Consider the following 57247-nt stretch of genomic DNA (forward strand, 5'->3'; position numbering starts at 1 on the left):
GATGGTGCCGACGGCATCGGTCTGGGGGGCGGCGAGCTCGGGGTGCACGCGCAGCAGATAGAGCCAGGGTGCGCCGATCACCGAGTAGTTCCGCAGGCCCATCGAGAAGCCGCGCCGGCGGACGCTGTCGGTCCAGACGAACTTGGGCATCCCGGCGACGAAGGAGGTGCCGTGGGCGAAGCCGTCGAGGATGTTCCAGCCGTGCTGCAGATAGCCCCAGATCCGCGGCGAGCCCTTCAGCCCGGCGTACTGGGCCATCACGTGCGCATGACCGTAGAAGTGGTTGGCGTGGTGCATCAGCGTCCCCGGAGGGAGCGCGCCGCGCGCCGGGCCCGTTTGAGGATCACCCGCGCCGGGTTCAGTACCGCATGGCCGATCCGGTACGGCCGGGATCGGCGGATGCCGTCCAACTGGCTTTCGAACCACGAGGCCCGCTCGTTCGCGTCCGCGAGCTCCTGGGACAGCCGCGCGATGGTGGCGAGCTGCTCGGCGCTGCCGACCGGCTCGACGTTGCTATAAGCAACAAAATACTGTTCTCTCACGGTGATTCCGGCCATCGAGGCCAGTCGCGCCGTCAGCTCCTGCGGATCGGCCGGCCAGGGGAACCGGGAGCCCATCTCCAGGGATCGCCGGACGAAGCGGGCCAGTTGCCCGACCACTCCACCCGCGACCGGTTCGGCGGCGCCGAACAGCCGGAACGACCTGCCGTCGACGATCACGTTGTCCGCCGACGCGATCGCTGCCGTATCCATGTCGAGCGAGGCCAGCCAGGTCACATAAGCAGGCACCGTACGGCGAATCGCGGCCTGGTCGTCGATCCTCAAGGCAGCCAGCAGGAGTTCCTCCAGCAGCACGCCGGGTCCTTGCGGAACGGCGCCGGCCGGTAACACCTTCGGAGCGGGAGCGCCGACGACGAAGTACCAGGCGGGCGCGAGTTCAGCGCCGAGCCCGGCTGCTACTGAGTCCTGCGCGAGGCGGTAGGGATCCAGCAGCGCCGGTCCGCCGAACCGGTCGGCCATCGTGCGGGCGATCGTGGTCGCCGTCAGCGGCCCGGTGGGGTCGACGAGAGCGACCTGGGCCTCGGTCAGATCCGGGTAGACGGAACAGGCCATCGCGGGCATGCCGAGGGCGGCGGTCACGGCCTTCAAGCCGGGTGGCGGCTGGACACTCCCGGCGAGATCCCGCGGCCAGTCCTCGTCCCGGGGAACGGTCGCCGTCACGTCGGGCTGGAGCAAGCGCTCGACCCCGAAGGCATTCGCGGCGGCCACCAGCAGACGTCCACGGGGAGCCACTCGCGCCTTCAGCAGGGCCAGGGCGTCGAGCCAACTCAAGGTGGCCGTGTCGGGCCCGACCAGCCGGGGTAGTCCGTCCAGCGCCACGACCACGTCGTACAGGCCGGTCTCGGGGAAACGGTCGATGGCACCGCAGAAGACCCGTCCCTCGATGGTCGCGGCGATCTGCTCCGCGTCCGGCGCGGATCGGACCAGGATGTCGACCGCGCTGACCGTGGCAGCCACCTGCTTCAGCAGTGCCAGCGAATGCGGCCCGACCACGAGCACCTTGTCGGTCGGCTTCAGTACTGCGTCCATCAGCGCCGCCGGAGCCGGTCCACCAGCCGCGGCACGACCGTCGACCGGGTGGAGATCGGACCAGTTGAGCATCTCCGCGCCGACCATCAGCAAGCCAGTGCCCCCTGTCGCACTTGTCACCGGACCAGTTTCGTCAGTGTCTCGATCACCCGGTCGACGTCGTCGTCGGCCAGGTCGGGGAACAGTGGCAGCGAGATCTCCTCGCGGTAGAACTGCTCCGCGTTGGGGCACAGGCCGCGCCGGTAGCCCTGTTCGGCGAAGACCGGGTGCCAGTAGACCGGGATGTAGTTCACCTGGACGCCGATCCCGGCTGCGCGCAGGCCCTCGAAGATCTCGCGGCGACGGCCGCCGAGGACCCGCAGGGGGTAGAGGTGCCAGGCGGGATCCACGTCCGCGCGCTGGACCGGAGTACGGAGGCCGTCGACGTGGCTCAGCGCCTCGTTGTAGCGCGCGGTGATCTCGGCCCGGCGCTGCTTGAACGCGGCGAGCCGACGGAGTTGGGACAGCCCGAGGGCGCAGGCGAGGTCGGTCAGGCGGTAGTTCACGCCGTACTCGTGGACTTCCTGGTGCCACGGGCCTTCGTCGTCGATCTTGAAGCGGGACGGGTCGCGGACCAGGCCGATGAAGTGGAACTCGTGCACGCGCTGGGCGACCGCCGGATCCTTGGCGACGACCGCGCCGCCCTCGCCGGTGGTGAGGTTCTTGGTCGGGAAGAACGACAGCGTGGTCACGTCGGCCAGGTCGCCGACCGGGCGGCCGCGGGACGACCCGCCGATGGAGTGCGCGGCGTCGTCGAGGGTCGAGGCACCGACGGCATCAGCAATCGGCTGCAGGGAGTCGTAGTCCGCCGGGTGACCGGCGTAGTCGACGGCGGCGATCACTTTCGTCCGCTCGGTGACGACCGCCTTGACGGCCGCCGGATCGATCAGCGCGGTGTCCTCCTCGACGTCGGCGAAGACCACCTTCGCGCCCAGCATCGCGGCGCAGGAGGCGGTGGCGACGAACGTCATCGGCGTTGTCACGATCTCGTCGCCGGGGCCGACCCCGAGGCCGGCGTACGCCATGTGCAGGGCGGCCGTGCCGGATGTGCAACTGACCGCGCGGTGTCCGCCGGACAGTTCGGAGATCGCGGTCTCGAACGCGGTCACGGCCGGGCCGGTGGTGAGCCAGTCGCCGCGCAGTACCGCGGTGACCGCCTCGATGTCCTCCGCCGAGATCGACTGGCGGCCGTAGGGGAGCATGGCGTCAGGCATCGCTCTCGAGGATCTTGCGGATCTCGTCGATGGAGTACCACTGGTCGTTGGTGTCCGAGGCGTAGTGGAAGTCCTCCGCCACCGGTCGACCTTCGGGCGGGGAGACGTAGCCCCAGGTGGCCAGGTCGGGCTGCAGTACGTAGCGGTTGCCGAGGGCGAGCGCCCGGCGGCCTTCCTCCGGGCTGATCATCTCCTCGTGCAGCTTCTCGCCCGGGCGCAGGCCCATGTCGTGCATCGTGGCGCCCGGCGCGATCGCCTCGGCCAGGTCCGTCACCTTCATCGACGGGATCATCGGCACGTACAACTCGCCGCCGCTCATCAGTTCGAACGAGTCGACCACGAACTTGACCGCCTCGGGCAGCGTGATCAGGAACCGGGTGCAGCGCAGGTCGGTGATCGGCAGCGACTGGCCGGCCTCGTGCAGGGCCCGGAACTTGGGGATGATCGAGCCGCGGCTGCCCATCACGTTGCCGTACCGCACGACGCTGAACCGGGTCTCGTACGCCGCCGCGTAGTGGTTGCCGTTGATGAACAGCTTGTCCGCGGTCAGCTTGGTCGCGCCGTACAGGTTGATCGGGCTGGACGCCTTGTCGGTGGACAGCGCGACGACGCGTTTCACGCCGGAGTCGATGCTCGCCTCGATCACGTTCTGCGAGCCGATCACGTTGGTCTGGACGAACTCCCACGGGTTGTACTCGCCGCTGTCCACCTGCTTCAGCGCGGCCGCGTGCACCACGTAGTCGACCCGGTGCATGGCCCGCATCAGCCGGGCCCGGTCCCGCACGTCGCCGAGGAAGAACCGCAGCCGCGGGTCGTCCCCGAACAACTGCCGGATCTCCCACTGTTTCAGCTCGTCCCGGCTGAACACGATGATCCGGCGCGGATCGAGCTGTTCGAGCGCGTGCCGGATAAATGCCCGGCCGAACGAACCGGTGCCTCCGGTGACGAGAATGTCGGAGCCGGTGAGGATGGAGGACACGTCGAGCCAGACCCTTCTGAGCACAATTCCGGTTCACGCGATCACACCGCGCAAGTTCGTACCTTAGCGGGCGGGGAGAGGACTCAGTTCGGCGTGACCAGTTCGATGCTGGGGAAGTAGCTCTTGAAGCGCGCGGTGTCGCGGGTGATCAGCCGGTACCGGTTCACCGCGGCGTGCGCGCCGATGTAGAAGTCGGGCAGCGGTGAGCTGCGGGAACCGCCGCGGCGGCGGTAGGCGACGAAGGCCTGCGCGGCAAGGAACCCGGCTGGATACGGCAGGGCCTCGCGGAGGAAGTCACTCCCCGGCAGTGCGGCGTCGACGTCCTCGATCCGGTCGAAGCCGGCCGACACCTCGGCGTAGATGATCGGGTTGATCACCAGGTCACCAGCGTCCCTGGCCTCGGCGACGGTCTTGGCCGACCAGTCCGCCCACTGCGGGCTGTCAGTCAGGATGTCCAGCAGTACACAGGTGTCGACCAGCGTTGCCGTCGGCCGGACTGCCTGCAGCAACCGCTCATTCGCCACGCAGCAACTCCATCAGTTCCTCCGTGCTCAGGTTGGTGGTGGCCTTCCCGCGCATCTCCCGGACGAGCCGCTGGCCCCGGGTCTCGCTGTCTTCGGCGCGCACGATCCGCAACGCCGTCCCGTCCTCGATCACTTCGAGTTCGTCCCCCTCGTGGAGATGGTGCTTGGCCCGCAGCGCGGCGGGGATGGTGACCTGCCCCTTGCTGTTCAACCGCATCCGAGCCTCCTACGTATTACAACTCCTACGTATTACATCCTACCGGGAAAAGTCGTCCGGTCGAGCGGATACGGTCTGGTGGTGGACAGGGTCAGGCGGGTCGGGGTCAGGTGTGATGTGGGGGTCCGGCGAGGGGTCGGGCATGTGATGCGGAGTCTGGCGTTCGCGGAGGAACTGCGCGGGCGTGGGGTCGAGGTGGTGTTCGTCTGCGACAGCCATCTGGTGGGGTGGGCGAACGATCAGATCCTGGCTCGGGGGATTCGCGTGGAGCCGGCGGTGTGGACGGCTGCGGAGCATGTGATGTTGTTCGAGCGGTTGCAGGTGGACGCCGTGGTGTTCGACTCCTACGACCTGCCCGCCGAGGTGTACGCGGGAGTGCGGCAGGCCGGGTTTGCGACCTTGGCGATCGTGGACGGGGATTTCCGCGGGGCCGAGGCCGATCTGCTGGTCGACCAGAACCTCGGTGCCGAGCTGGATCAGCCGGTGTTGCCGGAGGGGGCGACCAGGCTTGCCGGGCTGGACTACGTGCTCCTGCGGGACGAGATCCTCGCGCTGCGGCCGGTGGAGCCACCCGCGCTGCGGCAGAGCGCAGCGACTGGGGGAAGGCGCTCAGTACCGAGGGTGTTTGCGTTCTTCGGTGGGACCGACGCTTATGGAGCCGGCCCATACGTCGTACGGGCGCTCGCGGCGACGGGGGCACCGTTTGAGGCGACGGTGGTTGCTCCCGGGGAGGACTTGGCCGAGGCGATCGCCGCAGTGCCGCTGCACCCGGCGCAGCACGTCGAGGTGATCGGTCCGACCTCGCACCTGGCGCAGGCCGTGGCGGCGGCTGACTTGGTCGTCAGTGCCTCCGGTACTTCGACCTGGGAGCTGCTGTGCCTCGGCGCGACAGCAGGCCTGGTCTGCGTGGTGGACAACCAGGAGCTGGGCTACGAGCGAGCAGTCGCCACAGGCGCGGCCGCTGGCGTGGGCACCCTCGCTGAGCTCAAAGCAGACCCGTCAAAGGCCGCCGACGTACTACGCCTGCTCCTCACCGACCCCATGGAACGTGCACGCCTGGCGGAGGCCGGCTGGAAGTTGGTGGACGGCCAAGGACGGGCCCGAGTCGCCGATGCGCTCCTGCGCCAGCTGGGCGAAGTCACCTGAGCTCGTAGATCGTCGCGTCCAGCGTCGCGTGCCGCAGCCGCACGAACGACTTCAGGTTCGGCGCCACCTGCCCGGCGCGGTTGTCGGCGTACAGCCAGCGCACACCGATCCGTCGCAGCCGCTCGATCACCGCGGCCGACGGAGCGGTGAAGGCAGCGTCGTTCGCCGCCAGTTCCTGCTCGTCCCAGTAGGGCAACAGGCTCGGGTTGACCCCGGTCCGGACGGAGATCCTGTTGGCCTGATTGCTGTAGGACCAGCCCTCGACCAGCACAGGTCGCTCCGACAGGGCAGCGATCCAGAAGTGCCGGCTGTCGCAGATCTCCTCCCGCTGGATGATGCAGTGCGCGTTGGTCGCCACCAACTCGCCTGGCTTGCTGTTGCGGCGCAACCAGCGGGCAGCGCCGGCTTCTGGAGCAGTGGCCCCACCGCGACCGGGCTTGGCGAAGACCAGCGCCGACGCGTGGTCCGACACCACTGCCTGGAGAGGCACCAGCGTCGCCCCGACCATCGCAGCCGCTGCCACGCCTACGACGAACGCGGTGAGCAGTCCGCCACGCCGCCGAGCCAGCTTCCAGCCGACGGCCACCAGCAGACCAGTAGCCGCGAGGGCCGCAACGGTCCACACCCAAGGCCCTTTGACGCCCTTCAGGTCCTCAGCACCGACACGTGCTCCAGCACAGGCGGCCAACCCGAGCAGCCCCGACACACCAACCAGTACTGCGCTCCGCTGGTCGCCCAACCTGGCCACCAGATTCGCCAGCCCAACACAAGCCAGTACTGCGATTACCGGGAAGGCCGTGCGCAGGAAGTAGAGCTGACTGATCCCCGACTGTGTGGTCACCAACGTGAAGGCCAACCCGGCCAGGGACAGTCCGGCCAGGAACACCACACCCGGATCCCGCCACCTCCGGCCGAGGAAGAGCACCCCGATCGACGCAAGTCCCCAGCTCAGCAGGGTTGTCAGGGCAGTGAGCAGTTGCGCCTTGCCGTCGACGCCATCCCCGTTCCGCAAGGCCGAGTAAGGCGACAGTTGGACGAAGGTCTCGAACGGCTTGAGCTTGGTTCCCCACGACTCGCCGCCGAAGATGAGCACCAAAGCACCGAGGAACACGGTGAGGCAGAGCGCGCCGGCCCAGAGCGCAGTACCGGATTTTCGGCGGGCCATGACCTGGAAGACGAACGCCAGACCGAAGCCGAAGCCCGCCAAGGGCAGGATGGTCGACTTGGCGCCGGCGGCGATCAGCGTGAGACCGATCAGCAGCACCCAGCGGCTTCTGGGCGGTTGCCCGCGGAGCAGGTCCACCGCCACCAGGCAGATCACCAGGGTGACCAGCACTCCGAGGTTCTGCGTCGGGCTCAGGTAGGCGGCCACTGCGGTCGAGATACCACCCAGCCCCAGGTCAGGCAGTGGCTGGATCGCTCCACCAAGCCCGGCCACCAGTACGGCGAGCGGGCCGGCCCACGTAGTACCGACTCGGCGGTCGCCCTCAGGCGTTGTGCCCATGAAGCGCTGGGTCAGAGCGAACACCAGCGCACAGCCGGCCAGCAGCAACGGCAGCCAGGTGAGTGAGTGGATCAGATCGGTCAGGTCGATCCGGGTGGCCCAGGCGGTCGCAGCCGTCGACTGGTGAAAGAACGTGTGGTACTTCATCGGCTCGCCGCCGAGCCACAGCGTCGCGATCGGTACGTCGTACTTCGCGCTGGCCGCGAGCGCCTGCTGGAAGGCCAGGTCCGGGTAGGACCGCAGCGGATCCGTGTACGCCGGGAGGAACTCCATCGGCCCCTTCACGAACACGACGATCAGCACGATCGCGCAAGCCGCCGCGAGCATCCACGCCTGCAGGGGCCGCAGTGGTTCCTCCACGCGACACCAGACCCGGGAACGGACCTCCCGGTCGAGGAAGGTGATCACCAGGACGATGGGCGCCCAGACCCAGGACCACTGCTGGAACCCGACCGAGGAACTGGCGAGGTACACGATGATCTGGGCCGCAGTACCGACGGCGAATCCGGCAGCGCAGTCCTCGACCAGGTTGCGCCGGTAGCTGCCGATCAACCGCCACAACGCGAACCCAGGCAGGGTGATCCCAAGGACGCAGAAGACCACGAAGCGCCCGGTTTCGCTGACGGTCGAGAACTTCAACAGCATCGCCAGCGCGAGTACTGCGACCGCCGCGCCGGCGCCCAGTCCGGCAAGCGACGGGCCGGCTGTTCTCGGCCCTCGCCGTCTTGCCCTGGACTGCATGCGGGTCACCCTAATGCCGCGACGGCTCCAATGCGTAGGCGAAGGGTTACTCAGAGGAGTTCGTAGACCAAGGCGTCACTTGCCTTGAAGCGCAGGGCCACCAGGCCTTTGAGGTTGGGCGAGACCACCGACCGGATCGGGTCGACATAGAGCCAGCGAACGCCGTACTTCTCCCGGAGGACCCGCAGGTTGTCGCGGGTCGGTGCCGCGAAGACGAGGTCGATCTCCTGCCGCGTGGTCTGATCCAGGCCTTCCAGCATCACGCTTCGCTCGGACAAGGCCGCGATCCAGAAGGGCGGGGCGCCGCAGTCGGCACCATTCGCCCTCGCACAGTCCGCGTTGGTGGCAATCACCTCGTCGGGAGCGCTGTGGTCCCGCAGCCAGATCGCCGCGGCCGCTTGGCTCTCGGTCGGGCCGACCGGACGGCGGTCGGCCGATTGCCGGCCGGTCAACGCCATCGGCTCGTACTGCGCCATCGCCTGGACGGGCACGAACAAGCCGGCCCCCATCGCCGCGACGACGAAGGACGCGGTCGCGATCCTGCTCGGACGCCCCTCCAGCTTGGCGAGTTTCCACAGCGCGGCGACGATCCCGGCGACCACCGCAAGTGCCCCGATCGCCCAGATCCACGGCGTGACCAGGCCCGTCAGCGACCCAGCCGGCGTACGGAACGGCGTGCCGTCGGAAGACGGCGTCTTGACGATCGCGCGTGCTGCGGCAAGAGCGCAGGCGCCGCCGAGGACAGATGCCAGGACTAGAAACTCGCCTCGCTTGTCGGACACCCAGAACACCACCAGCCAGACCACTCCAGCCGCCGCCAACGCCGCAATAGCCGGTACTGCGGTGCGGTAGAAGGACAGCTGACCCGTACCCCGCTGGTCCATCAGCACCATCCCGCAGAACCCGGCGACGGCTATCCCGACCAGGAAGACCATCCCCGGGTCGCGGACCCAGCGGGTCGCAGTACCGGCGAGCACGAGCAGTCCTGCTGAGCCGATCAGCAGGCCGAGGCAGGCGGTGATCGCGGTGATCCACAGTGCGCTGTGGTCGAGTTGGCCGGCAGCGAGAGGCTCGGCGACCTGCGGGTAGACGCCGATCTTGGAGAAGGTCACCAACGGCTTGATGGAGAGCCCGGACGTGCGCAGGCCGAACACGATCAGCAGCGAAGTCAAGAACACCGCGCTGACGACGGCTGTCGCGATCGCCGCGGTCCTGGCGAACTGGCGATCTCGGAGCCGGACCAGGACGACCAGGGCGAGTCCGCAGATGACCAGGGGCAGCACGGTCGCCTTCGCACCCGAGGCGGCCACGGCGATCACCACGAACAGCGCCCAGGTGGCAGGCGTGCCCCGGCCGCGCAGCAGGTCGATGCCGATCACCGCCAGCAGCACCATCAGGGCGCTGCCGAGATTCTGAGTGGGGCTTCCCCAGGCATAGCTCAGCAGGCTTCCGTCTGGCAGCGAGGCTGACGGATGGACGTTCAGCGTGCCACCGATGGACGCGACCGCGATGGCCAGTGGCCCAGCCCAGCGCGACCGTGGAGTCAGCCGATCGGTCAGAGCGAAGATCAGGGCTGCTCCCGCGATCAGCAGTGGCACCCAGCCGATCGTGTAGACGAGATCGGTCAGGTCGATGCCGGTTGCCCAAGAGGTGGCCGCCGTGAACTGGTGCCAGAAGGACTGCTCGCCGCGGACCTCCGGAGTCTGCAGCGGGAAGCCGTACTTCGCGCCGGCCACCAATGTCTGGTGGTAGGCCAGCTCAGGCGAGGCAGAACGGGCATCGGTGTATGGCGCGGGCGCTAGGTTCTGGAAGCGACCGATGCCGTACAGGGGCAGGGAGCAGGCCAGGGCAACCAGCCAGGCGGTCACCGGATGCACAGGCCGGTCAACCCGGCTCAGCACGCGCTCGCGCCAGCTCGGCCGCGCCGCAGCGGCCACCAGGACCGGCGCCGCCCAGAGCCAAGCCCAGTGCTCTAACCCGAGCGGCGAGACAGTCAGGTAGGCGAGGATCAACGCGGACACCCCCACCAGGGATCCGGCGGCGAGGTCTTCGATCAGGTTGTGGCGGATCGGACTGGCCAGCCGCCAGAGGATGACGCCGGGCAGGGTGATTCCGAAGGCCCAGAAGCGCAGCAGGGCGAAGATGCTGTCGCCGGAGGCGTGGGTGCTCATCAGCCAGATCGCCAGCACGGCCACCGCGACCCCGGCGCCGGCTTTCACCAGCCGGGCCCGGAGCGTCTCCGAGGCCTGCGGGTCGTCCGGCCCGGGCTCGACGCCTTGGCTGCGCCGCTCGGCGGCTTCGCGCAGCCGAGCTGCCTCTCGCAGCCGTGCTCGCACCACCTCGTTGGCGCCCGCGAGCTCGCGGGCGGACTCGCGCCGCTTGGCGGCGTCGCGCCGGCGGGCACGCAGGCTCCCGGGCGCGCCGCCCGTCACGATTGACACGACGGAAGGGTATCCGGGCAACCGGCCGAGCGGGCGCCGAGTAATCTCCCGGCAGGAGGTCAGCATGCCAACCAGTCAGCCGGTCCTGTCCGTCGTCGTACCGATGTACGACGAGGAAGAGGTGCTGCCGATCTTCTTCGAGCGGATGCACCCGCTGCTGGACGGCCTCGGCATCAGCTACGAGGTGCTAGTCGTCGACGACGGCAGCCGGGACCGGACAGCCGCCCTGCTCACCGAGGCGACGGCGACCTGGCCCCAGCTCCGGTTGGTCCGGCTGCTCCGCAACTCCGGCCACCAGGCCGCCCTGTCCGCCGGTTTCCGCCGGGCCCGCGGTGAGTACCTGGTGACGATCGACGCCGACCTGCAGGACCCGCCGGAGGTGATCGCCGACCTGCTCGCCACCGCCCGGGACAAGGACGTCGACGTCGTGTACGGCGTCCGCTCCGACCGCTCTAGCGACTCCTGGCCCAAGCGGACGACCGCCCGGATGTACTACCGACTCATGTGCCGCCTGGTCGGCAAGGAGATCCCCTTCGACGCCGGCGACTTCCGGCTGGTCTCACGCCGGGTGGTCGACGCAGTGAACGGCCTACCCGAGGACGGCCGGGTGTTCCGGCTAGTGATCCCGTGGCTGGGCTTCCCGAGCGCGGAGGTGGCGTACGTACGCGCCGAGCGGGCGGCAGGCGTCACGAAGTACAACTGGTCGAAGATGTTCCGGCTGGCCTTCGACAGCGTGACGGCATTCTCTGCGGCGCCGCTGCGGCTGGCCACCTGGCTCGGGCTGCTCGGTGGGCTGCTGTCCTGTGCGGTCGTGGTCGCGGCACTGGTCATCAAGCTGGCGGGTAACAGCATCCCCGGCTGGACTTCGACCGTGCTCGCGGTAGGGGTGATCGGCGCGATCCAGCTGCTCTGCCTGGGGTTGCTGGGCGAGTACGTTGCCCGGCTGTTCCAGTCGAGTCAGCGGCGCCCGCAGTTCCTGGTGGGCTACGACAGCCTCGAGGACCCGGGTCACCACAGCTTCGCGGAGGCGATCGAGGCTCAGGAGCCGGAGAAGCGCGGAGCATGAGCTGGTACGACGCGCTCGAGGCCGGTGAGCTGACCAGTCGTCCCGCGGACTACGCCTCCAAGCGGTTCCGCGTCTCCATCGATCGGATCTCCGTTTCCGCCTCGGCCGGTACGCCGTTGCCCGAGGTGCTCGCCGCGGTGGACAAGTCGACCGCCGACGTCGTCGTACTGCGCTATCCCACGCGCGAGGTGACCTGGTTCGCGGCGCTGGCTGCTGGTCCGCGGACGGCGTTGCTGGCGGACAGCCAGGTCTACTGGTCGCTCCCCGTCGGCAAGGGCACGCGCCCGGCTCCGCTGGCCGGGTTCAACGCCAGCCTGGAGAACTCCGCCAACGACGACCTGGTGGACGACCTGGTCGGGGACGTCTTCGGCGACTCCGGCAACCACTACTGCGCCAACCCGTTGTTCGAGCGGTCCCAGGCGCTCGCGGGCTACCAGGAGTGGGCTCGGCAGAGCATCGCCGACCAGGGCGCGGTGGTGCTGCGCGGGCCGGACCACCGGGTGCTCGCGCTGGCTGCGATCGACCAGCAGCGGTCCTGGACCGAGGTGCAGTTGGCCGGGGTGGTGCCCGCCGAGCAGGGCCGCGGCCGATACGCGCACCTGCTGGCGGCCGTCGAAGATGCGTGCACCTCCAAGCGGTTGGTGATCTCCACTCAGGGGCATAACACCGGTGTTCAGCGGGCCTGGGCGCGCTATGGCTTCGAGCCGGTCCACAGCCTGCTGACAGTGCACCTGGTAACCAGTCGGTTACTGTTAGCATGACCCCGCAAACGGACTGAGCTCACCGCTAGGAGATACGCAGTTGTGACGCCGCGGCTGAGCGTGGTTGTGCCTTTCTACAACGTCGGCGAGTACATCGGGGACTGCCTGGATTCGATCGCCCGGCAGACCTGGACCGATTTCGAGGCGATCCTGGTCGATGACGGATCCCCGGACGACAGCGCCGCGGTCGCGAAGGACTTCTGCGGTCGCGACCCCCGGTTCCGGATCGTCTCGCAGCACAACCAGGGACTCGGGCCGGCCCGCAACACCGGAGTACGGCAGGCCGAAGGCGAGTACGTGACCTTCGTCGACAGCGACGACCTGGTCACCCGGCACGGGTTCGAGAAGTTGATCCGGACCCTGGACGAGACCGGTTCGTCGTTCGCGGCCGGCAACGCGCGGCGGTTCAACAACAGCGCCGGCGTCCGGCCGTCCTGGATCCACCGGCTGCCGTTCGCCAGGGACCGGCTCGCCACCCACGTGATCGAGACCCCCGACCTGATCCTGGACCGGATGGTCTGGAACAAGGTCTATCGGCGGTCCTTCTGGGACGAGCACGGCTACGAGTTCCCGGCGATCCGGTACGAGGACTACCCGGTCACGCTGCAGGCCCATCTGGACGCGGCCACCGTGGACGCCCTCGCCGTACCGGTCTACTACTGGCGTGAGCGGGAGTCCGGGGAGTCGATCACCCAGCAGAAGTTCCAGTTCGGCAACCTGGCGGACCGGGTCCACTCGGCCGAGTTGGTGATGGATCTGATCGACAACGGTGGTCCCGGCCTGGGCGAGGTTCGGCGGCGAGTGCACTCGCACCTGACCCAGATCGACATGCTGACGCTGCTGATGGCGTTCGGCGCGGTGCCGCCGGAAGAAGAGCAGAACCTGGTCGAACTGGCCTCTCGGTTGCTTACCCGGCTGGACCGCTCCGTACGGGCGCGGGCCCACGGCTACGACCGGCTGCAGCACTCCGCTCTGCTTGCCGGTGACATCGACCTGCTCCGTCGGCTGGCCGTCTTCCGCAACGACGGCGGTCTGCGCGGTGGTGCCCGCGCCCTGCTACGGCCGGGGCGCCGCCGGCAGTACGAGCACAACTACCCCGGAGTGGACGAGCGGAACAGCGCGGTGCCGCGGTCGCTCTACCAGTTGCCGGCGAGTCAGTTGACGCTGGCCACTACGGTGCAGGAGGTGGCCTGGCGCGACGGCGGGCTGTCGATCAAGGGCACCGCGGAGATCCGGCACCTGGAGACGAACGCAGCGTCCACGCTGCGGATCGGGCTGGTGATCGATGGTGCCGAGACCCCGCTGGCCATCCGCCGGTACGACGCGGTCGACTCGCACGGCGACTCGGCTCCGGTCGGGTTCGAGGTGCACCTGGACAAGCGGTTGCTGGCGCGGCTCGCCGACAGCGGCGCGCCCGCGCACTTCGCAGTACGGATGAAGTCTGGGCGGCTTCGGCGCGAGGGCAAACTGCGCGGTCAGCGCGCGGGCAGCCCGGGCTGGCCGCCGGGCAACTGGATCAACCCGGCCGGCTGGATCCAGCCGGGCCCCGGTGCCGACGGCGCCTTCGTCCTGCGGAAGATGGTCGACCCCTGCCGGCTCGCCTCGGTCGAGGAGTTCGAAGACGCCTTCGTACTGCGGGGCCGGCTGCCCGCGGACCTGGAGAATCCGCACCTGCGGTTGACCCGGCCGGTGTCGGGGCAGGACCAGGTGATGCCGGTCGAGCTGTCCGGGCGCGACTTCAGCGTCCGGATCCCGTTCGCCCCGATCCTTGCCGAGACCAACCCGGACGACCCGTTCAGCCGGCGGACCACCTGGGCGTTTCGGCTCGTGGGTGCCGATGGGGTGGAGAAGTTGCTGCTGTGGACCGCGGAGGAGCAGGCGGCCAACCATCTCGAGCAGGGCCGGCTGGTGTCACTGACCCGGTCGACCGGCGGGTACGTCAACCTGCATGAGGGCCCGGCCCGGCTGGTCGCCGAGCGCGCCCTTGTAGTTGCTGATGGCAATGAGCTGCGGGTCAGCGGGCCGTTGACCGAGGTCACCCACAGCTTCAGCTGGCGGCGGTACCTGGAGGATTCCGACGACCACCTGGACGTGGCGTGCCGCAGTACGCTCTCGGACGGGTTGTGGACGGCGACGGTCAAGGTGTCGTCGTTGATCCCGGCGGACGCCGTCGCCCACTCCGTGGACCCGCTGGCCAGTTTGGCCGACTGGATCCTGTTCGCGGTCGCCGCTGACGGCTCGGCCCAGGCCGTGCAGTGCGAGCCGTTCCTGGCCAGCCGGCTGCCGCTCGTGGTCGAGCAGGGCGGCCACACGCTCGGGGTACGTCCCCATGCAGGCACTCTTCACGTCGAGGTTCGCTGATGCATCATCACAACCACTACTACGGCCAGGCGCACATCCTCGCGCGGTATGCCGGTCTGAACGACGAGTACCCGCCTCGCCTGCGGGGCTACCTGCAGCACGGCTGGAACATCGCCGACGGCTGGAATCCGGTCCACGAGTTCTACGACGGCGCCTGGCGGTTCACCTGGAGCGATGCGCCTCGCCGCCGGGGCCATGCGCTCGGCCGGCGGAACTACCACAGCATCGGAGCTCCCTGGCTTTACCTGCTGGACCTGGAGCCCTCACTTGGAGTGGTGCCGGAGGAGGAGCGCGAGGGCACGCTGTGGTTCCTCTTCCACGGTTGGGAGGGCGGGAAGATCGAGGGCGACCACAAGCGCCTCATCGACGAGATCCGCGAGACCGAGCCGGGGCCTGTCACCTTCAGCCTGTACTACACGGAGTACGACCGGCCGGAGATCCGGAACTCGTACGAGGACGCGGGGTTCCGGGTGGTGTCGTTCGGCCGGCGCGGGTTCTCGTACGAGGGCACGGATCCTCGCTTTCTCTACAAGCAGCTCGCGGAGCTCCGAAAGCACAAACGCGTCGCCGCGAACCGCCTGTCCACTGCGATCTTCTACGGCATCGCCGCCGGCTGTGAGCCCGCCGTGTACGGCGATCCGATGGAGATGGAGGGGGAGAACCCCTTGTTCGGTGGGCAGCGCCGGATTGAGCGGCTGTGGCCGGAGATGCTCGGCAAGGAGATCGACCTGGCGGCGGCCCGCGCGACGACGGAACTGGAACTCGGCGTGCCGTGGATGATGCCGCCCGCTGAACTGCGGACGTTGTTCGATTGGAGAGAGCGTGTCTGACAACCTGGCCGTCGAGGTGGTTCGCGGTGAGATGCAGCCGTGGAGCGACTATGACGGGTCGCGCGGGGCTGTCCGGGGGCCGGTGCTGGGCGCGCTGCTGGACGACGTACTGCCTGCTGGTGCACGCACGCTCATCGTCGGTCCGCATGCGGCTGAGCTGGTCTCCGTCGTGCTCGCGAAGTCTGCGGACACCACGCTGCTGGTGCGCTCGGTGTCTGATGCGGCTTCCCTGGCGGAAGAGTTCGAGGTGCGGGTTGTTGCCGGAGCTCTCGATGGACTGACTGGGGAGACTTTCGACGTGATCGTCGCTGCTGACGGTCTTGACCGGGTCCTGAGCTACGACAGCGAGGACCTGAACTGGTCACAGCGCCTGGACGCCTTGGCCGCTGTGGCTGCGCCGGATGCTGTCGTGGTGCTCGGGTTGGAGAACGAGTTCTCGCTGACCACGCTGCTGGACCAGCGCCCGGCCGACCAGCGCCACGGCGACGACGAGTGGCGTCCGTTGCGTGACGACCCCACGCGGCCGGTCTCCGTTGTCCAACTGGCGTCTGAGCTTGCCCGGGTAGGCCTAGACGCCCGCTCGGCCTACGCCTCTTTCACCAACCGCGTCCTGCTGGCAGTAGACGTAGCCGCAGCAGCTCGCCCCGGTGAACTCCCCACGCGCCTAGCAGTAGAAGCTCTGGAAGCCACCGACGTCCCACTGCTCACCCCTATTTCCGAGCCCGCCGAAACCGCCGCCCGAGCAGGCCTACTAGCCTCCACCGCCACCGGTTGGCTGGCCATCACCGCACCCGCCCCCCACGCCATCTACGCCGAACTCGGCCCCTGCGTACTAACAGCAGCGCCCGCCGCGGCCGGCTGGTCGATCACGGTCACGCCCGCCCCGGGCGGCCTGCCCGACGGCGAAGCCGAGGCTCGGACGGGCGGCCCCGCGACCCCAACCGGCTGCGCCGACGGCGAAGCCGTCGAGGAACGCCGCCGTCCGCCGGTAATGGTTGCCGAGGCTCGGGGCGGCGCCTTCACCCCCACCGCTTTGTCCGCTGGCGCAGCCAGCGTGGTGTTCGATGCGTCCGTGGTGCCTGCGGTGGTGCCGGGTGGAGTCAGCGTGGAGACTCTGCTTCTTCGCCTGGCAGTGGCGGAAGACGTGCCGGGTTTCCGCGCCCTGGCAGGTCGGCTGGGGGACTGGGCTCGCTCGGTCACCGACCAGCGTGGGGTGCTTCGGTGGGATGACGTGTTGGTTGACGGTGACGCCTTCGCCTACGGAGTTTCGCCTTGGGTGAGTGTTGCCGACGAGTCCCGCGAAGACCTGCTCGCAGCAGCGTGGCAGAGGTTTCACGATCGGCTGATCGGCACCCACCGCCGGCACCCGTGGCCGCCGTGGATGATCGGCGACGACCTCGTCTCCACCTGGCTGGCGATGTCCGGTGTCGAGGCGCCTGCTCCGACCCCCGCCACCACACCCGACACCCCGCTGGCAACCGCCGCACAAGTTGCCCGAGGCAAAGAACTGGCAGCAGCTCTGGCCGGTTGCCTACAGACCACCGAGCCCCAGACCCCCGACGTACGAACAGCTCTGGCGGATGCCGAGCGTGCCAAGAAAGAGCTGTTCGAGCTGCAAGGGCACGTGTTCGGCCTGGAGCGCACGCTCGGCTTCCGCGACAAGGCGTTGAAGACCCGCGAGAACCGTCTCCGCGAGATGCGTCTCCAAGTTCAAAAGGCGAACGCCGAACGCACCCGCTTCCGCAACTCCCGCGCGTTCGCGGCCGCCACGTTGATCCGCAAAGCGGCGACGATCCGCAACCCAAGGAAGTTCGCCGGCAAGGTAAAGCGTCACCTGAGGCGCAAGTTGCGCCGCTAGCGCCGGGCGATCAGCAACTGGTGGGTGTCAGGCCAGTCGACCGGCGTTCCATCGAGACTGGTGAGCGCCGCGACCGGCGCGATGCGGTTGTCGATGACCCAGTCGTTCCGCCACGCCCTCGAGGCCGGGTCGATGCTGAACCCGGCCTTCTGAGCAACCTCCGACCAGCCCGCGAAGTTCAGCCCGCAGAACTGCTCGTGGGTCTCGCTCAACCAGTTGTCCACATAGTCCTTGCGGGTCAGGAAGTCCATCGCGTCTGCCAGCCGAAGAACCAGCTTGCCGTCGCGTTCGGAGTACTCGAACGGCACCGAGGCGTTCCGCCGGAAGTCGTGCGTGAACTGGAAGAACCGCGCCCTGGTCGACAGCTTCCGCACGTACTCCGCCGGATCGTCCAGCGCCTCCAACTCCACCACCTCAGCCGGGTTCTCCCCGTCACTGTCGTCCAAAGCCAGTACGACGAGCCGCTCCGGCTCGGCCGGTCCGCACACGTCGGAGTTGACCCAGACACCACCCGGCGCGGTGTGCGCGAACAACGCGTCGGCGAAGCGCTGGACCGTGGCCGGGCGCGATCCGTCGGCGTACGACCAGATCTCGTGCGTCAGCGCCAGCGTCAGGGTGGTGTCGATCGAGCGGGCCGGGAAGACGGCCGAGCCGAGCATGTTGCGCTGGTAGAAGTACACGTTCGGGTTGTGGAAGAGGCCCTGTTCCTTCTTGTGCACGCATTCGGCGTACAGGTGCCGGGCGACCTCGACGCCGATCAGGTCGGACTCGTGGAAGCGCGGATCGGCGTCGACGAGTTGCAGGGTGGCGCCGGTCGCGCAGCCGACGTCGAGGATCCGGCCGGGGCGGACGAAGTCCTTGATCTGCTGCCACTTCCGGTCGGCGGCGGTCTCGAAGGCGTCCGCGTAGGTCTTGTAGTCGCGGGTGGTGGTGAGCCCGCCGTCGTCGCCGACCACCGGGTCGTTCACGCAACGCCGGATCTGGGCGTCCAGCCCGTACCGGTCGAAGACGTCGACGGTGGCCGGGTGGGCCAGCCCGCGCCACTGGTCGTCGCCGTCGGCGATCTGCAGCAGCACGTCCCACGGCCGCGGCTCGCCGGCCGGTTCGACCCCGACCACGAGATAGCCGAGCCGTTCGTACAGCTTGGCGACCTCCGGCGTCGAGCAGGCGACGATGGTGTTGTCCGGATCGAGTTGGACCAGGTCGTCGGTACCGGCCTCGACCGCCTTGATCGTGACGTCGGCGAAGTCGTCGGTCGGCGGGGTGTCGACCACCCCGATCACCAGCGAACGAATGCCGGTGGCGATGCTGAACCGCTCGATCGCCGCCTCCCGCCGGTCGAACGGCACCGGGTTGCGCTTGGTGGTGTGGTGGTTCGCCGAGGTGACCGCCCAGACCACCGTCTTGTCCTGCGTCCGCAGGAACTCTGCCTGGAAGCGCGTCAGCACATGGTGCCGGCCGGGGAACAGCAAGTACTCCATCGATTCAGTCACCTTCGCGCTCACGGATCACATACGTCGGCCGGCCGGTCGAGCCGGAGTGCAGCCGCCCCACATACTCCCCGAGGACGCCGAGCGCGACCATCTGGGCACCGGCGAACACCGCGACCATCGCCGCGATCGCGGTGATTCCGCCGGCGTCGCCCGCCACGACCTGGACGATGGTCGCGACGAGCAGACCGAGACCGAGCAGCACACAGACGAGCCCGAGATAGCCGATCAGCCGCAGCGGTTCGACGGAGTACCCGGTGATCATCGTCAGCGCGTGCTTCACCAGCATCCAGGTCGTGTAGTTCGACCGGCCGATCGTGCGCGCGTCCATCTGGACGGTGGTCTGCGCGATCCGCGTGGTGGACCACGACAGCGCGACATCCACCGACGGCTGCGGCCCGTCCAGCCGCTCGAATCCTTCCCGCAGTTCGGTGCGGAAAGCCCGGAACGCGCTGATCGACCGCGCTTCACGGACAGCCATCGCCGAAGCCATCGCGCGCTTCACCAGCCGGGACGAGAAGTTCCGGGCCAGCCCATGCTCCTCCTTCACCGGTACGCCGTACACGAGGTCGACGTCGTCCCTCAGCGCCCGCAGCAACACCGGCACCTGGTCAGCGGGGTGCTGCAGGTCGTCGTCCATCGTGACGACAATCTCGTACTGCGCGCTCCGGACCCCGGCGATCACCGCGTTGTGCTGCCCGTAGTTCCGCGCCAGCCGGATCGCCCGCACCTCCTCATGCTCGCCGGCCAACCCCTTGGCCACCAGCCAGGTGTCGTCCGGGCTCCCGTCCACCACCAAGACGACCTCGAACCCATCGGCGACCTCTGGCAACACCCCTACCAGGCCCTCGACCAGGCGCGGCAACGTCGCAGCCGAGCGATAACACGGAACGACCACAGAAACGCGCACGGCCTGGCCTCCGGACTACAACAGGTCCCAGGTGAGGGGAGTGCCGGCTGGGGTGGCAGTGCGGAAGGCGCGGCCCTCGACCTGCGCGAAGGCGTCCGGCGGGAGGCCGCCGGCCGGGCGGACCGACCGAACGTTGTCGGGGGCAACCTTTTCGCCGGCTTCGACGTCGCGGGTGACGTAGAGGGAGCGGCGGAAGCGGAGTACGTTCTGCTCCGCGGCTTTCGGCCCGATGACGGGTAGGCCGAGGGCCTGCTGGGCGATCTTGGTGCCTTCTACCAGCGCCTTGACCTCGTCGGGCTCGAGCGAGAACGCCGAGTCGACACCGCCGTCCGCGCGGGACAGGGTGACGTGCTTCTCGATCACCGTGGCGCCGAGGGCGACGGCCGCGATCGCCGCGCCGATCCCCATCGTGTGGTCCGACAAGCCGACCTGTACGCCGAGCGCGTCCCGCAGTACGGGGATGCCGCGCAGGTTCGACTGGTCGGCCGGGGCCGGGTAGCTCGCAGTACAGGAGAGCACGATGATCTGTTCGTTGCCGGTCGAGCGGGCCGCGCGCACCGCGGCGTCGATGTCGGTCAGCGTGGCCGAGCCGGTGGAGATGATGATCGGCTTGCCGGTCTCCGCCATCGCGCGGACCAGCGGCAGATCGCCGATCTCGTTCGAGGCGACCTTGTACGCCGGGACGTCGAGCTTCTCCAGGAAGTCGATCGCGGTCGGGTCGAACGGGGACGAGAACGCCAGCAGGCCAAGGGAGTTCGCCAGCTCGAACAGCGGCTCGTGCCACTCCCACGGCGTGTGCGCCTCGTCGTACAGGTCGTGGAGCCGGGCGCCGCCCCACAGCTCGTGCTCGGCCGGCAGGCGGAAGGCGGGCAGGTCGACGTCGAGGGTGATCGTGTCCGCGGTGTAGGTCTGCAGCTTGATCGCCTGGACCCCGGTGCCGGCCATCGCGCGGACGATGTCCTTGGCCCGCTCGAGATCGCCGTTGTGGTTGCCGGACAGCTCCGCGATCACGAACGGCTGGTGCTCCGGGCCGATCGGGACGCCGCCGAAGTCGATGGTCGTGCTCATGAGTTCCCCTTCGGCTTGCGCCGGTTGTCCTTGGTCAGCTTGATCGGCAGCACGGTCACCTCGCGGCCGTCGGCGTACCGGGTCTGCGGCTCGCCCTCGGTGAACCGGAATCGCCGGTTCATCTGCCGTACGGCGGTGTTGTGCTCCAGCACCTCGCCGGTCAGCTCGTCCAGGCCGAGCTCGTCGAAGGCGTACCCGGTGGCTTCCTTCATCACTTCGATCCAGGCGGGCAGAGTCTCGCCGCTCTCGGTCAGCCGGTCCGCGTCGAGGAAGAACCCCCAGGCACCGCTCCGCTGGGTCAGATCGAAGAAGGTGACGACACCGGCCGGCATGCCGTCGCGCTCGTAGATCAGCACCCGCCGCGCTGGGTCGACGCTCGTCTTCGCCCACCAGGCCGCGTGCTCGTCGGCGGTGATCTCGTGCGCGTTGATGCTGACCTCGCGATTCGCTCGCTGGTTCCGCAGTGTCCGGATCAGCTCGAGATCGTGGTCCGTAGCGGAGCGCAACATGGCCCTAACCGTACCGACCTCTTCTGCGGGCGGCCCAACTGTGTAACTATCTTTCGACTTCATTGCTGAACCGGTCGGAGAGTGACATGAGAGTCTGGCGGATCGTGGGAGTTCTCGGTGCGACGGCGAGCCTGCTGGTGGGTGCGTTCACCAGTACTGCGACCGCCGCGCCACCGGCTGAAAGCTGCGTGGCCGACGCCCGTACTCCGCTGCGTCAATTCCGGGCGACCTGGGTGTCCTCGGTGGTCAACATCGACTGGCCCTCCCGGACCGGGCTGACTGCCGAGCAGCAGAAGGCGGAACTCGTCCGCTGGTTCGACGACGCCGTTCGCCAGCACCACAACGCGGTCGTCCTGCAGATCCGTCCCACGGCGGACGCGTTCTGGCCGTCCAAGGTGGAGCCGTGGTCGCAGTACCTGAGCGGACAGCAAGGTGGAGATCCGGGCTATGACCCGCTGGCCTTCGCCGTAGCGGAGGCGCACAAGCGCAACCTCGAACTGCACGGCTGGTTCAACCCGTACCGGCTCTCGATGGGCACGAACCTCAACGCCCTGGTGCCGACGCACCCGGCCCGCCTGCACCCGGAGTGGGTCGTCACGTACGGCGGAAAGCTCTACTACAACCCGGGGATTCCCGCGGCGCGCGAGCACGTCGAGAACGCCATCATGGACGCGGTGTCGAACTACGACCTGGACGGCGTGCACTTCGACGACTACTTCTACCCCTACCCGGTGGCGGGCCAGGTCTTCGACGACGCGGCCACCTACGCGCAGTACGGGGCCGGCTTCCCGACCGTGGCCGACTGGCGGCGCGACAACATCAACCTGTTGATCCAGGAGATCCAGGAGAAGATCAAGGCCGCCAAGCCGTGGGTCAAGTTCGGTATCTCTCCCTTCGCCGTCTGGCGGAACGCCGCCACCGATCCGCTCGGCTCGGCCACCACCGCGGGCGTGCAGACCTATGACGACCTTGCCGCGGACACCAGGCGGTGGGTGCGCGAGGAGTGGATCGACTACATCGTGCCGCAGGTCTACTGGGCCGGCGGATTCGCTCCCGCGGACTACAACAAGATCGTGCCGTGGTGGGCGGAGCAGGTTCGCGGTACCGACGTGCATCTGTACATCGGCCAGGCGACCTACAAGGTCGGCACCTCGACGCAGTCGCCCGACTGGTCCGACCCGGCGGAGTTGAGCGACCACATGGCCTTCAACAGCACGATTCCCGAGGTCAAGGGCGACATCTTCTTCTCGGCCAAGGACGTGCGGGCTGATCGGCTCGGAGCCACCAGCCTGCTGAACAGCACCTGGTACACGCGTCCTGCGCTCATCCCGGCGATGCCGTCGCTCGACTCGCGTGCTCCTCTTCCGGTGCACGCACTGCGGGCTCACAAGACGAGCGCTGGTGTTCAGTTGTCGTGGCGGCCGACCTCAGCCGACACGACGTCGTACGCGATCTACCGCCGCGATCTGGCGGCGGGGGACTGGTGCGCGGACAACGACGCTCGCAACCTGTTGACGACGCTACGTGGGCAGAGCTTCGTCGACACCACCGCTGTCGAGGGCCACCACTACCTGTACTCCGTGACGGCTCTCGACCGCGCTTCGAACCAGAGCCGACCGATCCCGGCGTTCGTGCGGCGCTGACCTCAGAAGATCCCGCCGGGCGGCGGAGTCGAACTGCCGAAACCCGGCGAGCTCGGGAAACCGCCCGGTGTCTGAGCGGGGAGGCCGCCGGGCGTCTGGCCAGCGAAACCGCCCGGTGTCTGAGTAGGCAGGCCGCCGGGCGTCTGCCCGGGGAAACCGCCCGGTGTCTGCGTCGGGAAACCGGTCGGGGTCTGGGTGGGCGTCGGCGACGGGAAACCAGGCGTCTGGCTCGGAGACCCCGGTGTTTGCGTCAGGCAAGGATCCGGCGTCTGCGTAGGCGGCGTCTGCGTCGTCGGGAAACCGCCCGGTTTCTGGGTGGTCGGAAACCCACCGGGTGTCTGGGTGGCGGGAGACCCGCCTGGCGTCTGCGTCGTCGGGAAGCCGCCGGGTGTCCGGGTGGGAGACCCGCCCGGTGTCGGCGTGGGGAAACCGCCCGGTGTCTCGGTGGGTGTCTGCGTCGGGCAGCTTGGGGTTGGTGACGGGAACGGGCTGCCGGTCGGTCGGGGATAGAGCTGATACACGCGGACCGTCCCGTACTGGAACCTCAGCTCCGCCAGGCGTTCCAGCTCCTCCGGCGGCTCAGCCACCCGCTCGTCCGCCAGCAACCACTGCACCCCGTACTTCGTGCGCAGCGTCTCCAGCACGTCCCGGGTCGGCGCGGTGAAGGCCTCGTCGTTGAGCCGCAGCCGCTCCGGATCCCAGTACGCACCCTGCACCTGCTCGTTCGTCGAGTAGCTGTCGTCGACCCTCGCCGTGTACGCCCAGCCCTCGACCAGCACCCGCCGCTCCGCATAGCCCGGAATCCAGTAGGAACCGGTGAGACACCGCTCAGCGCCCGCCTCACGGCAGTGCAGGTTCGTCGCGATCACATCGTCCGGCCCGGAGTTCCGCCGGATGAACCGGCCCGCCTCGATTCCACCCGGCGCGATCGACTCGTACGCCGTCAATGCGGGCTTGGCGAAGGTCCGGAGCGACTCCACCGTCGGCGACACCGTCAGCCCCAGTGCGGCCGCCACTGCGATCACCGCCATGGTCCGGCGGTTCGCCCGCAGCAGCAGGCCGAGCAAGCCGACACCGATGGCTGCGATGACCAGGGCGACCCCCAGCGGCTGAGCGAAGCAGTTGGCCGTGGTGCACGCGTCCTCCGACCGGTAGCGACCCCAGTAGATCGCGGCAACCCCGATCAGCATCGCGGGCGCGGCGACGTAGTACTGGCGGCGGTCCAGGGAGCCCAGTCCCCAGGTGGCCAGCAGAACGCCATAGATGAAGCCGGTCCGGACGAAGAACAGCTGAGTCTGTCCGTCGTCCCAGAGCAGGCCTGCGGCGATCACCGCACTGAGCAGGCTGACCACCAGCATCACGACCATCGGGTCCCGGGGCAGGCGCCGGCGAATCAGGAGCCCACCCGCGGCGGGCATCAACCAGCCGATCACCACGACGGCAGCGATCACTGCCAGCGCCGCAGTGGTGTGCAGTTCGGTCATCCCGTCCATCAGGTGCCGGAAGGTCTTGGCGGGCTGGAACTCGACAGCGGAACGCCGCCCGCGCAGAACGATCATGAAGATGAAGCCGTAGGCGATGGCCGCTGCCGAACCGAGATCCAGCGCGCGGAGGTTCACCCGGCCGGCCTGCACTGTGAGGTAGACCCACGCCCCAGCCAGCCCCACGGCGTACAGAGGGACGGCGGATGCCTTGGCTGCGGCCAGGGCGGTGATCAGGATGCCTGCCGTGATGAAGAGGGCTGCCAGTTGGCCACGAGTCTGACCGGGCTTTCGCCTGAGCAGCATGGCCGTGACGGCGATCAACGGCAGCAACAGCACAGTGGAGAAGGCCTGCGGCGGGTTGGTCAACTGCCCGAGGGACAGCGGGCTCTCGGTGTAGAGCCTTGCGTTGACCGTCCAGGGCCAAGCAGCAAGGTCACCGGCCATCACAGTCAGCCCGGCAGCGATCGGAGCCGCCACAGCTCGCCCGGTCAGCACCATGCCGACCGCGGCCGCTCCCAGCGCGGTCAGCAGCAGGAAGGCGAACGGGACCATCCGCTGGGTCAGTACGTCGAGCTCGACGCTGCTGATCCAGTGCGCCGAGGCGATGTGATCGAACGCCGCGAAGTGGTTGGTCAGCGGCCGGCCGGAGGCGTAGGGGATCTCGGGTGGGAAGTGATGGGTCAGCTCAGCGGCGAGCGACAGGTTGCGGGAGGCGTCGGAGTCCGGCCGCAACGCCGCCGGGCCGTTCAGCGCAATGAGCTTCGACCCGACCCGGACGAACCAGGCGGCGACCACGCCGACGGCGACCATCACGCCGGCCATCGCCCACCACGGCGTCGGCTTCGTCTCCACCACCCGGCGCGGAATGGCGCGGAACACGCCCAACGCCAGCGCCGGCATCACCAACGCGGCCAGCGGAATGTCGAAGAACCTGCCCACCGGATAGATGAGAGCTTCCACCGCCAGGCCGAACGCGGTACCGAGGGCCACGTCGGCGGTGAACCAGCCGGTGCCGCCGGTCAGCCGGCGCCAGAACAACGTGCCGGGAATCGCGATCACGACCAGGAGATAACCCAGGTAGGCGATCGGCATCCAGACCGGATGATCCTGCAGGGCGATGAACCAGGCCACCGGAAGCACGGGCAGGCTCGCCATCGCGGCGAGGCGCATCCCGCGTCCTGGTCTCGTCATCTCGTCCTCTCGGTCGCGTCGTTGCACAAGGGAAGAGGGCCCCGGACGTCGGATTGTTCCCCGTTGGCGGCAAATCGGGGCCCAGTGTATGAGTCACGCCTGAGCCGTTTACCGAACGGGCTGCCGCACTCGCCCTGAGTAGGCGAACTTCCCCCGATCGGTCACGCAGCGCACGGGATAAAAGAGACTGCAGACGTGTGTGTCCCGCAACAGGATTCCGTGCGGCAGCTCCGGCGCCCAGCGGCCACCTCGCCGCGTTGCACACCTGGACACCGGAGCTGCCGCACGGAATCCTGTTGCGGGACACTAAGCTCTCTGGTCATGGCTGAGCTGACGCGGGAGCAGATCCGGGACCTGATGGGAGCGGTGATGAAGGCGCAGGGCAAGGCGTTGCCGGGCGACGACGAGGCCGACCTGCGAGAGATCGGCTTCCGGTCGCTGGACTTCTCCGAGCTGGCCCTGCGGGTCGAGGACGAGATCGGCGACGAGCTGAACTTCGACGCGCCCGGTCTGCGTCAGATCGCCAAGGTCCGCGACGTGCTGGACTTCATCGAGCAACTCCAGTCGGCGTGACCGCCCGGCGCCGGACCACCGCCCTGATCGGCGACGACAACACCGTCGTCGCCGGCGGCCGGACGGTGACGTGGCGGACCCTGCACAAACTGCCGCAGCTCCCGTCGCCGGCCGCCGTCTTGGTGGACAACGGCGCCGACGCGCTCGCGGCCGTCCGGCACCACGCGGTGCACGGCACCGAACTGCTGGTCGCCACCACCTCCCGGGTCGACCTGAGCATGCGCGAGGAGCTCGGCGAGTCCGGCTTCGCGGTGGTGATCGCGAAGGACGACGAGCACTCGGTCGACCCGGCGAACCTCAAGCGGGTGGAGGAGTCCGGCCGCGTCTGGCTGCTCACCTCCGGCTCGACCGGCCGGCCGACCAGGGTCGGGCACACGCTCGAGTCGCTCACCACGGTGACCAACCAGCAGCGGCCGCGGACCTGGCTGCTGCCGTACTCCCCGGGCACCTACGCGTGGTGGCAGGTGGTGACGATCTCGCTGACCCAGGCCGACCAGGGCCTGGTCGTGGTCGAGCCTTCCGAACTCGAGACGTGGCCGCTGATCGCCGCCGAGCACGGCGTCACCGCCGCCTCCGGTACGCCGACCTTCTGGCGCCAGACGATCTACCGCGACACCGACGCGCTCGCCAAGGTGCCGCTGGAGCAGATCACCCTCGGCGGCGAACCGGTGGACCAGGCGATCCTGGACCGGCTGCGCGAGATCTTCCCGCAGGCGCGGATCTCCTGGATCTACGCCTCCTCCGAGGTCGGCGCGTCGATCGTCGTGCACGACGGACAGGCCGGCTTCCCGCGCGAGTGGCTCGACGGCGACGGCAACCGGGACCGCGATCCCGAGTCCGAGCGGCCGGTGCTGGCGGTGGAGAAGGACGAACTGGTGATCACTTCACCGCATCACGGCGCGGGCCTGGACGGCGCCGTCCGGACCGGCGATCGGGTCGAGTTCGTCGGCGACCGGGTGCTGATCACCGGCCGGCTCGACAGCGACGAGATCAACGTCGGCGGGTCGAAGGTCTCGGCCGGTGTGGTCCGCAACGTGCTGATGGGACACCCGGGCGTCGCCTGGGCCAGGGTCTTCCCCCGGAAGGCGCCGCTGGTGGGCCGGATGGTGGCCGCCGAGGTGGTGGCGAATCCCGCCCTCGGCCCGATCACCGACGCGGACCTGGTGCAGTGGTGCTCGAACCGGCTGCCCGACTACGGCGTACCGCGGCGGATCAAGTTCCTCGACGAGATCCCGCAGAAGGAGACCCTGAAAAGCGATGTCTGAAACGTCCGCGGTGCCGCCAACGTCCGCGGTGCCGCCAACGTCCGCGGTGCCGCCAACGTCCGCGGTGCCGCCCTCGTCGGTGGTGCTGGTGTCGGGTGGGTCGCGCGGTCTCGGGCTGGCCATCGTCGCGGATCTGCTGGCGTCCGGTCTGAAGGTCGCCGCGTTCGCCCGTACGGTGACGCCCGAGCTGACCGCCCTGGCCTCGAAGTACGGCGACCAGGTGCACGTGGGTTCCGTCGACATCAACGACACCTCGGCGACGCAGGCCTTCGTCAAGGAGGTCGAGGAGAAGCTCGGCCCGATCGACGGCCTGGTCAACAACGCGGCCGTCGGCCAGGACTCCCTACACGTGCACACCTCGGCCGAGCAGGTCGCCGACATCATCCAGACGAACCTGACCTCGCCGCTCGTGCTCACCCGTTTCGTACTGCGCCGCCTGCTGGCCAAGGGCCTGAAGGGCCGGATCGTCAACGTCACCTCGATCTGCGCGCAGCGCGGCTACCCCGGCCTCGTCGCGTACTCCGCGACCAAGGGCGGCCTGGACGCGGCGACCCGCTCACTGGCTCGTGAGCTGGGTGGCCGCGTGCTCGCCAACTCCGTCGCGCCGGGCTTCTTCGCCTCGGAGATGTCCGCCGTGCTCGGCCAGACCCAGCTCGACCAGATCGTCCGCCGCACCCCGACGGGCCACCTGACCGAGCCGGAGGAGGTCGTCCCGGTGGTGCGGATGCTGTTGCTGGACCACACCAACGTGAACGGTCAGGTCCTCGTCATCGACGGCGCCGCCTCGATCTAGGCCGTCGCCTCCACCGGCTGGGCCGGCACGATGTTCGCGTTCCGGCGGAACACGTTGTCCGGGTCGTACTCCGCCTTGATCCGGGCCAGCCGCGCGTACTTCTCCTCGCCGTACGACGCCTTCACCCGGTCGAACTCGTTCTCCGACATCGCGTTGACGTAGCTCCCGATGCCGAGCGTGTGCGGCTGCAGCGCGTCCCAGAACGACCGGACCCACGCCCGTTCGCCGGCCAGCATCTCCGGCACCGGGCAGACCGCGATGATGAACATCGCGTAGCGCGGGGAGCGTCCGCCGCTGAAGGCGGTGTCGTCGTCGCCGACCGCGGAGTAGGCGTTGTCGAGCCGGAAGATGAGCACACTCGACAACGGTGAGGTCTTCCGCGCGACCTGCTCGACGATCACCTGGTCCAGCTCGTCGGTCAGTTCCTCGAAGTAGCTGCCCTTGTCGTAGCAGTAGTGGCCCCAGCCGTTCGGCTCGTCGATCATCTGCTGCAGGGCCGTGTACGGCATCGGCGTGACGAACTCGAACAGCGGCGCCGGGGCCGCCTCGCGGATGGACGCCAGCACCTCCTCATGCCGCTCGGGTCCGCCGAATCCGACCACGTTCAGCGCGAGTCCGGGCTGGAAGTGGTACTGCTCGGGCACGAACGGCGCGGGTGGCGCGCTGATCGCGGCGATCAGGATGTTCGTGTCCGGCGGCAGGGTCGGCAGCAGCCGGCGCGCGGTCCGCAGCATCTCGGCGGCCTGGTCGAGTCCCCAGAACAACATGCCGTACTGCACCATCGGCCCGACCTCGTGCAACCGGAACTCGAACTCCGTCACCACGCCGAAGTTGCCGCCGCCACCGCGGACGGCCCAGTACAGATCGGGGTTCTCGTCCGCGGCGGCGCGCAGGATCCGGCCGTCGGCGGTGACGACCTGGACCGACAGCACGTTGTCGAGGCTGAGCCCGAACTGCCGGGTCAGCCAGCCCATCCCGCCGCCGAGGGTGAGCCCCGCGACGCCGGTGTGGCTGACAGTCCCGGCCGGCGTCGCCAGGCCATGGGCCTGCGCGGCCGCGTCCAGCTCGCCGAGCAGCGCGCCGCCGCCGACCCAGGCGCGCTTCGTCTCCGGATCGACCGTCACCTGGTTCATCCGGCTGAGGTCGATCATCAGGCCCTCATCGACCGTGGATGCTCCGTACATGCTGTGCGCGCCGCCGCGGACCGCGATCTCCAGGCCGTTGCGGACCCCGAACAGGACCGCCGCCCGGACGTCCTCGGCGCTGACACACTGCGCGACCACTCCCGGCCGGCGATCGATGTCGGCGTTCCAGACCTGCCGGGCGTCGTCGTACCCCGCGTCGTGCGGTGCGATGACCGTTCCATCGATCGCCGTCCGCAGCTCGTCGATCCCGCTGCTGGCCGTCTGAGTCATGACTGTTTCCTCCCCGAACCGTTACTGACTGTCACCCTAAGCCCCCAAGCCCCCGATGACAGCAACCTGTTCCGGCAAGCATGCCGCCACGGCCTTCAGCCAGTCTTAAGAACACACCTCCTCACTCTCGGTGGCAGGCTGTGCCACCGAGATCGGGGACTCAGCTCGCGGCGGCGACGGGCGTGGCGGAGTACGAGCCGACCAGGGTGGCGTCCTCGCGATGGGGGCCGTCGACGACGCGGTCGCCGAAGGTTCGCTGGAACTCCTGGAATGCCGGCAGGTCGGCCAGACCCTCGCCGTCGACGACGTGCACGAAGGTGACGCCGTCGTCGAGCCGGAAGGAGCTGTAGCGCAGGCCGGCCGGTGCCGTGCTCGCCAGTTCGGCGAACACGTTCTCGATCAGTCGCTGGTTCTCGTCGGCCGCTTCGGGCTTGGTCTGGTAACGGATCACTGAAGTGCTCATCACGGGTCTCCTCGGTAGTTGCTCTCACTACTTCAGACCGCCTGGACGCGCCGAACTCATCGCGGCGATGAGTTCGGTCTTCCGCCGTTGTCAGTACCAGTGACAGCGAATCTCTGGAGGACCCTCGTGAGCAGCAAGGAACGGACGACCGTCGAGCAGCGCTGGGTGCTGGGCCTGACCGCCATCGGCTCGGTGATGGTGGCGCTCGACGTCCTGGTGGTCGCGGCGGCGCTGACCACGATCCGGCAGGACCTCGGCGCCTCGATCGAGCAACTGGAATGGACGGTGAACGCCTACAGCCTCAGCTTCGCCATGCTGCTGATGACCGCGGCGGCCGTCGGCGACCGCTGGGGCCGGCGCCGGACGTTCGCGGCCGGGCTCGCACTCTTCACCGTCGCCTCGATCGCCTGCGCGTTGGCGACCTCGGTGCCGCTGCTGATCGGCGCCCGCGCCTTCCAGGGAGCCGGCGCGGCCGTGGTGATGCCGCTGGCGATGGGCCTGCTCGGCGCCGCCTTCCCGCCCGAGCGCCGCGGCTGGGCGATCGGCATCTTCAGCGGCCTGACCGGTCTGGCCGTACTCGGTGGCCCGATGATCGGAGGTGCGGTGACCGAGGGGCTGGCCTGGCAGTGGATCTTCTGGGTCAACGTGCCCGTCGGCGCGCTGGCGATCCCGCTCGTCCTGCGCTACATCCGGGAGAGCAAGGGACCCGCCCGCCGGCTGGATCTGCGGGGTGCCGCGCTGATCACCCTCGCTGTACTCGGCCTCGTCTGGGGCGTCGTCCGCGGTGCCGTGGCGGGCTGGAGCAGCCCCGAGGTGGTCGGCTCGTTCGTGCTTGGCAGCCTTCTTCTCCTGGCCTTCCTGTACTGGGAAAGTCGTGCCCCGCAGCCGATGCTGCCGCTGAGCTACTTCCGTTCCAGGTCGTTCTCGGCGGGCAACACGGCCGGCCTCTTCCTCACCGCCGCGCTCTTCGGGGCAGTGTTCTTCCTGGCCCAGTTCATGCAGGCGGGCTTCGGCTCCGGCCCGTTGAAGGCGGGCCTGCAACTGCTGCCCTGGACAGCCACGCTGTTCCTGGTAGCGCCCTTCGCCGGCCGTCTGGTCGACCGCATCGGCGAACGCCCGCTCGTGGTGACCGGCCTGACTCTGCAAGCGGTCGGCATGTTCTGGATCAGTCTGGTCAGCAGCCACACAGTCCTGTACTCCGAACTGGTGGTGCCCCTGATCGTGGCCGGTTGCGGCGTCTCCATGGCGATGCCGGCGACGCAGAGCGCCAGTATCGGATCACTGCCGCGTGAGGCCGTCGGAGTGGCCTCCGGCATCTACAGCATGATGCGGCAACTCGGTGGCGTGGTGGGAGTCGCCGTCCTGGCTGCGGTGTTTGCTGCCGCCGGGGGCTACGAGTCCTTCATCGAAGGATTCAGCCGGGCCCTGGCCGTCTGCGGCGTACTGTCATTGCTCGGAGCAGTTGCCGGCCTGTTTGCTCGGCAGAAGCCGGCTGTGAAGCCGGTCGCGGAACCGGTCAAGGAGTTGGCATGAACTTGGAGGACGAGTTCGCGCAGTACCGGGGTGAGTTGGTGGCGCACTGCTATCGGATGCTCGGCTCGCTGCACGACGCGGAGGACGCAGTGCAGGAGGCGTATCTGCGTGCTTGGCGAGGCTTCGCGGAGTTCGAGCAGCGCTCGTCGGTACGGACATGGCTCTACCGGATCGCGACTCGGGTCTGCCTGAACGCCTTGCAGCACAGCAGCCGCCGGATGGTGCCGTCGGCACTAGGTGCTCCCGGCACCGACCCGAACGACCTGGAAGCACAGGCACTGGAGACCAGCTGGCTGGAGCCGTTCCCGGACCTGCTGATGAGCACTGACCCGGCTCTGGTCGTGGGGACTCGGCAGAGCCTCCGGCTGGCGATGGTCGCCGCGCTGCAGCACCTGCCGCCGCGGCAGCGCGCAGTACTGATTCTTCGGGATGTCCTTGCCTGGCAGGCTTCTGAGGTTGCGGACCTACTCGAGACGACCACTGCAGCGGTCAACAGCTCCCTGCAGCGAGCTCGTGCGGAGCTTGCCAAGCTCGCGCCGACCGAGGAGGAGTACAGCGAACCAGACGAGCCGGTACGCCGTGCCTTACTCGACCGGTTCGCCAAAGCCTTCGAGAGCGCGGACCTGGTCGCTCTGGAAGGCCTGCTGACCCAGGACACCCGGTGGGAGATGCCGCCGACTCCGACCTGGTTCAACGGCCGCGAGGACGTACTGCGCCTGCTGGCGGTGAAGCTGACACCAGGGGAAGGGCTTCGGAGCATGGTGGAGACGTCGGCGAACGGGCAACCCGCCTTCGGGCTGTACATCCGCGGTCGGGACGGCGCCTTCCATGCGCACTCGATCAAGGTGCTCACGGTGACCAAGGCAGGGATCTCCGCGGTGCTCGCCTTCCACCGGGCCGACCTGTTCCCCTCGTTCGGACTTCCACTCGTACGTTTTCCACAGGTGTGAGCCAGCGGCGAGCGACGGCTTGGGTTCGGATGACACACTCGTCCGCGTGAGTGATGCCGAGATCCTGCACCTGCTGCCGATGGCCGCGGCCGCCGTCGCGCTCGACGACGGCCGGGCCGACGGCTTTCTGGCCCGCCTGGGTGGGTTCGACGAGCGAGACCAGGCGCAGGTCGATCGCGTCCTTCAGGATTTCCTGCGGAAGCTGATCCGCTCGGCCTGGGAGCGGGGCTGGACTCCGGCCGACGTCATCCAGCACAGCCGGCGCCGGTTGGAGCCCGGCATCGAGCCGTTGCTGTTCGCGGTGATCCGGTCGGAGCACAAGCCCTACCGGGAGTCGACGATCGACCCGCGCTGGCAGGAACAGTTGACCGACTTCGGGATCGAGCGTCCGTTCGCCGAACTGCAGTTGACCGACTGGGCGGCGGACCAGCGGCTGGGGCGCTACCTCACCCTCCACACCGCACTCGCGCTGGCCGGTTTCCTCCAGACTCTGCCGGGGCTGGCTCGCCTGTTCCCCCTGCCTGGTACGACGGTCCCGGCGCGCACGGCGTCCGTAGTACCGGGGTCTAGTGGGAAGATCCTGGCGCGGATCCGGGGATTGCTCGCGAAGGCGGAGGCGACCGAGTTCCCCGACGAGGCGGAGGCGCTGTCGGAGAAGGCGCAGGAGTTGATGGCGAAGTTCTCCCTCGACCAGGCCCTGGTCGACGCGGATCCGTCGCTGGACCTCGCCGACGACTCCGGCGCCCGGCGGATCTGGGTCGAAACCCCTTATGTGTCAGCGAAAGCGCAGCTGGTCGGCGCCGTCGCGAGCGCGAACGGATGCCGCACGGTCTCGATGGAGCAGCTGGCGGTGGTCACGATCGTGGGCGCCGAGCTGGACCTCCAGCTGACCGAGCTGCTCAGTACTTCGCTGCTGGTGCAGGCGAATCGGGCGATGCTCGCGGCCGGGCAACACATCGGTCATCGCGGGGAGTCGCGGACCAGGTCGTTCCGCCAGTCGTTCCTGATGGCGTATGCCCAGCGGATCGGCGAGCGGTTGCAGGCAACCACCGACGCCACCCGGGCCGCCGTACCGGAGGCGGACGCGGATCGGTTGCTGCCGGTGCTGAGCCGGCGTGAGGAGCAGGTGGAAGCCTTGTTCACCAAGCTTTTCCCCGAGACGGTGACCCGGCGGACCAGGATCACCAACGGCGCCGGCTGGAACGCGGGCCTGACCGCGGCCGACCTGGCCCAGCTCGAAACCCGTCGCCAGGTGCCGGGCTAGGGTTCGGGCGTGAAGCTGAACCCGACCGGCATCGAAGGACTCCTGCAGGTCGAGCTCGACCTGATCGACACCGGTGCCGGCTGGTTCAAGGAGAGTTTTCAGCAGGCCAAACTGACCGACCTCGGCCTGCCGGGCGTGAGCTTCGTCCAGAACAACGTCGCCTTCACCGCCGAGGTCGGAGTCGCCCGCGGCATCCACGCCGAGCCCTGGGATCGCTACATCTCACCGGCGGCCGGGCGCATCTTCACGGCCATCGTCGACCTGCGGGAGGGGCCGGGGTTCGGTCGGCTGGAGACCTTCGAACTCACAGCGGAACAGGCCATCTATGTGCCGAGCGGCTGCGGGCACGCGTTCTGCACGCTCGAGCCGAACACGATCTACACCTATCTGCTGACCGCTCACTGGACGCCCGAAGCTGCGCGAACGGCGATGAACCTCTTCGATCCGCAGGTCGCGGTGCCGTGGCCGCTACCGAAGGATCAGCTGAGCTACACCGAGAAGGATGCGACCGCGCCGTTCCTCGACGCGGTGACGCCGATCAGGCCTTGAGGCCGGCCAGGACGATGTCGAGCAGCCGGTTGGCCTGGTCCGCGTCCATCTCGCGGCCCATCGTGATGCCGCCGACCAGCCGCAGGATGTCCATCAGTTCCAGCTCGGGCCGGACCGAGCCGTCCGCCTTGGCCGCGTCCAGCAGCAGCTCACCGGCCTCCCGGACATTCACCTTGCAGGCCGTGAAGAACTCGGAGTTCTTGCCCAGCGCCACCGTCAGCTCACCGGCCAGGCTCTTCTTCGAGATGCTGTAGCCGACGAAGCTGCGCAGCCACGCCGCCAGCGCGTCGAACGGCCCGAGCTTCTCGGCGAACCCGTAGGCCCGGTCGCAGACGGACTGGATCTCGTCGACGTAGACCGCCTCGAGCAACGCCGTCCGGTTCGGGAACCGCCGGTACAGGGTGCCGATGCCGACGCCGGCCCGGCGGGCGATCTCCTCCAGCGAGGTGTCCGTGCCGTGCTCGGCGAACGCCTCCCGGGCGGCCGCCACCAGCAGGTCGTAGTTCCGCCGGGCGTCGGCGCGGGCCGGCCGCGCGGTCTGCAGCGGTATCGGCGTCGGTGTCGATGTCATCCCGGCCCTCCTTGCCAAAGCCCTTGCCAAGCCATTGCCAAGCCATAGCCCGGCCGTCTGGACGCAGCCGCCCAGGGTCGCCGAAAACTCTTCCTGAAAATCGCTTGAAAAAGCGGAGGTAGCCTCCGTATCGTATCCGGAGGAGCACTCCACTTCATCTGATCCCACTCTAGCCCCTTCGGGGTAAGGAGCAAGTCACACTATGTCGGCAACATCCGCGGCGCCGGCCGGCGCCGGTACCGGCTCGCCCGCGCGGCGGCCGGGGGTAGTCCTCGCAGTCATCCTGATCACCCAGTTGATGGTGATCCTCGACGGCACCGTGGTGAACATCGCGATGCCCAAGATCCAGCAGGCGCTCGACTTCAGCCCGTCCAGCCTGTCCTGGGTCCAGAACTCCTACGCCCTCGCCTTCGGGGGCCTGCTGCTGCTCGGCGCGCGAGCCGGCGACCTGCTCGGCCGCCGCCGCGTCTTCATCACCGGCGTCACCGTCTTCACCGCCGCCTCACTGCTCGGTGGGCTCGCCCCGACCGCCGAACTGCTGCTCGCGGCCCGCATCCTGCAGGGCGTCGGCGGAGCCATCGGGGCCCCGGCGGCACTGACCCTGCTGATGCTGACCTTCAAGGAAGGACCCGAGCGGATGAAGGCGCTCGGGCTCTACAGCCTGGTCTCGTCCGGTGGTGCCAGCGTCGGTCTGGTCGTCGGCGGCATGCTGACCGACTGGGTCTCCTGGCGCTGGGGTCTGTTCATCAACGTCCCGATCGGCATCGGCCTGGTCTTCGCGGCCCGTCAGGTGCTGAGCGAGACGCCGCCCGAGAAGGGCAAGTTCGACGTGGCCGGCGCGCTCACATCGACACTCGGCATCACCGCGCTCGTCTACGGCTTCATCCGGGTCGCGGAGGTCGGCTGGAGCTCGCCAGAGGTGCTCACCGCGTTCGCGGGCGGCCTGATCCTGCTGGTCGCGTTCGTGCTGATCGAGCGCCGGGTGAGCCACCCGATCGTGCCGCTGCGGTTGTTCGCGAACACCGACCGGGTGGCGGCGTACCTGACCATGCTGCTGGTGGTCGGGACGATGTTCGGGATGTTCTTCTTCCTGACGCAGTACATGCAGGGCGTACTCAACTTCAGTCCGCTGGCCGCGGGGCTCGCGTTCCTGCCGCTCACCGGACTGCTGTTCGCCTCGTCGCGGATCGTGCCGAGGCTGCTCGGCCGGATCGACGGCGGCAAGCTGATGATCACCGGCTCGATCTCGGTGCTGCTCGGCATGCTGTGGCTGACCCGCGCGACGGTCGACAGCACGTACCTGAGCGGCGTCGTCGGACCACTGCTGCTGTTCGGCCTGGGCGCCGGGATGATCTTCATCCCGCTGACCGGTCGCGCACTGGCCGGGGTCCAGCCGGAAGACGCCGGCGCGGCCTCGGGCATGCTGAACGTGCTGCAGCAGGTCGGCGGCGCACTCGGCCTCGGCATCCTGGTCACCATCTTCGGTACTGCGAGCCGCAACTCCACGGCGGCCGCCGCGAACCCGGTGGAACGGGCTCGTGAGGTGCTGACGGACGGGGTCCACGCGGCCTTCATCGGCGCGGCGATCTATGCCGCGCTCACCCTGGCGGTCATCGTCCTGGGCGTCCGGCCCTGGAACCGCCGCAAGGACGAGGTCATCCAGCCCACGGCAGAGCCCGTGGTGGTCGAGTCGCACATCTGATCCCGCGGCCCTGGCTGTCGTCATCCTCATGACGCGGCCAGGGCCTCGGCCGGTGACATCCATGCCGCTCGCAGGTCTGGGCAGAGCTCGGCCAGACTCCCGATGAGCAGCGTCCACCCCAACAACAGCCTGAAGACCGACCTGGACCTCCGACCGGCTCCACAGACTCAGGTCAGCGGCCGCCGGTACGTGATGGATGTCTTGTCCTGCTCGAAGCCGAGGCGTTCGTAGAGGCCGAGGGCTCCGGTCGGGTTCTCGGCGTCCACGCCTAGCGAGGCTCGCTTGTAGCCGGTCCGCTCCGCCTCCCGCATCTGCGCGGAAATCGCCACTGCTGCCAGACCGCGGCCGCGATGCGACCGCACGGTGCCCACCTGACCGATATAGACCTCACGGATCCCCGTCGCGGCGGTGTCGGCCTCGTACTCGTAGCCGATCGCGTACGCGACGATTCGTTCACCGTCGAGGACCAGGAACGTAAGGTCGCCGCGAAAGGCGCGCGACCCGGTGAACCAGACCTTCCAGGTGTCCTCGTCCTTCGGCGTCGAACCCCAGTGATCCAGGAAGACGTCGTTGTGGGTCAGCCGCAGCGCCTCGTCGTACGACGGGTCGAAGGTGACCACGCGGAGTCCGGCCGATGCCTCGACCGCCGGGATCGGCGAGTCGAACGGGCGCTTCATCTCGAAGAAGTACCGGCACTCCTCGAAACCCAGCGACGTGAGCAGCGTCCGCGCACCTTCGTTCGTGCTGATCGTGCCCGCGTTGAGCTCGGCGTCGACGTCCGGGTGGTGCTCCAGGTGCAGTTCGCCGGCGCGGCCGGTCATCCAGGAGATCAGTGCGCTGCCGAGCCCGCGGCGCCGCCAGGCGGGCCGGACGGCGGCGTCGGTGTTGAGCCGATGCACGTCGATCACGTGGGTGCGCCAGCGGACGAGCCCGTAGCCGACCATCACCCCGTCAGTCCAGAGCCCGATCGTGTCCGACGCCGCGTTCACCAACGGATCGTCCAACTCTTCGAGCAGGTCCTCGACGCTGAAGTTCTCGCCGTCCTGGTCGACCTTCTGCACGTCGGCCAGCAGTCCCGCCCACGCCTCGGCGTCGGGCTTCTCGATCGGCCGCGCCTCGACCCAGGCCGGCCACCCCTCGAACGTCCCCATGCCGAGAACGGTAGAGCCCGGACCGGCAGCGCGGCACCCCATTTAGCTCAGGCGGCGAGCTTCAGGCAGCGAGTTTCAGGCGGCGAGCCTCAGGCGGCGAGTTGGCGGCACAGCCAGGCGACAGCGAGCGGGTAGCGGTACTCGATTCCGCCGTGCGTGCCCTCGAAGAGTTCGAAGTGAAGGCGATCCTCCGGTACGCCGACCTCCAGCGCGGCTTGGTGGAACGCAGTCGCGCCGAGGTCGAGGTAGTACTCGTCCTGCAGGCCGGCGTCGATCCACACCGCCCGCAGCGAGCGCAGCGCATCGGCGTACTCGGGTCGCTTGACCATCTCCACCGGATCCCGGCTCAGCCAGCGCTCCCACACCTCGGGGATGACCCGGCCGAGTTCGTCGTACGGGAGCAGGACGGTGCCGTCCTCTTCGGCCGAGTACGCCGCGGCGTATCCGTACATCTCCAGGAACTCGAGATCCTGCCGGGTGCTCTGTCCCTGGCGGCTCTCGAAGTCGGCGAAGAAGTTTCATACGACCCGTCGTACTGGTCGCGCAGTTGCCGGGCGCGCAGCGGGAACTCGGGCTGGTAGGAGACCTCGAACGCGGCATCCCCGGCGTGCGTCGCGAGCGCGCCGAACACGTCCGGCCGCAGCAACGGCGTCACCATCGCCGCATAACCGCCGCTCGACTTGCCGGTGATGGCCCGGTGGTCGCGGTCGGCCAGCGTCCGGTACCGCGCGTCGACCCACGGCACGATCTCGTCGCACAGGTACGAGTGATACTTCCCGGTGCCGGGCGAATCGAGGAACTGGCTGCCGCCGTACTTCGTCCACGCGTCGAAGAACACCACGATCGCGGGCGGCACGTCACCCTGGGCGAACATCGCGTCCAGCAACTCCGGATACGGCTGGCGGAACGCCGTGCGGTTCCACCACATCCCGACGTGCCCGGTGTAGCCCATCGCCACGTAGATCGCCGGATACCGCTGCTCCGACTCGTCGTACCCCGGCGGCAGGTACACGAGGACGGGTCGCTCGTGCGGATCTCCGAGCGGGTTGTCCCGCAACAGCGTGCTCTCGAAGGTCTCCTGCTCGAACCGACCGGCAAGCTCAGCGGACCAGGGCAACATCGGCAACCTCCGTCACATCGCGTCCGGGGCGCTGATGCCCAGCAACCCCAACCCATCCTGCAACACCCGCCGGGTCGCCACACACAACGCGATCCGGCTGCTGCGTACCTCGCCCTCACTGCTCAGCACCGGACAGCTCTCGTAGAAGGCAGACAACGCCGCCGCCACCTCATACAAGTAGGTACACAACCGGTGAGGTTGCAACGTCTCCGCCACCTGCTGCACGCTGCCTTCGAAACCCGCCACCAACAAAGCCAACCGCTGCTCGGCAGGCGTCACCAGCACACCCACCGACCCGCTGCCCTCCGTCCAGCCTGCCTTGGTCAGCAGCCGGCTCAAGCGGGCGTGGGCGTACTGGAGGTACGGGCCGGTGTTGCCTGTCATCGCGACCATGCGGTCGAGGTCGAAGACGTAGTCGTTGATGCGGTCGCTCGACAGGTCCGCGTACTTGATCGCGCCGATGCCGACCGCCGCCGCAATCGCAGCCCGGGCGGGCTCCTCCAGCGCGTCCCGTTCGTCCAGCAGGGCCCGGGCGTGACTCGTCGCGTCGTCGAGGAGTGAGGCGAGCCGGACCGTTTCACCGTCTCTGGTCTTGAACGGCTTCCCGTCCTTCCCGAGAACAGTGCCAAAGGCAACATGCTCCGCCGGCACGTACTCCGGCAACCACCCGGCGGCCCGGCAGAGCGCGAAGATCTGCTGGAAGTGCAGCCCCTGCCGGTGGTCCACCACATACACGATCCGGTCCGTCCGAAGATCATCGATCCGGTGCCGAACAGCCGCGAGGTCCGTCGCGCTGTAACCGAAACCACCATCCGACTTCCGCACGATCACCGGCAGCGGCGACCCATCGCGACCGGCGAAGCCCGGCAGGAAGGCACACTGCGCACCACCCGACTCCGTGAGTAGGCCTTTCGCCGCGAGATCGTCCACAACCCCTTGCAGCCGGTCGTTGTAGGCGCTTTCGCCGACCACGTCCGCCCGCGTCAACGGCGAGCCGAGCTGCGCGTAGATCCGGTCGAACTCGACCAGCGACGCCTCGACCATCTGCCGCCAGATCGCCAGCGTCTCCGCATCGCCCGACTGCAGCAGCACCACCCGGGCCCGGGACAGCTCGACGAAGTTGCCATCAGCATCGAAATGCTTCCGGGCCCGTTGGTAGAGCTGCTGCAACCCCTCGATGTCGAGAGATTCCACCTGCAGATCCTCGTGCAGGACCTGCTCGACCATCATGCCGAACTGGGTTCCCCAGTCGCCGACGTGGTTCTGCCGGATCACCTCGTAGCCGACGTACCGCAGTACGTTGCAGAGGGCGTCGCCGATCACGGTCGACCGGAGGTGGCCGACGTGCATCTGCTTGGCCACGTTGGGCTGGGAGTAGTCGACGACCACCCGCTCGCCGCGCGGCGCGAAGACGATCGGCTCGTTGACCCCGGCGGCCAGGGTCTCCGGCAGCAGCGTCAGGTTGATGAAGCCCGGCCCGGCGATGGAGGCCGGCTCGCAGAGCCCGGTCAGGTCGAGCGCGGCGACGAGTTGCTCGGCGATCGCCCGCGGTGGTTGCCCGAGCGAACCGGCCATACGCAACGGCAGGTTGGTCTGGAAGTGGCCGAACTCGGGCTTGGTCGCCGGCCGCAACTCAGGATCGAGCGCCCCGTACTGCGAACCGAAGGCGGCCGCGGTGGCATTGGACAGCTTGGCGACGAGAACAGGCAGAACTGCGGACATGATGGGTCCTTGGGGAGACGAGGCACTGGAACAGGGCTGAGGTGTTCAGACAGTGCGTCGTCGTCGCAGGCCGGAGCGGTCGCGCAAGGCGCTCACGATCACCGGGCTCGTCGACATGTCGTCCATTATGCACGACCGCCGGTGCAGGCTCGGACTACAACTGATGTGGGGAAGGTGCGGGGTGGCGGTCGGTGAGGGGGGTGATCGAGGGCAGGTCTGTTTCGCCCAGGAAGACTCGGCGTACTACCCGTTCGGCGGCGCGGCCGTCGTCGAACTCGCAGAACTTCTCGCGGAACAACTGCCGGTGCTTGGCCGCCTCGGCCTTCGCGAACGCGCCGGTTTGCAGCGCTGCGAGCAACTCCTCGGGCGACCGCGCGACCAGCCCCGGCGGGAACTCGGTGATGTCGAAGTACGTCCCGCGGGTGGTGTCGTAGCTGCCCTTGTCGTCGACGAGCAACACGATCGGCCGGTCCAGGTTGGCGTAGTCGAAGCTGATCGACGAGTAGTCCGAGATCAGCACGTCCGCCGCGAGCATCAGGTCCTCCACCCGCGGGTGGTCCGAGGCGTCGACCACCCGCTCGGAGTGCGCGGACGGAGGCTTGGACAGCGAGTAATGCGTGCGGACCAGGACCCGTCCGTGGTCCCCGGCCGCCGATGCCAGCTGGTCCAGGTCCAGGTGGATCCCGTCACCGCCCAGATCGACCAGGCCGGCCGGAGTGCGGACGGAGTCGATGCCGTCGCGGAAGGTCGGCGCGTACATCACCACCAGATGCGAGTCGTCGAAGCCGAACGACGCCCGAATCGCCCGCACCTCTTCCAGGGTGGCGTTGAGCAGCCGGTCGTTGCGCGGGTAGCCGTACTCGAGCTCCTCGAAGTACGCCGGGTAGGTGCGCTCCCAGGTCTCCGACGAGTACCGGTTCGACGACAGGTTGAAGTCCCAGCGGTCGACCTGCCGCATCAACTCGTCCAGGTCGAGGTCCTTGGCCGCGCGCGGGCAGTGCCGCAGGTCCGTCCCCATCGTCTTCAGCGGCGTGCCGTGCTGGGTCTGGATGTGGATCTGCCCCTCGCGCTTCTCGAGCTCGCGCGGCAGGTTCATGTTGCTGATGAAGTACGTCGCCCGGCCGACCAGCTTCTCGTACGCCGGGGAGCCGGCCACGACGTACTCGACTCCCTCGGGGATGGCCGCAACGTGGTCCGCGTCGATCACCCAGACTCCGCGGAGCTGCGGAGCCAACTCGGCCGCCTTCTCGTAGATCGCCCGCGGGTTGCAGGCGTACTGCTTGAACCAGTAGGCGCCGTACAGGGCCAGGTTGGGGTCGAGCTCGCCGCGGTTCAGGAGTCGCTCGACCGCCTTGCGGGGGCTCGGCACGTTCTTCACCTTGGAACTGAACTTCAGCGTGCAGTACGTCGCGTAGTCGTCGTGGACCAGCTGCCATCGCCGGAAGCCGCGGCGGGTCCGGTCGACCACGTACCCCTCGGGTTTCCACCGCTTGGCGAAGGCGGCCGCGGCGTGGAAGAACTCGGCCCGGTGGTCCGGGTCGAGCCGCTCGGGTTTGTCCAGCACGGCGAAGATGTGGTCCAGCGACCGGTCGAAGGCGAACCGCCGCCAGCCGGCCAGATCGGGGTCGGAGGTGATGAACGCGTGCACCCGGTCGTACTGGTCGAAGATGTCGAACTGCTGGCGGGTGCGGGTGGCGTGGATGTTCCCGCCGGTCCGGTGCTGCCGGTAGTGCACGACCACCCGGTCCAGGGTCGCGATCCGCTGCGCGGTCAGCATCGTCGAGTAGGTCCACGGGGCGTCCTCGTAGAACCCGGCGGTGAAGACGAAGCCGTGCAGAGTGAGGAAGTCGCGCCGGATCGCCTTGTTCCAGACCACCTCGAGGAAGGTCAGGAAGACCGGCCGCTCGGCGGCGGTGAAGACCCCCTCGCCGTCCCGGGCGAAGGCGTCGTGGCGCTGGTTGCGGACCACCTTGCCGTCCCAGGAGATCCGCTCGTAGTCGAACATCAGGATGTCCGGCCGGTCGGTCGCGTCGATCCGGGCGGCGATCGCCGCCAGCGAGCCGGGCAGGTAGACGTCGTCGGCGTCCAGGAACAGCACGTAGTCGCCGCGGCACTCCTTCAGTCCGGCGTTCCGGGCCAGTCCGAGGCCGACGTTCTCGGTCAGGTGCAGCACCCGGACCCGGCTGTCGGCGGCGGCGTACTCGTCCAGGATGCGGCCGCTGCCGTCCGGGCTGGCGTCGTCGACGCCGATGATCTCGAAGTCCGCGCAGGTCTGGCTGAGCACCGAATCCAGGCACGGCCGCAGCCAGGCCCGTGAGCTGTGACACGGGACCACGATGCTGAACCGGGGAACCCCGGCGGAGTCGGAGCTTTTGGCCATGGGACTGCATCCTATGGCCCTGCGCCGGCACCGAATGTACGTCCGGTGCCGGGCACTACGCTGCTGGTCATGAGTGATTCGCCGGGTGATGTGTTCGAACCGCTGGCCGGGCTCGAAGGGGTCGGGTCCGCGGCTCGGGCGGCCCGGGACGCGGTCGACGTGCTGCTGCGGGACCGTGGTCTGCGCAAGGTCGGCTCGGACATGACCGCCGAGGCGCTGCTCCGGGGAGCGCACGCGTCGGCCGCGCTGGCCGGCAGCCCGTCGACCCTGGAGGAGGTTCGCCGAGGCGCCGGCGACGCTCTGGCGGTCGGTGCGGTCCGGATGACGGCGGAGCTGATGAGCCTCGCGCCGCGGGCGGACACCGCTCCGGTACAGGTCTGGACCAGACTGCACCAGTTGGCGGCGGTCGATCTCGGCTCGGATGACCAGTTGGGTCACCTGCGGACCAGTCGCGAACCCCTGCCGGACGACATCCCGGGCCTGCCGCCCGCGCCGCCCGCCGACGAGATGTGGGAGCGTCTGAGCGGACTAGCCCGGACCCTGACCCTGCCGACCAAGGCACCCGCCCTGGTGGTGGCCGCGATCGTGCACGCCGAACTCGCGGTACTGCGGCCTTTTCCGACCGCGAACGGCCTGGTCGCCCGGGCCGCGGAGCACTGCCTTTTGGTTGCCCGAGGCATCGACCCGGTCGCGGTCACGGTGCCGGAGGCCGGCCACCTCGAACTGGCCGGTTCGTATGCCCAGGGGCTGCGGGACTACGCCGGCCGCGGGCTGGTCGGCGTCCGCGACTGGTTACTGCGCAGTTGTGAAGTGGTCACGCTGGCGGCGGAACGCTCACCGCTCAACAACTCTGCCGCACAAGGAAAGTAATGCCCGGACATGCGAACGGCGCTCTCTGCTGAGAGCCCCGTCGCTGGCACGCCATCCTGGTTACCAAGCGTGCACCTTGTCTGCCGCCCCATGACTTCAACATGGTCGAAGCCTGGGGTCGCGCTGCCCGGTTGGGATGGGCTGGTCGCCGCGTGGGTGCCTGGCTGCCGTGCGATTCTCTACGGGACCCGAAGGTCCTTTGTGCTTCCTTTGTACTCCTCGGATCCCTTCAGCGGAAGGGGTTGCACGGCTCTACATGAAGCTGAGAAGAACGGAGTGCAGCCTCAACTTTCCTGCAGCCGGGCCCGCCGGCGGGCGGCGTACAGCAGTACCCCGGCCGCGGCCAGGCCGGCGCTGACCGCGGTGACGGCGACGGCCGGCCGGCGTACCTCATGGAAGCGGGTGCGCTCGGCCAGGGCGACCGGCTTGGTGAAGTCGAGCACCGGCCAGTCGCGCGCGATCGCCAGCCGGCGCAACGCGCGATCGGGATTGACCGCGAACGGATGGCCGACCGCGGCCAGCATCGGCTCGTCGGTGACGGAGTCCGAATAGGCGTAGGAATCCTGCAGGTCATAGCCTTCCGCGGCCGCCAGCGCGGTGATCGCGGTGGCCTTGTGCGGGCCGTAGGCGTACTCCTGGATCTCGCCCGTGTATTGGCCGTCGGCAACTACCATCCGGGTGGCGATCACCTTGTCGGCGCCGAGCATCTCGCCGATCGGCTCGACCACCTCGGAGCCGGAGGAGGAGACGATGACCACGTCCCGGCCGGCCGCCCGATGCTGCTCGATCAGCGTCACCGCCTCGTCGTAGATCATCGGCTCGACGATGTGGTGCAGGGTGTCGGCGACGATCGCGCGGACCGTCTGGACGTCCCAGCCTGTGCACATAGCGGACAGGTACTCGCGCATCCGCTCCATCTGGTCGTGGTCGGCGCCGCCGAGCAGGTAGACGAACTGGGCGTACGCGCTCCGCAGTACTGTCCGGCGGTTGATCAGGCCGCCGGCGTAGAAGGGGCGGGAGAAGGCCAAAGTGCTGGAGCGAGCGATTATGGTCTTGTCCAGATCGAAGAACGCGGCCGATGTGGACGTCCCCAGGTGCTCCATGTGGTCGAGCATAGGACGATCGGCGAAACGCCGAGGGGCCCGGCCTTTCGTGTGGCCTACTCTCCCGTTAGACTGTTGAGCAGTGTGACAGTGGCACTGGCCTGAAAGCCCCGGATCGGGGTGCAGGTGCCCGGTGACCAGACTCTCGGTTGCAACAAAACCGAGATGTGTGGCTGCCGGACTCGGGGGGTAGGTTTCTCCTCGACAGTGGCAGACTGTCGCCTCCTGATCGGCCCCCGGCTCCTCCCCCCGAGCCCGTGGCCGAAGACGGCCCCCGGTCACCCCCCCGCCGGGGGCCGTCGCCTTTCCTCTTCCAGGTATGCCTCGAGGCAGCGCGTTTGCCCTTTCCCGGGCAGATTCCTGCGGTTCGGCGGCCGTTTCGGCAACTCTTCAACCTCAGAAGAGTGTGTATTTTTCACTTTTCCTGAGCGTGAGAGCGTTCCCACTTTATGTAGGGTCTTGACAATGTAGTTGACTGGTCACACTTTGTGTCACATGAACCCGCGAACCCACCGCCCCCACTCCGCGGTCATCCCCGTCCTGCTCGCCCTCGTCCTCGCCCTTGCCGGCGTGGTCCTGATTCCCAGGATCAGCTCGGCCGCGACCAACCTCGTCACGAACGGGACCTTCGAGACCGGCACCCTGGCCGGCTGGTCCTGCTCGGCCGGATCCGGAGCCGCGGTCAGCGGTTCGGCTCACACCGGCACCTACGCGCTGCAAGGCAGCCCGACCTCGGGTGACAACGCCCGCTGCACCCAGTCGGTCTCGGTCAAGCCCAGCTCGACCTACACGTTGTCGGCCTGGGTGAAGGGCTCGAACGTGTACCTCGGCGCCGAGGGCGGGACGAGCACCTGGACCAGCAGCACCGGCTGGGCCCAGCTCACCACCACCTTCACCACCAGCGCCTCCGCGAGCACGGTGACGGTCTACCTGCACGGCTGGTACGGCCTTCCGGCGTACCAGGCGGACGACGTAGTACTGGACGGCCCGGGTGGTACCGGTCCGCCGCCGGACACCACGGCGCCGACGACCCCGGGTGGTCTCACCGTGGGCAGCCCGACCTCGAGCTCGCTGCGGCTGAACTGGTCCGCCGCCTCCGACGCGAACGGCATCGCCCGGTACGACGTGGTCCGCGGTTCCGGTACTCCGCAGAGCGTCGGCAACGTGACCAGTTGGACCGCGACCGGCCTGAGCCCGAGTACGACGTACAGCTTCAAGGTGCGGGCGTGTGACGCGGCCGGCAACTGCTCCCCGTATGGCGCGGCGGTGTCCGGCACCACCTCGAGCGGACCGGTCGACCCGCCGCCGGGCAACCTACCGAAGCACATCCTCACCGGCTACTGGCAGAACTTCGACAACGGCGCGACGCTCCAGCGGATCCGGGACGTGCAGCCCAACTACGACGTGATCGCGGTCGCCTTCGCCGACGCGGTCCCGAGCCAGCAGGGTGCGATCACCTTCAACCTCGACCCCACCCTGTCGAGCCGGCTGGGTGGCTACACGGCCGCCGAGTTCAAGGCCGACATCGCCGCCAAGCAGGCCGCGGGCAAGAAGGTCATCCTGTCCGTCGGCGGCGAACTGGGCACGATCAGCGTCGCCAACTCCACCGCCGCCGCGAACTTCGCCAGCAGCGCCCTGTCCGTACTGCGCGAGTACGGGTTCAACGGGATCGACATCGACCTGGAGAACGGCGTCAACGCGCAGTACATGGGGCAGGCGCTCCAGAGCCTGCGCAGCAGCTTCGGCAGCGGCCTGATCATCGCGATGGCGCCGCAGACGATCGACATGCAGAGCCCGTCGTTCGAGTACTTCAAGCTGGCGCTGGCGATCAAGGACATCCTGACCGTGGTCAACGTCCAGTACTACAACTCCGGTGCGATGAACGGCTGCAACGGGCAGGTGTACTCGCAGGGCACCGTCGACTTCATCACCGCCCAGGCCTGCATCATGCTCAAGGGCGGGCTGCGACCCGACCAGGTCGGACTCGGCCTGCCGGCCTCCAGCCGGGGAGCCGGGAGCGGCTACGTGTCGCCGACGATCGTCAACAACGCGCTGGACTGCCTCACCAAGGGCACCAACTGCGGCAGCTTCAAGCCGGACACCACCTGGCCCACGTTGCGCGGCGCGATGACCTGGTCGACCAACTGGGACGCCCTGAACGGCAACCAGTTCTCCAACCAGGTCGGCTCCCACGTGCACTCACTGCCCTGATCGTGCACAACTACAGACCCGCTCCGGTGCTGGAAGCGCTCGGTGTCTGCTCGGAGGACGAGCAGCTCTACCGGGTGCTTCTGGCCCGGCCGGAAGCCACGACGACCGACCTGGTCGCTGACACGGGCTGGGCCGCCGCACGGGTGGCCCGGCACCTACGCTCACTGCTGTCTCTAGGCCTCGCATCCCGTACTCCGGGACGCCCGGCCCGCTTCACTCCCGCGGTGCCCGAAGCAGCGGTGGAACTCCTGGCCCTCCGCAAGCAGGCCGCGATCGTCGAAGCGCGGCTGAGTGCGGCAGTCCTGACCCAGGAGTTCCGGGCCAAGCGTGACGCTGGGCCGTTTACGGTGATCCGCGGTCAGCAGGCGATGGCCCAGCGGTTCTACCAGGCCCAGCAGACCGCGCAGAGCGAAGTACTGGTGCTCGACAAGCCGCCGTTCGTCGTACTGCCGATCGGACCGCGCCGGGCGCACGGCGTGACCTATCGGACCATCTACGACATGGCGGCGCTGGTGGAGCCCGCCGAGATCGCTGCTGCTCGCAGTGCGGGGCCCAGTTGCCGAATGCTTCGGGACGTGCCGATGAAGCTGGTGGTCGCGGATCGGCGGACAGGCCTGATCCAGACCGGTCAGGAGCTCGTCGAGATCGGGCCGTCGAGTCTTCTGGATGCTCTGCTGAGGTTGTTCGAGCTGCTCTGGCAGCAGGCCACCTCGTTGTCCCCCTCGTCCTCCGAGGGACCGCTGAGCTTCGAGGATCAGCAACTGCTCGCCCTGGCGGCCGCTGGGCTCACCGATCAGGCGATAGCTCGCAGGCTCGGGGTCGCCCAGCGGACGGTCGAGCGGCGGATGCAGAGGATTCTGAAGGCGCTCGACGCGACCACCCGTTTCCAGGCCGGCCTGCGCGCCGGTCAGAGGGGACTACTCAACTAGCCGGGGTCCGGTCGGTGACATCGGCGACCGTCGCGTTGAGGGCCTTGATCAGGGCCTCGGCGTCGACGGTCAGGCCGACGCCATGGTCGCCGCCGCCGATCGAGATGGTGCCCGTCAGGCGCCGGTCGGCGACGACAGGCCAGAGTTGAGTGCTGCCGAGCGGGGTGATCGTGCCGCGGACGTAGCCGGTCACCTCGAGAGCCGTGTTCGCGTCGGGCATCGAGATCCGGTTGACGCCGAGCAGCGTGCGCAGCTTGGGCCAGGCGATCTCACGGTCGCCCGGGACCAGGATGAACCGGTAGTCGTCGTCCGACAGCCGGACGACGATCGTCTTGATCAGCTTGGCCGGCTCGATGCCCCGGGCGGCCGCGGCCTCCTCGAGGGAGTTCACCCTGCCGTGCTTGGTCGCCACGTAAGCCAGGCCAAGGGAGTCCGCTGCCTCTGTCGCTCGGGTCATCTGGCTAGTTTCGCACTGCGCCTCAGGAGTAGGGCCAGCACCAGCGTGACAAGGAGGAGGGCACCGGCCTCTGTGGCTACCCCTGGCCACGCCGCGTGGGTCCACGCAGTACCGGCTAGGCCGCCGAAGATCGAGGAGCCGAGATAGAACGCGAAGAGGTAGAAGCTTGCTGCCTGGCCGGTACCTCCGCCGCCTGCGTGCGCCCTGACGGCGACCCAGCCGCTGGCCACGCCGTGGACGGCGAAGAACCCGGCTGTCATCACGGCCAGGCCGAGGATGATGATCGGTAGCGGCCTGCTCAGGGTGATGGCCACGCCTGCCAAGGTGACCAAGCACCCGATCGGCACGACCGCACGGCGGCCGAAGGAGTCCGCCAGCCGCCCTGCCATCGCAGACGACGCCGATCCGACCAGGTAGACGGCGAACACCAGTCCAGCCAACCCCGGCCCCAGCCCGTACGCCGCCAGCCGGAAACCAGTGGCGTTGTAGACGGCGACGAACGCGCCCATCGCGGTGGCGGCCACTCCATAGAGAGCGAGCAGCGCCGGATCCTTGAGGACCCTGACGGTCTGCCTGCTCTTCGTCGCTCGCTTGAAGTTCTGTGAATCGGGCAGCAGGACTGCTACTAGTACTGCACAGGTGACCCCGAGCAGCGCGATGCCGCCGAGAGCCGCACGCCAGCCACCGAGATCGGCGAGGCCGCCCGCGACCAGTCGACCAGTCATGCCACCGACTGCTGTTCCTGCGATGTAGAGCCCGCTTGCACGAGCATGACTGTCTTCGTGGACCTCTTCGCGGAGGTAGGCCACCGCCACAGCCGGTAGCCCGGCCATGGCGACGCCTTGCAAGCCTCTGAGAGCCAGGAGCGTCGTCCAGTTGGGGGCGAGCGCGCAGAACACAGCGATGACCGCTGCCGCCGCTACGGACCAGCGCATCAGCTTGGTGCGGCCCAGGACTTCGGACGCCGGACCAGCGATCAGGAGTGCCAGGCCGAGGCCGAGGGTGGCCAAGCTCACGCTGAACGCACTCTGACTTGGGGAGACCTTGAAGACGCGGGAGAGTTCAGGGAGCAGCGCCTGGGTGCTGTAGAGCATGGCGAAGGTCGCGAGGCCGGCCGCGAAGAGTGCCACCGAGAGCCTGCGGTAGCCGGCGTCGCCGGGGCGGTAGCCGGAGTACGCGGCCGGCGCCTCGGGGATCGTCTGCATGCGGCCGACAGTGCCAGATGTCCTGACATACGTAAAATGTCTGAATCGGCGTGAATCGATACGCTTTCGGTATGCATATCCAGGATCTGCGCTGGTTTGTGGTGCTCGCGGAGGCCGAGCACCTGACTGATGCCGCGGCTGTGCTTGGCACCAGCCAGCCGACACTGTCGCGGGCTCTGCGCCGGGTTGAGGACGCGTTCGGGGTCAGGCTGTTCGAGCGCGAGCATCGCGGGCTGCGGCTCAATCCCTACGGCCGCATCGTCCTGGAGGCCGCCCGGGCCGGCACCGCCGCGGTGGATGCGGCCTCGCAGCGGATCGGTGCGCTGGTCGATCCCGACTCGGGAACGGTGCGGCTCGCCTTCCTCCATTCGGTGGCGACCGGAGTCGTACCGGACCTGCTGAAAGCCTTCCGCTCGGTGGCGCCCAGCATCCGCTTCGCGCTGCGGGAGGAGCCTTCCCATCTCATCGTCCGCGATCTCGAGTCGGGCGAGGCCGAACTCGGGATCACCGGGCCGCGACCGCCGCGGGACATCTTCGGCTGGCATCTGCTGGAGCGCCAGCGCTTGTGCCTCTACGTCCCAGCGGGTCACCCGCTCGCGGGGCTGGAACGGGTGAGCCTGGCCGAAGCAGCGGACGAGCCGTTCGTCGCGCTTCGGCCGGACTTCGGCTTCCGTCGCGTCACCGACGAGCTCTGCCAGGCCGCCGGGTTCACCCCTCAGGTCGCCTTCGAGTCCACCGACCTGACCACGATCGACCGGCTGGTCGGCGCCGGCCTCGGCGTCGCGATCCTCCCGGCGGGCGCCGTGCGCAACTCCGACAGCGGTGCGACGCCGGTTCCCGTCCAGGGCATCGAGGCCCGTCGCGACATCGGCCTCACCTGGCGCCTCCGCGGCGAACTGTCCCCGGCCGCGGAGCGGTTCCGTTCGTTCGTCCGCGAACTTCCGGCCTGAGGCACAATGCCCAGAAGGGAGAATTCAGTGCTCGGGTCGTTGGGGGATCGTGAGTAGAGCGTCGAGGTCGATACGGCTCAGCAGGCGTCGCCTGCTGACGGCCGGTGCGGCCGCGGCGGCGGTGACGGCGATCCCGGGAGCCGGCGTGGTGCCGCCCGGCGGGTACGGGTCGGGCAGTCTCACGCCATGGCGGAGTCTGACGCGTTCGATCTCGCCGGCCGCCCAGATCCAGGACGTGGTCGAGGCCGACGGGCTCTTCCTGTTCGGCGACAGCATCGCCGTCCAGGACGAGGATGCGCTGGCCTTCGACCTGTGGCGCCGGACCAGTACGACGCTGGCCGTGGACGCCTGGGCGGGGCGGCCCACCGGACCGGCCGTCGATGTGTTGGCGCGCTGGGCCAAGACCTATGGCCTGCCGCACAGGATTCTGATGGCGACCGGTACGAACGACGTCTTCACGCCGCCACTGTTCGGTGGCCAGATCGACCGGGTGATGCGGCTCGCCGGTCCCAGCCGGGCCGTGTACTGGGTGAATGTGCACGTCGGCCGGTTCAAGGACAGTACGGCGATCCAGACCGCCGACCAGCGCAACACCAAGTGGATCAACCTGCAACTGGACACCGCGCGGAAGCGGTATCCGAATCTGGTGATCATCCGCTGGGCCGAGTTCCTGGCCGCTCGGCCGGACCAGGTGAGGACGTACCTGCGTGACGGCGTCCACACCACGATCCCAGTCGGCCAGGACGCCCGGAACGCGCTGATCGTCGACGCGATCGCCTCCGCCTGAGCACGACGCAGCACGGCGGACGGTGGGACGCCCGTCCGCCGTACTGGTCGGCTCCTACTTACTCAGGTCCGCCTCAGAAGCCGGCGGTGATGCGGGTGAACTCCCAGTCGGGCTGGGCGATGCCACTGCAGTTGGAGACCACGCCGCCACCGGCGCAGCCGCGGTCACGGTTCACCGACCAGAACGCCAGCCGGCCCAGACCGTTGTTCTTGGCCCAGGTGGTGATGTTCTGCCAGGTCGCCGTGGTGGTCATCTCCTGCTGGTCCGACAGGCCGTTCATCCCGGAGATGCCCTGGTGGGCGTAGGCCTGCGCGGTGGTCCAGCCGAAGGTGGCCTTCAGTTTGTTGTTCAGTCCGGTGGAGGCGCCGACGGTGTCGTTGTAGATGTTGGCGCTGCCGAAGTCGAACGGCATCAGCGTGAAGATGTCGATGTTCGCGTTGAGGGCCTTGGCGCGCTCGATCAGGCGGTTGCCCCAGTAGTTCGGTCCGGTGGTCGAGGTGCCGAAGGTCAGGATCGTCTGGATGCCGGGGTTGTTCTGCTTGACGATCTTCAGCGCGTTCAGGATCCGGTCCTGGACGACCTCGCTCTCGAACTCGTCGGAGTTCTCGATGTCGACGTCGATCGCCTTCAGGTTGTAGGCGTTGATCACTTGCTGGTACGCGCCGGCGAGTGCCTCCGGCGTGCTGCAGTTCGGGCCGAGCTTGTTGCCGCTCCAGCCGCCAATCGACGGGACGATGTCGCCGCCCGCTGCACGGATGGCGGCGATCGCGTTGGCGTCGGCGCTGCCCTGCAGAGGACGTGCGCCGTCCCAGGCCGGGGTGCAGCCGCCGGACGACAGGATGAAGGCCATGGTGAACCACTTGATGCCGGTGGCGTTCATGACCGTCGTCGGGTTCGGCGGGTCACCCCAGCCCATGTAGAGGTACGGCGCGGCCCGGCGGGTGCCGATGGGGTCGGGCCCACCACCTGTCTTGGTCGTGACGGAGATCGAGCCCGTCTTGGAGCCTTCACCCGCACTGTTGGAACCACTGACCTGGTAGCTGTACGCCGTGTTGGCGGTCAGCCCGGAGTCCGTGTACGACGTACCGGTCGGGGTGCCCACCTTCGCACCGTTGCGGTAGACGTTGTAGCTGGTGGCCCCGCTAGCGGCCGACCAGGTAAGGCTCACGGACGAGGCGGTCGAAGTACCGACTAGTCCACTCGGTGCGCCGGGTACTGTTCCGCCGCCACCGCCTGTACAGGAACCGCCATTGAGGCGGCAGGCGGAGATGCCGGGGAAGTTGCCCGGGCTGCCGTTGAAGCCGAAGGTGACACTTGCGCCGGGTGCGAGCGGTCCGGCCCAGCCTGGCGGGGTGAACGTGTGGGTCTGGCCGCTACTGCTCCGGGTGGCATCCCAGGAACTGCTGATCGAGTAGCCGGACGGGAAGTCGAGGGCGATGGACCAGGTGCTCAGCGGGCTGGTGGTGCCGTTGGTGACGGTCACCTTGCCCTCGAAGCCACTACCCCAGTCGGACACCTTGGTGAAGGCTGCGCTCACCGGTGCGGCCTGGGCCGCGGGTGCGACCAGGAGCGTCGTCACTACTGCTGCTATCGCGGCGATCGCGACAGTTAGATGCTTGCGTTTCATCATGCTCCGATCAGTGGGCGGTACGTGATCAGATCCGGCCCCAGAGTGCGGGGACGTTCGGCGGTTCCCATCCGGTCAACGAGGTGTGGCCCTGGATGCATTTGTAGGTGACGCCGTTGTAGGACACCAGCGAGTTGGTCGCGTAGGACGTGTTCGGCGCCCACGGGGTCGCCGTGGGAGGTGTCGGGGTGGGCGTGGGAGTGGGGGTCGGCGTCGGCGTGGGAGTCGGCGTCGGGGTGGGCGTCGGGGTCGGTGTGGGAGTCGGCGTCGGGGTCGGCGTCGGGGTCGGCGTCGGGGTCGGCGTCGGGGTCGGCGTCGGGGTCGGCGTCGGGTTCGGGCCGCCGCAGCCGGGGGTCTCCGCGTTGACCGAGTTGACGACCGCGTTGAACAGCGTCACCTGCGGGTCGAGCGCCTCGAGGGAGTACATCATCGCGCCGGCCAGCCCGTTGCAGTGCTGGTAGTCGGCCTTCTCCTTGATCGAGCGGGCGTTGTCGCCGGTCCAGAAGGTGCCGTTGCTGTAGAACCAGGAGGACTTGGTCGTCTCGTCGAAGAAGGTCGAACTCGGGTTGTCGACGAAGCCGGTGAGCTCCTTGTAGAAGGAGACGCCGGGCACGTTTCCGCTCAGTGCGTGGCCGTCGGCGGGTCCGGTGGCCGGCTGGTACTTGCCGTTGCTCGTGTTCGGGACGCCCTTCCATCCCCTGTAGTAGAAGGGATAGCCGATGGTGATCTTGTTCGCCGGGAACCCGCCGGGGATCCCGTACTGCGCGTCGCCGGTGGTCCAGGCCTTGATCGCGCCGTCGACGGAGTACTTCGCCGTACCGGGCGGGATCGGCGTACTCGGGTCGTTCGGGGCCTGGTAGAGCGGGTCCTGGAAGTTCGTCGGCCCGGTGGCGTCCCAGCCGCCGTGCATGTCGTACGTCATCACGTTGTTGTAGTCGAGGTACTGGCCGATCTTGTTCGTCTCGATGGTGGCGATCTTGTCCTGGCCGGCCGGGGTGGCCGCGGTCAGCCACATCTTCTTGCCGACGCTGTTGCCATAAGCATCGATCTGGGCACGCAGCTCGGCCAGCAGCAGGGTGAAGTTCTGCTTGTCCGCGGCGCTGTAGTGGTTGCCGACGTGGCCGTTCGGCGAGCCCGGGTACTCCCAGTCGATGTCGATGCCGTCGAAGAGGCCGGCCGCGCTGCCGGGACCGCCGAAGCCGTCGACGATCGGCAGGTCGCCCTTGAGGAACATGTTCACGCAGGAGCTGACGAACGCCTTGCGCTTGGCGTCGGTCGAGGCCGCGTCGGAGAAGTACTTCGAGTAGGTCCAGCCGCCGATCGAGATCAGGATCTTCAGGTTCGGGAACTGCGCCTTCAGCTTCTTCAGTTGGTTGAAGTTGCCCTGGATCGGCTGGTTCCAGACGTCGCCGACGCCGTCCACGCTGATGTCCGCGCCGTACGACTTGCCGTAGTCGGCGAACGCGTCGCCCGCGCCGTCACCGGCGTTCGGGTTGTTCTCGTCCTGTGAGGCGGCCTTGTTCGCCATGAAGCAGGTGTGGCTGGTCGGGTGGATGTTCGCGAACGCGTAGTTGAGGAAGTCGAGCTTGCTCGCCACCCCGGTGGTCTTCAGGTTCTTGGGGTAGAACGCGTTCTGGTAGATGCCCCACTGGGTGAAGTAGGCCGTCTTGACGCCGCCGCTGGTGGCCGCCTGCGCGGCGGGCAGCGCTGCCGGGGCGGGCAGGCCGGCGGTCGCGACGGAGACGCCGGCGGCGGTGATCAGGGCGGTCGCGGCGACTATGGCCGCGGCCTTGAGGGTGCGCATTCGACTCATCTGGGCGGGTCCTCCGACTGGGAGCTGAGCAGTGCACGGTTGCTAGCTGATGTCCACGAGTGGACGAGTTCTGAGCGTTCTGAGAGAAACTTAGTTAAGGACGCTTCGAAAGGAACCGTAACTCTTCGCCGCCCGTTGGTCGCCGGGTCGTGCTGGCGGATTGCCGCTGCTGACGGATATCCGACAGTTCTCCACAACCTTTGTTTTTGTTGCCGGTCGGCGCTCGAACGACGGCACCTTCTAGGCATGGACAACCTTTCCCTGACGCCGGCGCCGGCCGTGCTCCTGGCCACCGCCGACGAGATGCTGCTCGACGACCTGCTCCGCCTCGCCGCGGCCGCGGAGGTGGTTCCGCGGGTGGAGAACGACCTGCTCGGACTACGCCGCAACTGGCAGAGCGCCGCGCTGGTGGTGGTCGGCCAGGACCTGGTCGCGCCACTCGCCCGCACCCAGCCAGTACGGCGTACTGGGGTGCTCCTGGCTGGGGTGGAGCCACGCGACGACGACCTCTATCGGCGGGCGCTGTCCATAGGCGCCGAGGGTGTCTTTCTCCTGCCGGGGGAGGAGGGCGAGCTCGGCGACAAGTTGGCGGACACCCTCGACGGTGGAGTCCGGTCGGCCGTGACACTGGCCTTCGTGGGGGGATGCGGTGGCGGCGGCGCGACCACGCTGGCATCGGCGGTCGCGGTGACAGGAAGTCGGCGTGGCTTGCGAACGATGCTGATCGACGGGGATCCACTCGGCGGCGGGATCGACCTCGCGCTGGGCAGCGAGACCGGCATCGGGACCCGGTGGCCCGGACTGCTCAATGCCGCCGGGCGGGTCAGTGCTGCCGCCTTGCGATCGGCATTGCCGTTGATCGACGGGTTGGCGGTGCTGTCGTGGGATCGCGGCGACGTGACCGCGTTGCCGCCGGAGGCGATGCGGTCGGTGCTCGGTGCGGCTCAGCGCAGCAGCGATCTGGTGGTGGTCGATCTTCCACGGCGTGCTGATCCGGCTGCCGAGGAGGCGTTCGTTCGGGCGACCGCGACGATGCTGGTCGTTCCACGCGATGTCCGATCTTGTGCCGCGGCGGCGCGGTTGGTGCCACCGCTGCGGGAGGTGGCCGGCGATCTCCGGGTGGTCGCTCGTGAGCCTGGACTGAGTGGGTTGTCGGCGGTGGATGTCGCCGAGTATCTGTCGCTGCCGTTGGCGGCGAAGCTTGGGTTCGAGCGGGATCTGGCGGTTCTGATGGACAAGGGGCGCTTCGATCCCAGGCCTCGCGGACCGCTGGGACGGGCCGCCTCGGAGCTGCTCGATCTGTTCGGGCTTTACGGATTGATGGCGGCATGAACGTGTCCACCGAGCTGCTCGAACGGGTGCGAGGGGTGCTTGCCGCGCAGGGGTCCGAGCCGACGCCCGCTCGGGTCGCTGCCGCGCTGCGGGCAGACGGTGGCGTCTTCGGCGACTCGACGGTGCTCGCTGTAGTGGCCGCCTTGCGCCGGGAGGCGATGGGTGCGGGACCACTCGACGGCTTGCTGTCGGAGCCAGGCATCACCGACATCTTGGTGAACGGGCCGAACGAGGTCTATGTCGATCGCGGCTCCGGGCTCGAACGGGCCTTTGTTCGCACCGGTGACGAACAAGCCGTGCGCCGTTTGGCGACCCGCCTCGCCGCTACCGCTGGTCGCCGGCTGGACGACGCCACCCCTTATGTGGATGTCCGGCTGGCTGACGGGACGCGGTTCCACGCAGTACTGGCTCCGGTTGCTGGTCCGGGCACTTGCCTTTCCCTGCGAGTTCCTTCGCGCAAGGTGTTCGGGCTAGAGGACCTGGTGGCCGCCGGTTCCCTGTCCATCGGCGGAGCCTCCGTACTGCGTGATCTGCTCGACGCGCGACTCGCCTTCCTGATCAGCGGAGGCACTGGCACGGGCAAGACCACCTTGCTCAGCTCGCTGCTGTCCCTGGTGGACTCGACGGAGCGCCTCGTCCTGGTGGAGGACGCGAGCGAGCTCAGGCCGGACCACCCGCACGTAGTACGGCTTGAGGCGCGGCCGCCCAATGTCGAAGGCAGCGGCGAGATCACAATGCGAGACCTGGTCCGCCAAGCCCTCCGCATGCGCCCAGACCGCCTGGTAGTCGGCGAAGTCCGCGGCGCCGAAGTGGTCGATCTCCTCAGCGCTTTGAATACGGGCCACGAAGGTGGCTGCGGCACAGTCCACGCCAACTCCGCCGCAGATGTCCCCGCCCGCCTAGAAGCTCTAGGCGCTCTAGCCGGCCTCTCCCGCGAGGCCCTTCAC

General features: G+C 68.5%; 48 protein-coding genes (2 of these 48 cut by a window edge). 22 read left to right on the plus strand and 26 right to left on the minus strand.

The genetic code is table 11. From position 1 onward, the window contains the following. From ABD255_RS25320 to ABD255_RS25345, 6 genes are all read right to left on the minus strand, one after another. Positions 1–297 carry the start of a hypothetical protein gene (locus tag ABD255_RS25320; RefSeq protein ID WP_344218126.1) on the minus strand. 513 nt of this gene lie to the left of the window's left edge, so only the first 297 of its 810 coding nucleotides appear in the window; it begins with the start codon at positions 295–297; the stop codon falls past the left edge of the window. Further along, positions 297–1709, minus strand: coding sequence for a hypothetical protein (locus tag ABD255_RS25325; RefSeq protein WP_344218128.1), 1413 nt, complete (start codon positions 1707–1709; stop codon positions 297–299). The genes ABD255_RS25320 and ABD255_RS25325 overlap by 1 nt, the downstream gene beginning before the upstream one ends. After that, complete coding sequence (locus tag ABD255_RS25330; RefSeq protein ID WP_344218130.1) at positions 1706–2842, minus strand: DegT/DnrJ/EryC1/StrS family aminotransferase; 1137 nt, start codon at positions 2840–2842, stop codon at positions 1706–1708. Before ABD255_RS25330 ends, ABD255_RS25325 begins: the two co-directional genes overlap by 4 nt. Further along, a complete protein-coding gene (pseB, locus tag ABD255_RS25335) occupies positions 2835–3821 on the minus strand; it encodes a UDP-N-acetylglucosamine 4,6-dehydratase (inverting) (protein ID WP_344218132.1) in 987 nt (328 codons plus the stop codon). The genes ABD255_RS25330 and pseB overlap by 8 nt, the downstream gene beginning before the upstream one ends. 83 nt (positions 3822–3904) lie before the next feature. Next, on the minus strand, positions 3905–4345 hold the full coding sequence (locus tag ABD255_RS25340; RefSeq protein ID WP_344218134.1) for a type II toxin-antitoxin system VapC family toxin: 441 nt from the start codon (positions 4343–4345) through the stop codon (positions 3905–3907). Then, entirely contained in the window at positions 4335–4562 is a 228-nt protein-coding gene (locus tag ABD255_RS25345) for an AbrB/MazE/SpoVT family DNA-binding domain-containing protein (RefSeq protein WP_344218136.1), read from the minus strand. The genes ABD255_RS25340 and ABD255_RS25345 overlap by 11 nt, the downstream gene beginning before the upstream one ends. A 147-nt stretch (positions 4563–4709) precedes the next feature. Between ABD255_RS25345 and ABD255_RS25350 the strand changes: the two genes are divergently transcribed. Next, positions 4710–5708, plus strand: a complete 999-nt coding sequence (locus ABD255_RS25350) for a PseG/SpsG family protein (protein ID WP_344218138.1) — start codon at positions 4710–4712, stop codon at positions 5706–5708. Here ABD255_RS25350 and ABD255_RS25355 read toward each other — a convergent pair. After that, positions 5701–7953 carry a hypothetical protein gene (locus ABD255_RS25355; protein ID WP_344218140.1) on the minus strand — a complete coding sequence of 751 codons (2253 nt, stop codon included), beginning with the start codon at positions 7951–7953 and terminating at the stop codon, positions 5701–5703. The genes ABD255_RS25350 and ABD255_RS25355 overlap by 8 nt on opposite strands. A gap of 50 nt (positions 7954–8003) precedes the next feature. Continuing rightward, positions 8004–10394 (minus strand): hypothetical protein, encoded by a 2391-nt coding sequence (locus ABD255_RS25360; RefSeq protein ID WP_344218142.1) that lies wholly within the window; start codon positions 10392–10394, stop codon positions 8004–8006. A gap of 64 nt (positions 10395–10458) precedes the next feature. Between ABD255_RS25360 and ABD255_RS25365 the strand changes: the two genes are divergently transcribed. From ABD255_RS25365 to ABD255_RS25385, 5 genes are read left to right on the plus strand one after another with little or no spacing between them, the layout of a single operon-like run. Next, a complete protein-coding gene (locus tag ABD255_RS25365) occupies positions 10459–11460 on the plus strand; it encodes a glycosyltransferase family 2 protein (RefSeq protein WP_344218144.1) in 1002 nt (333 codons plus the stop codon). Further along, positions 11457–12221 (plus strand): N-acetyltransferase, encoded by a 765-nt coding sequence (locus ABD255_RS25370; protein WP_344218146.1) that lies wholly within the window; start codon positions 11457–11459, stop codon positions 12219–12221. The genes ABD255_RS25365 and ABD255_RS25370 overlap by 4 nt, the downstream gene beginning before the upstream one ends. 42 nt (positions 12222–12263) lie before the next feature. Further along, positions 12264–14582, plus strand: coding sequence for a glycosyltransferase (locus ABD255_RS25375; RefSeq protein ID WP_344218148.1), 2319 nt, complete (start codon positions 12264–12266; stop codon positions 14580–14582). Then, positions 14582–15412, plus strand: coding sequence for a hypothetical protein (locus ABD255_RS25380; RefSeq protein WP_344218150.1), 831 nt, complete (start codon positions 14582–14584; stop codon positions 15410–15412). Before ABD255_RS25375 ends, ABD255_RS25380 begins: the two co-directional genes overlap by 1 nt. Continuing rightward, positions 15405–17270 carry a hypothetical protein gene (locus ABD255_RS25385; RefSeq protein WP_344218152.1) on the plus strand — a complete coding sequence of 622 codons (1866 nt, stop codon included), beginning with the start codon at positions 15405–15407 and terminating at the stop codon, positions 17268–17270. Before ABD255_RS25380 ends, ABD255_RS25385 begins: the two co-directional genes overlap by 8 nt. Here the strand turns inward: ABD255_RS25385 and ABD255_RS25390 are convergent. The 4 genes from ABD255_RS25390 to ABD255_RS25405 are packed head-to-tail and all read right to left on the minus strand — an operon-like array spanning position 17267 to position 21247. After that, positions 17267–18751, minus strand: coding sequence for a class I SAM-dependent methyltransferase (locus tag ABD255_RS25390; protein ID WP_344218154.1), 1485 nt, complete (start codon positions 18749–18751; stop codon positions 17267–17269). The two genes, ABD255_RS25385 and ABD255_RS25390, sit on opposite strands and share 4 nt — an antisense overlap. A 4-nt stretch (positions 18752–18755) precedes the next feature. Beyond that, positions 18756–19670, minus strand: coding sequence for a glycosyltransferase family 2 protein (locus ABD255_RS25395; RefSeq protein ID WP_344218156.1), 915 nt, complete (start codon positions 19668–19670; stop codon positions 18756–18758). Positions 19671–19685: 15 nt separating this feature from the next. After that, the gene (gene pseI, locus ABD255_RS25400) at positions 19686–20738 is read right to left on the minus strand and encodes a pseudaminic acid synthase (protein ID WP_344218158.1); all 1053 of its coding nucleotides are present in this window, start codon (positions 20736–20738) and stop codon (positions 19686–19688) included. Further along, the gene (locus ABD255_RS25405) at positions 20735–21247 is read right to left on the minus strand and encodes a GNAT family N-acetyltransferase (protein WP_344218160.1); all 513 of its coding nucleotides are present in this window, start codon (positions 21245–21247) and stop codon (positions 20735–20737) included. The genes pseI and ABD255_RS25405 overlap by 4 nt, the downstream gene beginning before the upstream one ends. A gap of 86 nt (positions 21248–21333) precedes the next feature. On the opposite strand from ABD255_RS25405, the gene ABD255_RS25410 reads away from it, so the two are divergent. After that, entirely contained in the window at positions 21334–22890 is a 1557-nt protein-coding gene (locus tag ABD255_RS25410; RefSeq protein WP_344218162.1) for a glycoside hydrolase family 10-like protein, read from the plus strand. Positions 22891–22892: 2 nt separating this feature from the next. Here the strand turns inward: ABD255_RS25410 and ABD255_RS25415 are convergent, their stop codons facing one another. Further along, positions 22893–25565: a hypothetical protein gene (locus ABD255_RS25415; RefSeq protein WP_344218164.1), complete on the minus strand. Its 2673-nt coding sequence runs from the start codon at positions 25563–25565 to the stop codon at positions 22893–22895. Positions 25566–25886: 321 nt separating this feature from the next. On the opposite strand from ABD255_RS25415, the gene ABD255_RS25420 reads away from it, so the two are divergent. The 3 genes from ABD255_RS25420 to ABD255_RS25430 are packed head-to-tail and all read left to right on the plus strand — an operon-like array spanning position 25887 to position 28196. Next, positions 25887–26138, plus strand: coding sequence for an acyl carrier protein (locus ABD255_RS25420; protein ID WP_344218166.1), 252 nt, complete (start codon positions 25887–25889; stop codon positions 26136–26138). Next, positions 26135–27403 carry an AMP-binding protein gene (locus tag ABD255_RS25425; protein ID WP_344218168.1) on the plus strand — a complete coding sequence of 423 codons (1269 nt, stop codon included), beginning with the start codon at positions 26135–26137 and terminating at the stop codon, positions 27401–27403. Before ABD255_RS25420 ends, ABD255_RS25425 begins: the two co-directional genes overlap by 4 nt. Continuing rightward, positions 27396–28196: an SDR family NAD(P)-dependent oxidoreductase gene (locus tag ABD255_RS25430; RefSeq protein ID WP_344218170.1), complete on the plus strand. Its 801-nt coding sequence runs from the start codon at positions 27396–27398 to the stop codon at positions 28194–28196. Before ABD255_RS25425 ends, ABD255_RS25430 begins: the two co-directional genes overlap by 8 nt. On the opposite strand, the gene ABD255_RS25435 is transcribed toward ABD255_RS25430, so the two are convergent. Together ABD255_RS25435 and ABD255_RS25440 are read right to left on the minus strand one after the other, a co-directional pair. Next, entirely contained in the window at positions 28193–29611 is a 1419-nt protein-coding gene (locus tag ABD255_RS25435) for an FAD-binding oxidoreductase (protein ID WP_344218172.1), read from the minus strand. The genes ABD255_RS25430 and ABD255_RS25435 overlap by 4 nt on opposite strands. 160 nt (positions 29612–29771) lie before the next feature. Next, the gene (locus ABD255_RS25440; protein WP_344218174.1) at positions 29772–30074 is read right to left on the minus strand and encodes a hypothetical protein; all 303 of its coding nucleotides are present in this window, start codon (positions 30072–30074) and stop codon (positions 29772–29774) included. Between the two features lie 126 nt (positions 30075–30200). Here ABD255_RS25440 and ABD255_RS25445 point away from each other — a divergent pair, with 126 nt between their 5' ends. From ABD255_RS25445 to ABD255_RS25460, 4 genes are read left to right on the plus strand one after another with little or no spacing between them, the layout of a single operon-like run. Beyond that, a complete protein-coding gene (locus ABD255_RS25445) occupies positions 30201–31607 on the plus strand; it encodes an MFS transporter (RefSeq protein WP_344218176.1) in 1407 nt (468 codons plus the stop codon). Then, on the plus strand, positions 31604–32557 hold the full coding sequence (locus tag ABD255_RS25450; protein ID WP_344218178.1) for a sigma-70 family RNA polymerase sigma factor: 954 nt from the start codon (positions 31604–31606) through the stop codon (positions 32555–32557). Before ABD255_RS25445 ends, ABD255_RS25450 begins: the two co-directional genes overlap by 4 nt. 46 nt (positions 32558–32603) lie before the next feature. Then, positions 32604–33821 carry a DUF2786 domain-containing protein gene (locus ABD255_RS25455; protein ID WP_344218180.1) on the plus strand — a complete coding sequence of 406 codons (1218 nt, stop codon included), beginning with the start codon at positions 32604–32606 and terminating at the stop codon, positions 33819–33821. A 9-nt stretch (positions 33822–33830) separates the two neighbouring features. After that, positions 33831–34370, plus strand: a complete 540-nt coding sequence (locus ABD255_RS25460; protein WP_344218182.1) for a dTDP-4-dehydrorhamnose 3,5-epimerase family protein — start codon at positions 33831–33833, stop codon at positions 34368–34370. Here the strand turns inward: ABD255_RS25460 and ABD255_RS25465 are convergent. Beyond that, positions 34360–34941: a TetR/AcrR family transcriptional regulator gene (locus ABD255_RS25465; RefSeq protein WP_344218184.1), complete on the minus strand. Its 582-nt coding sequence runs from the start codon at positions 34939–34941 to the stop codon at positions 34360–34362. The genes ABD255_RS25460 and ABD255_RS25465 overlap by 11 nt on opposite strands. Positions 34942–35143: 202 nt before the next feature. Between ABD255_RS25465 and ABD255_RS25470 the strand changes: the two genes are divergently transcribed. Next, a complete protein-coding gene (locus ABD255_RS25470) occupies positions 35144–36643 on the plus strand; it encodes an MFS transporter (protein WP_344218186.1) in 1500 nt (499 codons plus the stop codon). Between the two features lie 167 nt (positions 36644–36810). On the opposite strand, the gene ABD255_RS25475 is transcribed toward ABD255_RS25470, so the two are convergent. The 5 genes from ABD255_RS25475 to ABD255_RS25495 form a co-directional block, all read right to left on the minus strand. Continuing rightward, positions 36811–37794: a GNAT family N-acetyltransferase gene (locus ABD255_RS25475; protein WP_344218188.1), complete on the minus strand. Its 984-nt coding sequence runs from the start codon at positions 37792–37794 to the stop codon at positions 36811–36813. Between the two features lie 89 nt (positions 37795–37883). Next, positions 37884–38123 carry a hypothetical protein gene (locus ABD255_RS25480; protein ID WP_344218190.1) on the minus strand — a complete coding sequence of 80 codons (240 nt, stop codon included), beginning with the start codon at positions 38121–38123 and terminating at the stop codon, positions 37884–37886. Positions 38124–38140: 17 nt separating this feature from the next. After that, the gene (locus tag ABD255_RS25485) at positions 38141–38914 is read right to left on the minus strand and encodes an alpha/beta hydrolase (RefSeq protein ID WP_344218192.1); all 774 of its coding nucleotides are present in this window, start codon (positions 38912–38914) and stop codon (positions 38141–38143) included. A 12-nt stretch (positions 38915–38926) separates the two neighbouring features. Continuing rightward, positions 38927–40636: an arginine--tRNA ligase gene (gene argS / locus ABD255_RS25490; RefSeq protein WP_344218194.1), complete on the minus strand. Its 1710-nt coding sequence runs from the start codon at positions 40634–40636 to the stop codon at positions 38927–38929. A 154-nt stretch (positions 40637–40790) separates the two neighbouring features. After that, entirely contained in the window at positions 40791–43016 is a 2226-nt protein-coding gene (locus ABD255_RS25495) for a bifunctional glycosyltransferase/CDP-glycerol:glycerophosphate glycerophosphotransferase (RefSeq protein ID WP_344218196.1), read from the minus strand. Positions 43017–43085: 69 nt separating this feature from the next. On the opposite strand from ABD255_RS25495, the gene ABD255_RS25500 reads away from it, so the two are divergent. Beyond that, positions 43086–43886, plus strand: coding sequence for a Fic family protein (locus ABD255_RS25500; RefSeq protein WP_344218198.1), 801 nt, complete (start codon positions 43086–43088; stop codon positions 43884–43886). 284 nt (positions 43887–44170) lie between these two features. Here the strand turns inward: ABD255_RS25500 and ABD255_RS25505 are convergent, their stop codons facing one another. Next, entirely contained in the window at positions 44171–44989 is an 819-nt protein-coding gene (locus tag ABD255_RS25505) for an HAD family hydrolase (RefSeq protein ID WP_344218200.1), read from the minus strand. Between the two features lie 495 nt (positions 44990–45484). Between ABD255_RS25505 and ABD255_RS25510 the strand changes: the two genes are divergently transcribed. Together ABD255_RS25510 and ABD255_RS25515 are read left to right on the plus strand one after the other, a co-directional pair. After that, entirely contained in the window at positions 45485–47200 is a 1716-nt protein-coding gene (locus tag ABD255_RS25510) for a chitinase (RefSeq protein WP_344218202.1), read from the plus strand. 2 nt (positions 47201–47202) lie between these two features. Then, positions 47203–48129 (plus strand): helix-turn-helix domain-containing protein, encoded by a 927-nt coding sequence (locus tag ABD255_RS25515; protein ID WP_344218203.1) that lies wholly within the window; start codon positions 47203–47205, stop codon positions 48127–48129. On the opposite strand, the gene ABD255_RS25520 is transcribed toward ABD255_RS25515, so the two are convergent. Next, entirely contained in the window at positions 48122–48586 is a 465-nt protein-coding gene (locus ABD255_RS25520) for an aminoacyl-tRNA deacylase (protein ID WP_344218204.1), read from the minus strand. The two genes, ABD255_RS25515 and ABD255_RS25520, sit on opposite strands and share 8 nt — an antisense overlap. Further along, positions 48583–49791: an MFS transporter gene (locus tag ABD255_RS25525; RefSeq protein ID WP_344218206.1), complete on the minus strand. Its 1209-nt coding sequence runs from the start codon at positions 49789–49791 to the stop codon at positions 48583–48585. The genes ABD255_RS25520 and ABD255_RS25525 overlap by 4 nt, the downstream gene beginning before the upstream one ends. 71 nt (positions 49792–49862) lie before the next feature. Here ABD255_RS25525 and ABD255_RS25530 point away from each other — a divergent pair, with 71 nt between their 5' ends. Together ABD255_RS25530 and ABD255_RS25535 are read left to right on the plus strand one after the other, a co-directional pair. Further along, positions 49863–50741: a LysR family transcriptional regulator gene (locus ABD255_RS25530; RefSeq protein WP_344218208.1), complete on the plus strand. Its 879-nt coding sequence runs from the start codon at positions 49863–49865 to the stop codon at positions 50739–50741. A 49-nt stretch (positions 50742–50790) separates the two neighbouring features. Continuing rightward, on the plus strand, positions 50791–51528 hold the full coding sequence (locus ABD255_RS25535; RefSeq protein ID WP_344218210.1) for an SGNH/GDSL hydrolase family protein: 738 nt from the start codon (positions 50791–50793) through the stop codon (positions 51526–51528). A gap of 73 nt (positions 51529–51601) precedes the next feature. Here ABD255_RS25535 and ABD255_RS25540 read toward each other — a convergent pair whose 3' ends face one another. Both ABD255_RS25540 and ABD255_RS25545 read right to left on the minus strand, forming a co-directional pair. Next, a complete protein-coding gene (locus ABD255_RS25540) occupies positions 51602–53158 on the minus strand; it encodes a glycoside hydrolase family 18 protein (RefSeq protein WP_344218212.1) in 1557 nt (518 codons plus the stop codon). Positions 53159–53183: 25 nt separating this feature from the next. After that, positions 53184–54968, minus strand: a complete 1785-nt coding sequence (locus ABD255_RS25545) for a glycosyl hydrolase family 18 protein (protein WP_344218214.1) — start codon at positions 54966–54968, stop codon at positions 53184–53186. Positions 54969–55214: 246 nt separating this feature from the next. On the opposite strand from ABD255_RS25545, the gene ssd reads away from it, so the two are divergent. Together ssd and ABD255_RS25555 are read left to right on the plus strand one after the other, a co-directional pair. Beyond that, positions 55215–56300 carry a septum site-determining protein Ssd gene (gene ssd, locus ABD255_RS25550; protein WP_344218216.1) on the plus strand — a complete coding sequence of 362 codons (1086 nt, stop codon included), beginning with the start codon at positions 55215–55217 and terminating at the stop codon, positions 56298–56300. Beyond that, positions 56297–57247: the 5' portion of a TadA family conjugal transfer-associated ATPase gene (locus tag ABD255_RS25555; RefSeq protein ID WP_344218218.1), read on the plus strand. 207 nt of this gene lie beyond the right edge of the window; the window shows 951 of its 1158 coding nt (coding positions 1–951); it begins with the start codon at positions 56297–56299; its stop codon lies off the right edge, out of view. Before ssd ends, ABD255_RS25555 begins: the two co-directional genes overlap by 4 nt.

Origin of the sequence: Kribbella sancticallisti, from assembly GCF_039530625.1 — a bacterium.
Taxonomy (GTDB): Bacteria; Actinomycetota; Actinomycetes; order Propionibacteriales; family Kribbellaceae; genus Kribbella; species Kribbella sancticallisti.

What these genes read in the sequence shown, in the direction of transcription:
- ABD255_RS25505 (WP_344218200.1), bottom strand. Translation starts at nt 44,989, where the DNA reads ATGGAGCACCTGGGGACGTCCACATCGGCCGCGTTCTTCGATCTGGAC.
- ssd (WP_344218216.1), top strand. Translation starts at nt 55,215, where the DNA reads ATGGACAACCTTTCCCTGACGCCGGCGCCGGCCGTGCTCCTGGCCACC.
- ABD255_RS25405 (WP_344218160.1), bottom strand. Translation starts at nt 21,247, where the DNA reads ATGTTGCGCTCCGCTACGGACCACGATCTCGAGCTGATCCGGACACTG.
- ABD255_RS25500 (WP_344218198.1), top strand. Translation starts at nt 43,086, where the DNA reads ATGAGTGATTCGCCGGGTGATGTGTTCGAACCGCTGGCCGGGCTCGAA.
- ABD255_RS25390 (WP_344218154.1), bottom strand. Translation starts at nt 18,751, where the DNA reads ATGGAGTACTTGCTGTTCCCCGGCCGGCACCATGTGCTGACGCGCTTC.
- ABD255_RS25545 (WP_344218214.1), bottom strand. Translation starts at nt 54,968, where the DNA reads ATGAGTCGAATGCGCACCCTCAAGGCCGCGGCCATAGTCGCCGCGACC.
- ABD255_RS25525 (WP_344218206.1), bottom strand. Translation starts at nt 49,791, where the DNA reads ATGCAGACGATCCCCGAGGCGCCGGCCGCGTACTCCGGCTACCGCCCC.
- ABD255_RS25450 (WP_344218178.1), top strand. Translation starts at nt 31,604, where the DNA reads ATGAACTTGGAGGACGAGTTCGCGCAGTACCGGGGTGAGTTGGTGGCG.
- ABD255_RS25430 (WP_344218170.1), top strand. Translation starts at nt 27,396, where the DNA reads ATGTCTGAAACGTCCGCGGTGCCGCCAACGTCCGCGGTGCCGCCAACG.
- ABD255_RS25465 (WP_344218184.1), bottom strand. Translation starts at nt 34,941, where the DNA reads ATGACATCGACACCGACGCCGATACCGCTGCAGACCGCGCGGCCGGCC.
- ABD255_RS25380 (WP_344218150.1), top strand. Translation starts at nt 14,582, where the DNA reads ATGCATCATCACAACCACTACTACGGCCAGGCGCACATCCTCGCGCGG.
- ABD255_RS25510 (WP_344218202.1), top strand. Translation starts at nt 45,485, where the DNA reads ATGAACCCGCGAACCCACCGCCCCCACTCCGCGGTCATCCCCGTCCTG.
- ABD255_RS25475 (WP_344218188.1), bottom strand. Translation starts at nt 37,794, where the DNA reads ATGGGGACGTTCGAGGGGTGGCCGGCCTGGGTCGAGGCGCGGCCGATC.
- ABD255_RS25370 (WP_344218146.1), top strand. Translation starts at nt 11,457, where the DNA reads ATGAGCTGGTACGACGCGCTCGAGGCCGGTGAGCTGACCAGTCGTCCC.
- ABD255_RS25530 (WP_344218208.1), top strand. Translation starts at nt 49,863, where the DNA reads ATGCATATCCAGGATCTGCGCTGGTTTGTGGTGCTCGCGGAGGCCGAG.
- ABD255_RS25540 (WP_344218212.1), bottom strand. Translation starts at nt 53,158, where the DNA reads ATGATGAAACGCAAGCATCTAACTGTCGCGATCGCCGCGATAGCAGCA.
- ABD255_RS25350 (WP_344218138.1), top strand. Translation starts at nt 4,710, where the DNA reads ATGCGGAGTCTGGCGTTCGCGGAGGAACTGCGCGGGCGTGGGGTCGAG.
- ABD255_RS25440 (WP_344218174.1), bottom strand. Translation starts at nt 30,074, where the DNA reads ATGAGCACTTCAGTGATCCGTTACCAGACCAAGCCCGAAGCGGCCGAC.
- ABD255_RS25355 (WP_344218140.1), bottom strand. Translation starts at nt 7,953, where the DNA reads ATGCAGTCCAGGGCAAGACGGCGAGGGCCGAGAACAGCCGGCCCGTCG.
- ABD255_RS25495 (WP_344218196.1), bottom strand. Translation starts at nt 43,016, where the DNA reads ATGGCCAAAAGCTCCGACTCCGCCGGGGTTCCCCGGTTCAGCATCGTG.
- ABD255_RS25485 (WP_344218192.1), bottom strand. Translation starts at nt 38,914, where the DNA reads ATGTTGCCCTGGTCCGCTGAGCTTGCCGGTCGGTTCGAGCAGGAGACC.
- ABD255_RS25365 (WP_344218144.1), top strand. Translation starts at nt 10,459, where the DNA reads ATGCCAACCAGTCAGCCGGTCCTGTCCGTCGTCGTACCGATGTACGAC.
- ABD255_RS25410 (WP_344218162.1), top strand. Translation starts at nt 21,334, where the DNA reads ATGAGAGTCTGGCGGATCGTGGGAGTTCTCGGTGCGACGGCGAGCCTG.
- ABD255_RS25415 (WP_344218164.1), bottom strand. Translation starts at nt 25,565, where the DNA reads ATGACGAGACCAGGACGCGGGATGCGCCTCGCCGCGATGGCGAGCCTG.
- ABD255_RS25470 (WP_344218186.1), top strand. Translation starts at nt 35,144, where the DNA reads ATGTCGGCAACATCCGCGGCGCCGGCCGGCGCCGGTACCGGCTCGCCC.
- ABD255_RS25330 (WP_344218130.1), bottom strand. Translation starts at nt 2,842, where the DNA reads ATGCCTGACGCCATGCTCCCCTACGGCCGCCAGTCGATCTCGGCGGAG.
- ABD255_RS25345 (WP_344218136.1), bottom strand. Translation starts at nt 4,562, where the DNA reads ATGCGGTTGAACAGCAAGGGGCAGGTCACCATCCCCGCCGCGCTGCGG.
- pseI (WP_344218158.1), bottom strand. Translation starts at nt 20,738, where the DNA reads ATGAGCACGACCATCGACTTCGGCGGCGTCCCGATCGGCCCGGAGCAC.
- ABD255_RS25480 (WP_344218190.1), bottom strand. Translation starts at nt 38,123, where the DNA reads ATGGTCAAGCGACCCGAGTACGCCGATGCGCTGCGCTCGCTGCGGGCG.
- ABD255_RS25435 (WP_344218172.1), bottom strand. Translation starts at nt 29,611, where the DNA reads ATGACTCAGACGGCCAGCAGCGGGATCGACGAGCTGCGGACGGCGATC.
- argS (WP_344218194.1), bottom strand. Translation starts at nt 40,636, where the DNA reads ATGTCCGCAGTTCTGCCTGTTCTCGTCGCCAAGCTGTCCAATGCCACC.
- ABD255_RS25520 (WP_344218204.1), bottom strand. Translation starts at nt 48,586, where the DNA reads ATGACCCGAGCGACAGAGGCAGCGGACTCCCTTGGCCTGGCTTACGTG.
- ABD255_RS25420 (WP_344218166.1), top strand. Translation starts at nt 25,887, where the DNA reads ATGGCTGAGCTGACGCGGGAGCAGATCCGGGACCTGATGGGAGCGGTG.